The 43,827-nt window shown below is 55.8% G+C and carries 44 protein-coding genes, 2 tRNA genes and 2 pseudogenes; 30 read left to right on the top strand and 18 right to left on the bottom strand.

Annotated features, from left to right (window positions below):
• Positions 1 to 90: 90 nt before the first annotated feature.
• The gene (locus tag C5J24_RS30315) at positions 91 to 426 is read left to right on the top strand and encodes a hypothetical protein (RefSeq protein ID WP_105423375.1); all 336 of its coding nucleotides are present in this window, start codon (positions 91 to 93) and stop codon (positions 424 to 426) included.
• Positions 427 to 1,142: 716 nt separating this feature from the next.
• Positions 1,143 to 2,048 (top strand): nucleotidyltransferase and HEPN domain-containing protein, encoded by a 906-nt coding sequence (locus C5J24_RS30310; protein WP_105423373.1) that lies wholly within the window; start codon positions 1,143 to 1,145, stop codon positions 2,046 to 2,048.
• 258 nt (positions 2,049 to 2,306) lie between these two features.
• Here the strand turns inward: C5J24_RS30310 and C5J24_RS30305 are convergent, their stop codons facing one another.
• The 13 genes from C5J24_RS30305 to C5J24_RS30245 form a co-directional block, all read right to left on the bottom strand.
• Positions 2,307 to 2,594: a hypothetical protein gene (locus C5J24_RS30305; protein ID WP_046612726.1), complete on the bottom strand. Its 288-nt coding sequence runs from the start codon at positions 2,592 to 2,594 to the stop codon at positions 2,307 to 2,309.
• Complete coding sequence (locus C5J24_RS30300) at positions 2,591 to 3,265, bottom strand: AAA family ATPase (RefSeq protein ID WP_046631704.1); 675 nt, start codon at positions 3,263 to 3,265, stop codon at positions 2,591 to 2,593. Before C5J24_RS30300 ends, C5J24_RS30305 begins: the two co-directional genes overlap by 4 nt.
• 225 nt (positions 3,266 to 3,490) lie before the next feature.
• Positions 3,491 to 4,585, bottom strand: a complete 1,095-nt coding sequence (rfbB, locus tag C5J24_RS30295; RefSeq protein WP_105423371.1) for a dTDP-glucose 4,6-dehydratase — start codon at positions 4,583 to 4,585, stop codon at positions 3,491 to 3,493.
• 22 nt (positions 4,586 to 4,607) lie between these two features.
• Positions 4,608 to 5,744, bottom strand: a complete 1,137-nt coding sequence (gene rffA, locus C5J24_RS30290; protein ID WP_105423369.1) for a dTDP-4-amino-4,6-dideoxygalactose transaminase — start codon at positions 5,742 to 5,744, stop codon at positions 4,608 to 4,610.
• Positions 5,741 to 6,628: a glucose-1-phosphate thymidylyltransferase RfbA gene (gene rfbA, locus C5J24_RS30285; RefSeq protein ID WP_105423367.1), complete on the bottom strand. Its 888-nt coding sequence runs from the start codon at positions 6,626 to 6,628 to the stop codon at positions 5,741 to 5,743. The genes rffA and rfbA overlap by 4 nt, the downstream gene beginning before the upstream one ends.
• A 90-nt stretch (positions 6,629 to 6,718) precedes the next feature.
• Positions 6,719 to 7,585 carry a trans-aconitate 2-methyltransferase gene (locus C5J24_RS30280; protein ID WP_245446865.1) on the bottom strand — a complete coding sequence of 289 codons (867 nt, stop codon included), beginning with the start codon at positions 7,583 to 7,585 and terminating at the stop codon, positions 6,719 to 6,721.
• Positions 7,582 to 8,082, bottom strand: a complete 501-nt coding sequence (locus C5J24_RS32795) for a GtrA family protein (protein ID WP_105423365.1) — start codon at positions 8,080 to 8,082, stop codon at positions 7,582 to 7,584. The genes C5J24_RS30280 and C5J24_RS32795 overlap by 4 nt, the downstream gene beginning before the upstream one ends.
• Positions 8,036 to 8,707, bottom strand: coding sequence for a metallophosphoesterase (locus C5J24_RS30270; RefSeq protein ID WP_105423363.1), 672 nt, complete (start codon positions 8,705 to 8,707; stop codon positions 8,036 to 8,038). Before C5J24_RS30270 ends, C5J24_RS32795 begins: the two co-directional genes overlap by 47 nt.
• Positions 8,688 to 9,662: an ATP-grasp domain-containing protein gene (locus tag C5J24_RS30265; protein ID WP_105423361.1), complete on the bottom strand. Its 975-nt coding sequence runs from the start codon at positions 9,660 to 9,662 to the stop codon at positions 8,688 to 8,690. The genes C5J24_RS30270 and C5J24_RS30265 overlap by 20 nt, the downstream gene beginning before the upstream one ends.
• Positions 9,659 to 10,504 (bottom strand): NAD(P)-dependent oxidoreductase, encoded by an 846-nt coding sequence (locus C5J24_RS30260; RefSeq protein WP_105423359.1) that lies wholly within the window; start codon positions 10,502 to 10,504, stop codon positions 9,659 to 9,661. The genes C5J24_RS30265 and C5J24_RS30260 overlap by 4 nt, the downstream gene beginning before the upstream one ends.
• Positions 10,501 to 11,220 carry a class I SAM-dependent methyltransferase gene (locus tag C5J24_RS30255; protein WP_105423357.1) on the bottom strand — a complete coding sequence of 240 codons (720 nt, stop codon included), beginning with the start codon at positions 11,218 to 11,220 and terminating at the stop codon, positions 10,501 to 10,503. The genes C5J24_RS30260 and C5J24_RS30255 overlap by 4 nt, the downstream gene beginning before the upstream one ends.
• A complete protein-coding gene (locus C5J24_RS30250; protein WP_105423355.1) occupies positions 11,207 to 12,166 on the bottom strand; it encodes a glycosyltransferase family 2 protein in 960 nt (319 codons plus the stop codon). Before C5J24_RS30250 ends, C5J24_RS30255 begins: the two co-directional genes overlap by 14 nt.
• Entirely contained in the window at positions 12,151 to 12,837 is a 687-nt protein-coding gene (locus C5J24_RS30245) for a WbqC family protein (RefSeq protein ID WP_105423353.1), read from the bottom strand. The genes C5J24_RS30250 and C5J24_RS30245 overlap by 16 nt, the downstream gene beginning before the upstream one ends.
• 466 nt (positions 12,838 to 13,303) lie before the next feature.
• Between C5J24_RS30245 and C5J24_RS30240 the strand changes: the two genes are divergently transcribed.
• Positions 13,304 to 14,923 (top strand): hypothetical protein, encoded by a 1,620-nt coding sequence (locus C5J24_RS30240; RefSeq protein ID WP_245446863.1) that lies wholly within the window; start codon positions 13,304 to 13,306, stop codon positions 14,921 to 14,923.
• 626 nt (positions 14,924 to 15,549) lie between these two features.
• Here C5J24_RS30240 and C5J24_RS30235 read toward each other — a convergent pair.
• Both C5J24_RS30235 and C5J24_RS30230 read right to left on the bottom strand, forming a co-directional pair.
• Positions 15,550 to 16,493 (bottom strand): IS630 family transposase gene (locus C5J24_RS30235; protein WP_205836991.1). Its coding sequence is split into 2 segments (ribosomal slippage): positions 15,550 to 16,157 and positions 16,157 to 16,493, totalling 945 coding nucleotides; the frame shifts between segments, so codons are not numbered across the junction.
• Positions 16,494 to 16,602: 109 nt separating this feature from the next.
• Positions 16,603 to 16,677: transfer RNA gene (locus C5J24_RS30230), tRNA-Thr, on the bottom strand.
• 152 nt (positions 16,678 to 16,829) lie between these two features.
• Between C5J24_RS30230 and C5J24_RS30225 the strand changes: the two genes are divergently transcribed.
• The 3 genes from C5J24_RS30225 (at position 16,830) to C5J24_RS30215 (ending at position 19,460) form a co-directional block, all read left to right on the top strand.
• Entirely contained in the window at positions 16,830 to 17,060 is a 231-nt protein-coding gene (locus C5J24_RS30225; protein ID WP_105423351.1) for a hypothetical protein, read from the top strand.
• Positions 17,061 to 17,184: 124 nt separating this feature from the next.
• Positions 17,185 to 18,477: a UDP-N-acetylglucosamine 1-carboxyvinyltransferase gene (gene murA / locus C5J24_RS30220; protein ID WP_105423349.1), complete on the top strand. Its 1,293-nt coding sequence runs from the start codon at positions 17,185 to 17,187 to the stop codon at positions 18,475 to 18,477.
• A gap of 140 nt (positions 18,478 to 18,617) precedes the next feature.
• On the top strand, positions 18,618 to 19,460 hold the full coding sequence (locus tag C5J24_RS30215; protein WP_105423347.1) for an oxidoreductase: 843 nt from the start codon (positions 18,618 to 18,620) through the stop codon (positions 19,458 to 19,460).
• A gap of 171 nt (positions 19,461 to 19,631) precedes the next feature.
• On the opposite strand, the gene C5J24_RS30210 is transcribed toward C5J24_RS30215, so the two are convergent.
• Together C5J24_RS30210 and C5J24_RS30205 are read right to left on the bottom strand one after the other, a co-directional pair.
• Positions 19,632 to 20,105 (bottom strand): SRPBCC family protein, encoded by a 474-nt coding sequence (locus tag C5J24_RS30210; RefSeq protein WP_105423345.1) that lies wholly within the window; start codon positions 20,103 to 20,105, stop codon positions 19,632 to 19,634.
• Between the two features lie 39 nt (positions 20,106 to 20,144).
• Positions 20,145 to 21,014: an SDR family oxidoreductase gene (locus C5J24_RS30205; protein ID WP_105423343.1), complete on the bottom strand. Its 870-nt coding sequence runs from the start codon at positions 21,012 to 21,014 to the stop codon at positions 20,145 to 20,147.
• Positions 21,015 to 21,119: 105 nt separating this feature from the next.
• Between C5J24_RS30205 and C5J24_RS30200 the strand changes: the two genes are divergently transcribed.
• The 24 genes and pseudogenes from C5J24_RS30200 (at position 21,120) to C5J24_RS30075 (ending at position 43,384) form a co-directional block, all read left to right on the top strand.
• A complete protein-coding gene (locus C5J24_RS30200; protein ID WP_105423340.1) occupies positions 21,120 to 22,013 on the top strand; it encodes a LysR family transcriptional regulator in 894 nt (297 codons plus the stop codon).
• A gap of 202 nt (positions 22,014 to 22,215) precedes the next feature.
• Complete coding sequence (locus C5J24_RS30195; protein WP_037088200.1) at positions 22,216 to 22,650, top strand: DUF2948 family protein; 435 nt, start codon at positions 22,216 to 22,218, stop codon at positions 22,648 to 22,650.
• Positions 22,651 to 22,717: 67 nt separating this feature from the next.
• Positions 22,718 to 24,031, top strand: a complete 1,314-nt coding sequence (gene hisD / locus C5J24_RS30190; protein ID WP_105423338.1) for a histidinol dehydrogenase — start codon at positions 22,718 to 22,720, stop codon at positions 24,029 to 24,031.
• A gap of 3 nt (positions 24,032 to 24,034) precedes the next feature.
• Positions 24,035 to 24,508, top strand: coding sequence for a UPF0262 family protein (locus C5J24_RS30185; protein ID WP_105423336.1), 474 nt, complete (start codon positions 24,035 to 24,037; stop codon positions 24,506 to 24,508).
• 2 nt (positions 24,509 to 24,510) lie between these two features.
• Positions 24,511 to 24,990, top strand: coding sequence for a low molecular weight phosphatase family protein (locus tag C5J24_RS30180; protein ID WP_105423334.1), 480 nt, complete (start codon positions 24,511 to 24,513; stop codon positions 24,988 to 24,990).
• Between the two features lie 152 nt (positions 24,991 to 25,142).
• A complete protein-coding gene (gene infA, locus C5J24_RS30175; RefSeq protein ID WP_004435948.1) occupies positions 25,143 to 25,361 on the top strand; it encodes a translation initiation factor IF-1 in 219 nt (72 codons plus the stop codon).
• A gap of 25 nt (positions 25,362 to 25,386) precedes the next feature.
• The gene (locus C5J24_RS30170; protein WP_105423332.1) at positions 25,387 to 26,007 is read left to right on the top strand and encodes a Maf-like protein; all 621 of its coding nucleotides are present in this window, start codon (positions 25,387 to 25,389) and stop codon (positions 26,005 to 26,007) included.
• 129 nt (positions 26,008 to 26,136) lie between these two features.
• Positions 26,137 to 26,346, top strand: coding sequence for a DNA gyrase inhibitor YacG (yacG, locus tag C5J24_RS30165; protein ID WP_046607348.1), 210 nt, complete (start codon positions 26,137 to 26,139; stop codon positions 26,344 to 26,346).
• A 166-nt stretch (positions 26,347 to 26,512) separates the two neighbouring features.
• Positions 26,513 to 26,588: transfer RNA gene (locus C5J24_RS30160), tRNA-Phe, on the top strand.
• A gap of 911 nt (positions 26,589 to 27,499) precedes the next feature.
• On the top strand, positions 27,500 to 28,372 hold the full coding sequence (locus C5J24_RS30150; protein ID WP_172724187.1) for a sialate O-acetylesterase: 873 nt from the start codon (positions 27,500 to 27,502) through the stop codon (positions 28,370 to 28,372).
• Positions 28,373 to 28,527: 155 nt separating this feature from the next.
• Positions 28,528 to 30,309: an ABC transporter ATP-binding protein gene (locus tag C5J24_RS30145; protein WP_105423326.1), complete on the top strand. Its 1,782-nt coding sequence runs from the start codon at positions 28,528 to 28,530 to the stop codon at positions 30,307 to 30,309.
• Positions 30,310 to 30,606: 297 nt separating this feature from the next.
• Positions 30,607 to 31,587, top strand: coding sequence for an NAD-dependent 4,6-dehydratase LegB (locus C5J24_RS30140; protein WP_105423324.1), 981 nt, complete (start codon positions 30,607 to 30,609; stop codon positions 31,585 to 31,587).
• Positions 31,580 to 32,293 (top strand): nucleotidyltransferase family protein, encoded by a 714-nt coding sequence (locus C5J24_RS30135; protein WP_105423322.1) that lies wholly within the window; start codon positions 31,580 to 31,582, stop codon positions 32,291 to 32,293. The genes C5J24_RS30140 and C5J24_RS30135 overlap by 8 nt, the downstream gene beginning before the upstream one ends.
• Entirely contained in the window at positions 32,286 to 33,128 is an 843-nt protein-coding gene (locus C5J24_RS30130; RefSeq protein ID WP_105423320.1) for an NAD(P)-dependent oxidoreductase, read from the top strand. Before C5J24_RS30135 ends, C5J24_RS30130 begins: the two co-directional genes overlap by 8 nt.
• A gap of 1 nt (position 33,129) precedes the next feature.
• Positions 33,130 to 34,200, top strand: a complete 1,071-nt coding sequence (locus tag C5J24_RS30125; RefSeq protein WP_105423318.1) for a radical SAM/SPASM domain-containing protein — start codon at positions 33,130 to 33,132, stop codon at positions 34,198 to 34,200.
• 10 nt (positions 34,201 to 34,210) lie between these two features.
• Positions 34,211 to 34,765, top strand: coding sequence for a DapH/DapD/GlmU-related protein (locus tag C5J24_RS30120; protein WP_205836992.1), 555 nt, complete (start codon positions 34,211 to 34,213; stop codon positions 34,763 to 34,765).
• A gap of 3 nt (positions 34,766 to 34,768) precedes the next feature.
• Positions 34,769 to 35,785 (top strand): N-acetylneuraminate synthase family protein, encoded by a 1,017-nt coding sequence (locus tag C5J24_RS30115; RefSeq protein ID WP_046607355.1) that lies wholly within the window; start codon positions 34,769 to 34,771, stop codon positions 35,783 to 35,785.
• A gap of 26 nt (positions 35,786 to 35,811) precedes the next feature.
• Positions 35,812 to 36,459, top strand: coding sequence for a cytidylyltransferase domain-containing protein (locus C5J24_RS30110; RefSeq protein WP_245446867.1), 648 nt, complete (start codon positions 35,812 to 35,814; stop codon positions 36,457 to 36,459).
• Positions 36,441 to 37,409, top strand: a complete 969-nt coding sequence (locus C5J24_RS30105; RefSeq protein WP_105423312.1) for a glycosyl transferase — start codon at positions 36,441 to 36,443, stop codon at positions 37,407 to 37,409. The genes C5J24_RS30110 and C5J24_RS30105 overlap by 19 nt, the downstream gene beginning before the upstream one ends.
• Positions 37,406 to 38,107, top strand: coding sequence for a WbqC family protein (locus C5J24_RS30100; protein WP_105423310.1), 702 nt, complete (start codon positions 37,406 to 37,408; stop codon positions 38,105 to 38,107). Before C5J24_RS30105 ends, C5J24_RS30100 begins: the two co-directional genes overlap by 4 nt.
• Positions 38,104 to 38,736 (top strand): PIG-L deacetylase family protein, encoded by a 633-nt coding sequence (locus C5J24_RS30095; protein ID WP_105423308.1) that lies wholly within the window; start codon positions 38,104 to 38,106, stop codon positions 38,734 to 38,736. The genes C5J24_RS30100 and C5J24_RS30095 overlap by 4 nt, the downstream gene beginning before the upstream one ends.
• A gap of 1,296 nt (positions 38,737 to 40,032) precedes the next feature.
• Positions 40,033 to 41,280 carry a glycosyltransferase family 4 protein gene (locus tag C5J24_RS30085; protein ID WP_172724186.1) on the top strand — a complete coding sequence of 416 codons (1,248 nt, stop codon included), beginning with the start codon at positions 40,033 to 40,035 and terminating at the stop codon, positions 41,278 to 41,280.
• Positions 41,281 to 42,227: 947 nt separating this feature from the next.
• Positions 42,228 to 42,437, top strand: a pseudogene (locus tag C5J24_RS32790) (CatB-related O-acetyltransferase); the annotation flags it as partial.
• Between the two features lie 89 nt (positions 42,438 to 42,526).
• A complete protein-coding gene (locus C5J24_RS30075) occupies positions 42,527 to 43,384 on the top strand; it encodes a hypothetical protein (RefSeq protein WP_105423300.1) in 858 nt (285 codons plus the stop codon).
• A gap of 333 nt (positions 43,385 to 43,717) precedes the next feature.
• On the opposite strand, the pseudogene C5J24_RS30070 reads toward C5J24_RS30075, so the two are convergent.
• A pseudogene (locus C5J24_RS30070) lies at positions 43,718 to 43,827 on the bottom strand (IS5/IS1182 family transposase); the annotation flags it as partial.

Genomic DNA, 43,827 nt, shown 5'->3' with positions numbered 1-43,827 from the left:
GGGCTGGAGGAAGGGGCCGGGGCCGGCACCCAATACCGCTCCAGGAATTATGGCGTTGTTGAGCAGGAGTGAGTTTTCGAAGGTGAGAATATGCGTATCATCGACGATTGGCTGGAGGACTGGATTTCGGAGCGAACCAACGTCTTGGCAGATGATGTGGTTTCCCTCTCGGGCCGCCTACGACAGTCAGCGCTCGACGAGGGTTACTCGCTGAAGACGCTCGACCACGCCAGCAACGGCGATTTGAACCGGTTCGTTCGACAAGCCGTCGTTCATCATCTGATTGCGCAGTCCGCTATCGCGCCACTCACACCACCCTCGCTGGTGATAGGAGCTTTCCAGACGGCTCCGTCTAGCGCAAGGAGTTGCAGCAGTGCGGGCAAGCCGTTTAGCCGGCCCGTGGAGTTCGCCCGGTACGCCGAGTAGCACGGCGTCGCGCAGGGTCGCTCGCAACTCGGTGCGCCCGCTCAGCCGGGGCGGCGCCTGCGGCGCGTTTCCAGCTCCTGGCGCAACCGTCAGCGTTCAGTGCGAGCGGGTTCGAAGGGCATGAGCGTTGAGGGATTTTGACTCTGGCGAAGGCGGCGTCCGCTTCGTCGAAACCGCGGCAGCGCAAAACCGGAGCCAGCAGCCAGGGTCACCAGATCGAAGTCTTCTGGAGCGTTTACGGAATCAAGCGATGCGCGCCTACGGTCGGCCGCGCGGTTTTACACCTAGATTATTGACAAAAGCGCACACCATGTCGTCGCGAGAAGAGGGCTGATGACCTTGGCCCTGTTGATCACCGGGACGTATAAAAGATATCTGCGTACTGTCCAATCGAAGCAGTGGGGATACCGGTCGGCATCTCGTATGGTGAGTCCCTCCTCAAGTTTCGCTTCAAGCTGGAATCACGCAGCAGCTCGGCCGGTGCCTCGATCAACGATCCGAACGGCGGCTTGCCACGACCTGATCAATTCCCACGAAGTCATGCCGCTTGCGCACGACCGGGCGATACGTTGAAACCAGAAGAGCGGACAGCACGGGCCGGTCCTGCGATCTTGCTGATCCTGCTTCCCCGCGCCCTGCGGTGTGTGTAGAAACAAGCGACGCAACCAGTCGTATTGCACGAGTCGCCCCAGTCCTTCCTGAGGTCATCGCCGTTCATGATGAAGTCATCCCTCGATCATATGCCACCGCGCAAACAGCGAGAGCTCGGCAGGGCTCTGGAAATCCTGCACGAGGAGTTCGAGGATGCGCTGAAACAGGGGACGGCGGACTTCAAGAAGCGCGGCCGGATCCTGAAGATCATCCTGTTCGGCTCCTATGCCAAGGGTGGATGGGTCAACGAGCCGTTCACCATGAAAGGCTATCGCTCCGACTTCGATTTGCTGATCATCGTCAACGACCGCAGGCTCTGCGAATTCGCCGACTACTGGTACAAGGCCGCCGACCGGCTGATCCGCGACACGTCGATCGAAACGCCGGTGAGCTTCATCGTCCATTCCAGGCGCGAGGTGAACACCTACCTGAAAGAGGGGCAGTACTTCTTCTCCGACATCCGCAAGGAAGGCATCGTCCTTTATGAGCTGGATGACGAGCCGCTGGCGGAGCCGCAACCGCTGTCGCCAGTGGATCGGCTGAAGGTAGCTCTCGACCATTTTGAGCAGAGATTCACGGCAGCTACACGTTTCCTAGACATGGCTTATTTGGCGATTGAGCGTAGGTATAACGAACATGCCGCTTTCGAGTTACACCAGTCGCTCGAGCAGGCCTATTCCTGCGTTCTGCTGACGCTGACGAACTATGGCCCGCCTTCCCACAACATCAAGTTCCTGCGCTCGCTTGCCGAGGAACAGGATCGGCGACTGGCCGAGGCGTTCCCGCGCGATCAGCACCGCGAGCGCGCCTGGTTCAACACGCTGAACGAAGCCTATGTGAAGGCGCGCTACTCGAAGCATTACGAAATCAGCGAAGAGGCCCTCTCATGGCTGGGAGAGCGGGCCGCCGTATTGCTGGAACGGGTGGACCATGTCTGCAGGGAACACCTTGAAAGACTGCAAGGGGCGTAAGCCGAACTGAAACTGGGGCGACCCGCTTCGATCGAGCTGGCCAAACGAGTTCAATTTCGACGCTTCCTCATCTGGCCCGCCAATGGGATCCAATGACAAGCTTCGCGATAGGCGCGAAGATTGCGCTCCTGGAGAACCAGCGCCTATCGTTTTTTCTATCAATCAGGTCGTGGATCTCTATCCGCCAACGACCGTGGCCGGGTTCGGAGGATCGTTTCCAACGCAACGCGTTCATGTGCGTTAACGCTGATGCGTCAATTACACCCCTGCCCTGTCCATCAGTTCCTTCAGCCCCTCGGGATACGACATCCGGTTCCGCTCGCAAAATTGCAGAAAACGATTGAACGTGGTGATCGACGGGCGGATATTGAGGTTGGCCGACGGCTCTGCCGGCTTCCGGCGGCTCAACTTCTGGACCGGTTCGCGGGCGATGAACCCGTGGCGCTCGCCGATTTCATCGATCTTCCGATCTGAGATTCCAGGTTCAGATTCAGTGTCCGGTTTTATATCGGCAAGCTTGCCAAAGCCAAGGTTCTTACCGGTCATGCTGCTGCCCTCACGCTGGCGACGAGATCGACGAGTTCCTCAGCGAGCCGCAGGGCATTGTCCCTAGCCGCCGGCAGCCCGTTCACCTCGGATGGATCGAGCTCGACCAGGTCGAGCTGGTGGAAGAAGAGCGCCTTGTACGCCGACCGTTCGTACAGATGATTGCGGAACGTAGGCACATCTCCCGCCGCGAGCTGGCTGGTAATCTGCTTTTCGAGTTTGGTGGCGATCGCCGGCGACGTCCTCGTGAACAGGATCCGGTAGGGGATCGTCTTCTCGAAAGCCTGCTCCTCCTCTTGAATGAGATGGATGGCTCGCGCTGCCAGCTCGGCGTCGGTCGGGCTGGCCTGAATGGGAATGACGACTAGCTGTGCCCTGGCGAGCGCCCGCGACATTAGCCGGCTGGCTGTGCCCTCGAGATCAACGAACACGAACTGGTATTTCTTGCGATACTCGTCGAGCTTGGCGGTGATGCTGCTTTCGTTGACCCCACCGTCGACGATGACAGGATTCTTTGAGGCTCCCCGCCTCCAGCCCTCGATCGGCCTGTTCGGGTCGCAGTCCAGGATAACGACGCTAGCGCCCTGCTGGGCCAGTGTGGTTGCGAGCACGAGTGTCGTCGTCGACTTGCCGGCCCCACCTTTGGGGTTCGCAACGGTAATGACAGGCATAGGAGTCTCCTTTGACGCTGCATGCGTTAGGATGCTTGCCGACGCACCACGATGCTACTGCGTTAACGCTGACGCATCAAGTGCGTTCTTCTGCATTAACGTTGATGCGTCAATTCTGACTGCTCGAAATTTCTTCGGATAGCCTGCCAAATTTGATGAGCTTCGCCAGCTCAGCTCCTGGGAGCCGCCCCACCTAGCTCGAAGTCAGCCCGATAGCATCGGCTATCAAACCTGCCTGACCTGCCCCAGTCGTTCACGTTGATAGCTGCCGTCCTGTACGTGACGGCACCAGTCCAAGTTATCCAGATACCACCGAACAGTCTTCTGAATGCCCGTCTCGAAAGTCTCGGTAGGTTGCCAACCCAACTCTTGTTTGATCTTGCCCGCGTCGATGGCATATCGGCGATCGTGTCCAGGCCGGTCCTGCACGTGGGTGATGAGCGACCTGTATTCTTTGACAGGATGGCCGACACCGGGAGGAGCCAGCTGTTGCAGGACATCGCAGATAATACTGACAACCTCCAGATTCTGTTTTTCATTGTGGCCACCAATATTGTAGGTCGACCCAACTTGGCCTTCGCTGACGACCTTGTGAAGCGCACGCGCGTGGTCCTCGACGTAAAGCCAGTCACGTATCTGATCGCCAGATCCATAGACCGGCAGCGGCTTCCCCTCCAAGGCGTTTAGGATCACCAAGGGGATCAACTTCTCCGGGAAGTGGTAGGGGCCATAATTGTTGGAGCAGTTGGTCACCAGTACCGGCAGGCCATATGTTCGCATCCAGGCGCGAACCAGATGATCGGAACTGGCCTTGCTCGCCGAGTATGGGCTGCTGGGGGCATAGCCGGTGTTTTCGGTAAAGAGGTGGTGATGGGCATCACAGGTATCGGCCGGATGAGGCAGGTCGCCGTAAACTTCGTCGGTAGAGATGTGATGGAATCGGAAGGCCTGGCGATGCTCTGCGTCCAGTCCCTGCCAATAAGCTCGACTTACCTCGAGCAGGGTGTAGGTGCCAAGAATGTTGGTCTCGATAAAGGCCGCGGGACCGTCGATGGATCGATCAACATGGCTCTCTGCCGCAAGATGCATGACAGCGTCGGGCCGGTGCTGAGCAAATATCCGTTCCAGCTCGCCACGATTGCAGATATCGACCCGTGAGAACGTGTAGCGGTCAGAGGTCTCAACCTCGCGCAGATTTTCGAGGTTTCCGGCATAGGTCAGCTTGTCGACGTTGACGATGGAGTCGCCGGTATTCTGGATGATGTGACGGATAACTGCCGACCCGATAAAACCGGCCCCGCCCGTTACCAGAATTTTCATTCCCGTCGATGCAATTGATGGGTCAGCCGATGGCATCTTTCAAAACCCTGACAACGTGTTCCTGCTGCTCAGCAGTCAGATCAACCCACAAGGGCAGACGCACCAGCCTTTCCGACTGGATGTTGGTCACCTGCAAGTCGCCCTGCGCGCGGCCATACCGTTTTCCGGCGGGCGAAGAGTGCAGGGGCACATAGTGGAAGACCGAGAAGATATCGCTCCTCTTCAGCTCGCTAAGTACCTTCTGACGATCGATCTCCGGTGCCAGCAAAACGTAATACATGTGGGCATTGTGCTGGCATTCGTCCGGGACGATGGGCCTGCGAAGCAATCCTTTGGCCTCGAGCGGCTCAAGAAGCGCGTGATAATGTTGCCAGATGCCCAAGCGATGATTGGTGATGCGCTCGGCTTCTTCAAGCTGAGCAAATAGGAAAGCCGCGATCAACTCGCCCGGCAAGAACGAAGAACCCACCTCCTGCCAAGTGTATTTATCGACCTCTCCCCGGAAAAACCGACCACGGTCCGTGCCTTTCTCGCGGATGATTTCGGCGCGTAGCGCCAGGGCTGGGTCGTTTACCAGCAGGGCTCCGCCTTCCCCTGAAATTACATTCTTGGTTTCGTGAAAGCTGTAGGCCCCGAGATCGCCAATGCTGCCCAGTGCTCGGCCTTTATAGGCTGCCATCACGCCCTGCGCCGCATCTTCCACGACCTTGAGGCCATGGCGTTTGGCAATGCTCATGATGGTGTCCATCTCGCAGGCGACACCCGCATAATGAACCGGGGCGATGGCGCGAGTGCGCGAGGTGATAGCCGACTCGATCAGGCGTTCGTCCAGGTTCAAAGTGTCTTCCCGGATATCGACGAATACCGGAACACCGCCGCGCAGCACGAACGCGTTGGCGGTCGAAACGAACGTGTACGAAGGCATGATGATCTCGTCACCAGGCTCGATGTCGAGAAGCAAAGCCGCCATCTCCAGCGCGGCGGTGCATGAGTGCGTCAGCAGGGGTTTGACGCATCCGCTTTTGTTTTTCAGCCACTCGTGGCAACGCTTCGTGAAAGGACCGTCACCAGCGAGCATGTTGCCGAACTTCGCTTCCGCAATATAATATAGCTCCTTACCGGTCATGAACGGCCGGTTGAACTCGATTCTTTCGCTCACTGCATATCCTCTTGAAGCCTGTGCCACTCGTCGGCGACGCCGCGCAGATAGTCGCTGTACTCGCATGCCGGCATGCGCTCGATCAAGGTTTCAAACTGCGTAATGCTGAGGAACCCTCTCACCAGCGCCGCCTCTTCCGGACAGCCGATTTTTACGCCTTGCCGTCGCTCGATTGCTTCGATGTAGGAGGAAGCCTCGTGCAGCGCGGTACTGGTTCCGGCGTCAAGCCAGGCAAAACCGCGGCTCAAGCGCCGCACCTGCAGCTTGCCGAGCCTCAGGTATTCCAGATTGATGTCCGTTATTTCCAGCTCGCCGCGGATGGATGGTTTTACCGCCTTCGCAATGTCCAGCACGCTGTTATCGTAGACATACACACCAGGGACGGCGTAGCTGCTTTTGGGATGCTGGGGCTTCTCTTCAATTGAGATCGCCTTTCCGTACCGGTCGAACTCCACCACGCCGTAGCGCTCGGGATCCTTGACATGGTAAGCGAAGATTGTTGCACCACCCGTAAAGCTGGAGACTGCCCGGGGGAAGTCGTCCCCACCGGAAAAGATATTGTCCCCCAGCATCAGGATCACATCATCGGAACCCACAAAATTCGCCGCAATCAAAAATGCCTGTGCAATCCCTTCGGGTCTCGGCTGCTCGCGATACTGGATTGCCACTCCCCACTGGCTGCCATCCCCAAGCAAATTCTGATACCGAGGCAAGTCATGCGGTGTCGCAATGAGGCAGAATTCTCTGACCCCTGACGCAATCAGAACGGTCAGAGGGTAATAGATCATAGGCTTGTCGAAAACAGCCTGGAGCTGCTTACTGGAGACTTGCGTCAGAGGATACAGGCGCGACCCCGCGCCGCCAGCAAGAACAATCGCTTTCATTCATGTCTCCCCACTCCGATAGCGTCGCCGCGATCGGTGTCCGTTAGATGGATGCCTTCCACTCGACAAATGGAAGGGACAACATCAGTCTCACGTCTTTCTGGCGACGAGCAGTCGCGAACCACCCAAAGGGAAATCCAAACCAGTTCGGATGAGAGCGCTTTCCGCACGCAATATCCATCTGAAAGCACTATTGAGTAGGCTTGGAAGTTGCATCTCGCTTCGAACGTCGATTTCGTCAACCGATTTATTTCGGCTTAGCAAACGCGAAGCGAGCATCGCCGGTAGCAGCAGCGAAACGAATGAGGTGTCGCGAAGGACTGTGAAGCCCGCAGCAGTAACCTTCCTGCTCAATTCGCTGGCCGTGTACCGACGGCAATGGTGAGCGTAGTCGTCAAGGGGACTCCACAGCCATGGATGTTGCGGAACAGTCACCAGCAGCGTCCCTTTGGGCTTCAGCGCGGCGTGCATTTCCTGCAGGACGGTTTCATCTTCCTCGATGTGCTCAAGAACATCAAATGCGCCGATGGCATCAAATTCCTCCGCGAATGGGATTGCCCGCGCATCCATTTGCATCAGCCGTGCATTAGGCAATCTCTGAGAAGCAAATCGCAGACCCTCGATAAATATCTCGCTTCCGAAAATCTCAGCTTCAGGATATTTCTCGGTGACGCCGGAAAGTACAAAACCCGTTCCACAGCCAATTTCGAGTAAGGATCGGAAATCGGGGTGGTACTTGCTCAAAGCCCATTGGATGAGATCGTTGCGGGACTGGAACCAGAAGTTTGCTCCCTCTAATTCAGCTAGCTGCTTAAAATAAGATGCTTCGAAACCACCTCCCCCTTGAGCATATTCGGGTGCGAAAGCTTCAAAACCTTCGATATTTTCGGCAGTCCAGCCACACCGATTGCAAGCAGATTCGGCCAAAGGGCTGGCGCATTTCAAACAAATCATCATCGCTGCTGAACCCCTGCGCCATCGCGGTGACGAAATACAAAAAATCGGAGTGAGACGAAAAGGAAAACTGCGACGACGACTATCGATAGAGCTTGCACAAACAAATGACTCCAGCCGATCCGATCCACGAGGAACCACAAGATGCTATAATTCATTATATATCCCGATAGGTAGACAAGTACGTAACCGCCAAAAGTAGCCCCCCACTTGCCTTTGTGTCCGAATACCCATCTTCTACTCAGAATAAAATTTAGTCCGACGCCAACGACATAGATGAGCGTCATTGCAGTTTTGGGTTCGATCCTCAATTGCGTCGCACAAAAATACAGAAAATATCCCAGTGAGTTCATCAATATGCCAACGAGCGCATAACGTATAAATGGCGTATAAAGACGCTTTATCTCGACGAGTGTAGTCACCGGAGGATTAGGCCCGAAGTCGGTATGCCGCTCAACCAACCATTCCTCCCAGCCGAGTGCCAATAGCCAAATTTTCATAGAAATACGCCGAGAATCCCGCCGCCTTCATTGCCTCTTGTGTCCGTTGAAAATCATACGGCACCCTATGGATTGAAAAGCGGCTCTCATGGAAAATAGCAAACGACGCGCGGGGATCACCATCTCTTGGCTGCCCCACCGCCCCTGGGTTGCAGTACCTCTTGCCATCTTCCTCCCATAGCATGGGGATGTGAGTATGTCCCGACGAGAAGAGCGTACCCGGGATGTCTTTGAAATAACCTGGAGACGGTTTCATATATTCATCGAGCGGATCTTTCCAGCCTCCGTGAACGAAGCTGATACCCTGGATCATTGCCTCGGATTTGTGCCGACACAACCACTGCAGATTTGCATCGGTAATAGTCGTCCGTTGATAATCCAGGCAACGGTTTGCGCTATCCGAACGAGGGCACCCCTCGCCGCTGGTTAGATACCAGTCATGATTCCCCATGAGCATCTGGGCATGGGAATTTTGCAGTAGCTCACAGCATTCATTTATCTGCGAATAATATCCTGCTACGTCCCCAAGACAAACCAGTGTTTTTACGCCGAGCTTGTCCAACTCGTTCAACACCGCAAGCAAAGCCGGATAATTGCCGTGGATATCAGAAATTATCCCGATCATAAACGATGCTATCCTCTATATATCGCGCAGCGGTGCCGCGCTGGATTTTTGGCTGAGTTATCGGATTTCCATAAAGGAAAAACTCAAGCGCCATTTCAGATTCGTTATATCCGAAAGCAGCCCTTATCGAAGTCGCACTTGACACCCGCGGATTGATTTCAAGCAGCTTCCAATCCGCATTGACGCGCCGAAATTGCAAATTGGTTGGCCCCACAGGCCGAAAATGAGCGAATATAGGCCGAAGAGTTTCCTGCAAAGAAATATCAGTCCGGACGATGGCCTTCGCGGTCGATCCATCCATAGCGAGACGTCTCTGCAAAATTATATGGGCAAGGTACGCGCCTTCACCGTCTCCAAAAACCGCAACCGTATACTCTTCATCGTCTGTACCGATTATCGGCTGGGCGATGAGAGATTCGCCCATCGCTGCGGCCAGACTCTGAAATCCCCCGCGGTCCTTGACTTTCACCAACCCTTTGGATGCATAGCTTCTGCGAGGCTTGACTATAAAGGGCAGACCGAGAGTACTTTCAAGGAAGTCAAAATCACTGCTGCGATAGGTCGGAATATTGATCGCTGGAGATACAGCCTGAAGCTCTTCATACATGAGCCACTTGTCACGGGAAAGATCAATGAGCCTTCTTCTATTCAGGCAAATAGCTACCCCCATCTTCTCGATGAAAGATCGCTTATCCGAGAAAAAATGCGTATCCTGTTCAATCCCCGGCATAATGAGATCGACCCCTGCATCCGTTATGATGCGGCTCAAAACTTCCAGATAGACTGGGTCAGCCGTGAGGGGAACCTGGAAAAATTGATCTGCCCATCGCTGACCAACGGCGTCGGAATGGATGTCGATCCCCACCAATTTCACATCAGGTCGAGCCATTCTCAGTGATCGCAGAATGCCGTAACCGATGATTGCGCCGACCCCAGTCACTAGAACGGTAGTCATCGCGCGCTCCTCGCTATTTTTATTCCTTCAATTCCTTGGTGCAAATCGACGATCTCCATCATGCCGATTTCGTTATAGAAGGACGCGCTGTCTGGCGCTGGAAGGCTGGAGATATCAGCTTTTGTTGTATCGAATACAATCTTTCCTTGCGTTCCAAAGACATCAAAAGCGGTCTTGGCGACCTCACTTAAAGCCCAATCCCGATGAGAGGAAACCGGAAAAGTTCCCACCACCCGTTTCTGCAAAACCCGTTTAACAACGTCAGCCAGATCATCGACGTGCAGATAATTTCTCACGGCATCATTGCCACCGTACAGCACAACGTCCTTCCCCTGCACGGCTTGGCCGATGATATGATAGAACAATGGCTGATGAACGCGGTAATCATCAGTCGGCCCATACACCTGAGTGGGACGCAAAACCGTCAGAGCGAGCCCGAATTTTTGACAATAGAGAGAAACCAGCTCATCTCCGTGCCTTTTAGACAGCGCATAGACGTTAAAAAAGGGATGTCCTGGAGAGTAGTACGCAGAAGAGGATGACAATAGCACCAAGTGGCTGGCACCGACCTTCCGTGAAATACTCGCAACTGTTAAACTGCCGACCGCATTGACAATCTCGGACCGAAAAAAGTCGTCCTCCCCTTCCCCCCCGAAATCCGCAGCACAATGGATCACGACTTCGAACTGCTGCCCGGCGGCAAAATCATCGTCCTGACGCTCTAGATCCAAGAAAAAATCTGCATTCTTTCGACCGGCATAGAAAACCGAGTGCTCCTGTGAGAGTAGCTCACCGATATTCCGGCCAATCATTGAGGAGCTACCCACTATCAGCACTCTCATCTGGCGCTCGCGGCCTCAAATAAAAGGCCAGCCGAGAGTTCTGGATAGTCGACAGCTACTTTGCACATTCCATCGATTATATCCCTGCCGAGTTCCAGCGAGATCATCTGCTTTGTTGTAATAGGCTTGAGAAATATGCCTTCCTTTCGCAGGATGCTATATCCCGCCTCTTCCAATTCGGTAGTCAAAGAGTCGACCGTATAGTACCGCCGATGCCCCAGCACTAAGTCGCCCTCTCCCAAAGCAAGAACGTTGTCGAGAAGCCCAGCCGCAGCGCCAAATCTTCGGTGCAGCGACTCCGCGTTCGGAACAGAGACAAAACATCTTCCACCTGGGACCAACAGTTCGCGGTATTTCCGTAAAATATCGGCCGGTTGGGCCACGTGCTCAAGCACAAATCCCATAATAATGATATCAAATTTTCTTTCAGAAGAGAAATCCTCGAAGAAACCTTCAACTATCTCAGCCTTTGACGAGGGGAATACCTCTCTGAAATTTGAGATAACCGACTCGGAGCCATCAATAACCGTATAACTCTCAAAATATTCAGAAAAATGGTTGCAGCTATAGCCGTGGCCAATGCCAAGCTCCAACACATCATTGCTTGGTTCCGTAAGCGCCATAATCCGCCTCGGGTACCAGTTCAATATAATCTCATTATCGAACTGATAGGCAAAATCGGACTTATAGGCAGGCAGATGGCTATCGAGTGACATGGCTTTCTCCTTCATACGTCTTTTTGACAATAAAAAGCGGCCTTCTCTTCACCTCTTGAAAAACCTTTGCCAAATATAGTCCAACGATTCCGATCGAAAGAATAATAAGGCCGCTAAAGAACCAGACAGAAAGCATAAGTGATGCAAAACCACCAACCACGTGTTCGGGCCAAATCAGCTTCACCCCAATTATGTAGGTTGCGTAGATAATGGACGCGACCCAGGTAAGTACACCCGTAATGAACACCATAAAAAGCGGTGCAATACTGAATGACGAGAAGGATTCCGTAACCTGCAGAAGACGCTTGCCAACACTATAGGTTGAAGCATGCCCTTTAGGACGAGGAGACTTCACAAGGGGAATGCCTTTTTGCTGAAAGCCAGCCCAGGAAAACACACCCGCAAGATACAGGACGCGGTCTTCCACCGTAAGCAGGGCGTTGACATAGTCGCGCGTCATCAACCGGCACGTCATCGGATTATGCGGTATTCTCACGCTCGACATGAAGTTTATAGCCTTCCAGAATATCCCCCCCAAGAGATTGGCGCTTGCTGTCGATACCCGCCGTTCCTGAACACCGTAGACAACATCCAAATTGGAGCGTTGAAGTTCGTCGTGAAAGCGGGAAAGCCACTCGGGCTGCTCTTCCAAGTCGCAATCCATTAGGAGGACCAAATCTCCCGTCGACTTCTCCAAACCCGCGACAATAGCAGCATGGTGCCCAAAATTACGAGAGAGATCAATTATGCGGATTTTCGAGTTTCTCTCTTGCAGAGAAAGCGCGACCTGTAGAGAATCGTCTGGCGAACCGTCATTGACGAATACAATTTCATAGTCATCTGTAAGAGACTTAACGGCGGCCGTACTTCGGCTGACGAATGCTTCCAGATATTGTGCTGATCGATACATAGTACTTACGATAGATAGCTTCAAGAACGCACCCATTTCATCATTCGCCCCGCCTCCGGTCCGCAATGGAACAACAGGTCAAGAATAGTGACACCATGGGTGAATTCGCCCCAGAGTTGCTGGTATTCCGGATACCCGCCGTAATCAAACCAGACTAACTCAATATTGCGCTCCCGGAAGATTCCCTCGTCAATATAGTCTTTTGCTGCAGGACCAGAGATATATTCGGTACCACCAGCTTGGGCACATAGGTCCGCGAGCCGTTCGGTTTTCCCGTCCCCGAGGTTATAGTCCCAAGAATTGGAAATTATGGTTCGAATCGAAAGGTACTCGCAAATGGCCTCTATGAAGGCCCGGTTAATTTGCGAAAGATTGGCGAAGGTGGAACCAAGATATAACGGTTCAAGCCACACGGCAATTTCCTTGAAGTGTGCAGCACGACGATAGTTTTGGACCAATGTCTTCCAATGCACCGGCTGCCATTTGGCATCAGTAGTTACATCACGAATACGCCTGTTTATATTTTGCCCGACCGGGATCGTTAGCCACTGAACTCCCTGCGGAGTTTTGACTTGGTTGCGATTTCGCCAGTCATTCTTAGTGAACTGCATGTCGTCGTAGAGTATGAACTCATCCACCGCGGCGATCATGTCAAAATAGCCCTTCCACGGGATGTAGTTGGACTGGACGATAGCCACCTTCTTCACTTCACTTCTTTTCCTTCGCTCGTATGGCTCAGCAAGCGTTCAAAGCCTCACTCGATGCCGTCGCATTGTAAAGTTCTTGAGGACGGCTGGTATCGTCGTCGCCTGCGCCCTCTGCAGTCTGCCACCTCCCTATCTGCTGCTACCTTTCCGGAAAAGCCCCCCAAGCTCGGCATCGGTTCCGTTGGGGTGCTGCGGAGGCCATCGGGCTCAAACAACACCCAGGCTACAGCCGATGTTCTCAGCTCCGATTGCATAAAGGATTGCCGGCGGACTGACCTAATAATTTATAGTACCCCATAGTTCGCAGTACAACCATTGATGACATGCCCTCTGTCCGGCTACGGCTTGCCGCACAACATTTTGGGCCGTAGAAAACATAAAAATTCATCGACCATGCAGCACAAGCCTAACGTTCTGTGAAACAATGGACGTCTCGCTACATAAGGAACGCCGTCGGGTGCCTGACATGCAAATTTTTCTTAAAAGAGCTGAATTACAATTGTTCTTTGTTTACGCGGTCGCCCACCTTCCCATTTTTCTTTTATCAGAAGCCAGGTATTGGGACGACTGGAGCCTTTCTGGCGCCAGTAAAGATATGCTTTTTTCTGTTTTTACACAGGCAGGATCCCCGCTTGTGGGCTACTATCATCACGCTGTACAGACGGCGGGCTGGTGGATTTACGCTTTTTCTACATTTATTTTAGGATATCTTATCGTTCACATGTTTTATCTTATACTAAAATCGTTCGATTTCTCAAAAATTGATAGATTGTCCCTATCTATTCTGGCGGGGATCCAGCCTCTCTACTATGCCAGAATTGCGGCAATCAACAACCCGGCGTCTTTTTTCCTACTAATCTTTGTCTTCGCCACTTATATTTTTGTCATTTCGGTAAAAGAAAACAACAGACATAAAGAATACTTTTCGTATTTATTGTTTATATTTTCATTTCAATTCAATTCTCTAGTTCCAGCGTTCTTGCTGGTGCTTATCCTAGGAATATACCTCTTTTATAAAGAATCCAAAACTTTAACTGACGAATTTCTAATTGACAGAAGGTCGAAAAGAATCAAATACGTCATCAAAAAGACAGCCTTTATTGTGCTGATCCCGTTCATATATGCTATAATTCAGCATTTCTTTTTCAAAAAAAGCGGTATGTTTGTCGCTGATTACAATATTATCAATATAAAATTCTCTATCATAACTTCAGAAATTAAGGTAATATTCCTCAACTTATTCCCATTTGATGGCATATATCTCGAAAAGAAGCTTCTCTTGCTAATATTCGTAGCGGTCATGTTGGCGATCTATTTGATCACATCCGATCGAGTGTGCGGCAGCCGCGAGACCGAACGTAGTGGAAGAGGACTGATCGGCATCGGTGTCGTGCTGCTGGGACTGGGCGCCTTAGCCTATGTGATGGTCGGGAAGGAACCCTCCTACGAAACTTGGCCCACCACCCGTTTTCAGATACTGCTTCCCTTCGGCGCGGCATTTTCGACGCTGGGTCTATTCAAGGTTATATGTGCCGTTTTTCCGGCGAGGAATCCCGATGAACGTCATCGGATGAAAGTCGCCTCTTTTGGCGGCTTGATCGTGGTGTTCGTTGTAAATTGGTGGTTCGTGTATGGCACATTTTACATCGACCACCTGCGACAAGAGGCTTTTGCTGATACCATCAGGAACACTCCTGCCTTGCAGAGCCGCAATTCCGTGATCCTCGACCGATCGGGCCTGCAAGCGTTCGATACCCCCGCCGGATTGGGCGAATATGCCGGGCTGCATGAATCCGCCACGGGGAAGCGCGATGCATTGATCCTTAACTATGACTCTATGATCGCTTATGGAGGCTGGTCGGGATTTGTGAACAATTTCCGAAAGTTCTTAGGCGCTTGGACGAAAGTCGAAGACGCGGCGTTCGATGTTCCGGGATGCCTCTATATCATTCACCGCGGACGCGCCGGGCGAAATAAATGGTCCTATGCGGCCAAGGCTTTTGTCGTCAAGATAACCTATCCTGAACGCTATGCGGCAAGACGTCTCTTGAGTTTTGACGGCCCCTTTTGCCAATCATCCCGGTGAAACTCGCCACGTGACTGTCTAATTGCAATTGGCACGTCAAGAGCAAGTTTTGTCGAAGCAGCGCCGCCGGCTGCATGATTGTCTTCGCAGACGAGATCAGTCGCAGCAGGATGGAGCTCTCGGGACGAGCCTTCAATGTGGACGACGCATTCAGTTGGCACAGCGATGCAGCCCCATCAACGAAATGGCTCGGCTCACGTCTCGGCACCGAGGCTTCAAATGCCCAGTTTTGAGCGCCATGCAATGCTGTCACTCCTGCGGCCGTATTGAAGATACTCTCCATTTTGAGCATGGTATGATGACGACAGCAAGCTTACGCGCGACGGCCACGGCTGCTGGAATTGGTGAGGTAAAAATGGCGTGATGGCGAACGGTCGAGTCGGGATCGGACAACCCGATCAGTGGGCGCCCCTTGAAAGCGCGTTGGGCTGTCTGGGATCCAATCCGCGAGACTACATCAGGGTCAACGGCATGCATAAGCGGCAGTCAAAGGCCGAACACATGCCTACACCCGATCGATCTGCCGAAACATTAAATGTCCCTTGCCAAGCGTAGGCGGCCCACCACATCAGCAAAACCAAGGCGCTTTTCAGACCCTGATAGCAGCCAACTAGAGCACATCCTGTTCAATCCGGGTCATATCCAGCAGCCCTGAAGTAGTTTGCGCATTCTGCCGGTGTGAAGCGGGGGATCAAGGCGCCGACGGCATCCCATAGAGCATCGACCTTTCGCTCCGCCCGCGCCCGCAACATGGCTTTCGATTTCGAGAATGCGTTTTCGATGGGATTGAAGTCGGGACTATAGGGCGGCAGGAACATGAGCTTGGCGCCGGCCCGCTCGATGGCATCCCGCACACCGGATGTCTTGTGTGCCGGCAAGTTGTCCATGACGACGACATCACCGACCTGAAGAGTCGGGACCAGCACCTGCTCGACGTAGGCCAGGAAGACGTTACCGTTCATGGCGCCATCATAGACAAATGGCGCGGTCATTCCGGTGAGACGCAATGCTCCGGTGAAGGTCGTTGTTTTCCAATGGCCATGTGGCACGCCGGCGCGGCAACGCTCGCCTCGAATTGCACGCCCGCGCAGACGTGCCATCTTCGTCGAAAGGCCGGTTTCGTCTATAAATATTAGCTTCTCGGGATCGAGGTCGAGCTGACCATCAAACCAGACGCGCCGGCGCTTCAGGACATCCGGCCGGTCTTGCTCCAGTGCATGTGCGGACTTTTTTTAAAGGTCCATCCGCGGCCTCGCAACCAGGCACCAAGTGCACTCCGGCTGATCCTCACTTGCCGCTCGACGGACAAGCGCTCGACCATTTCATCGAGCGTTACGTCCTTACGGTCTTCGATTAGCTCAACAACGAATGCCTCGTGTGCGTCCAGCACCGACGGTCGTCGCCAACCTTGCGGCCGGGAGGTCGGCTCGCCGTCTTTCGCTCTTGCGATCCACCGGATGGCCGTCGAAATCCCAACCCCGAACCGGGCTGCGGCTTGCCTTGCTGACATGCCGGCCGCAGACGCCTTTAATACGCGTAGTCGAAGATCATCGCTCAATGCTTGCGCCATCACCCACCTCATCGCTGTGGATGTTGAATCAGCTTCGGCTCGCCGCGTCACCTCACAATCGATTCATCGATCACAGGATCTGCTCTAGTTGAACATTATAACAGGAAAATGGTGCTGCTAGAGAGATTTGAACTCTCGGCCTCTCCCTTACCAAGGGAGTGCTCTACCCCTGAGCTATAGCAGCGTCAGCCGGCGCGAAAGACCCGCGTCGTCGGCAGCGGCCTATTGCCATAGGTTCACCGGCAGCGCAAGCCGCAAATTCCAAGTTCTTTGCCAGCGGGTGGAGAAAACGTCGCTTCTGCTTTCAAGAAGCCCGCTTTTTGGGTATGGAAAGCCATGGCGAATGATGAAGAACGGCACGATCCAGAAGGCGCAGATATCGGCCAAGGCCGCGGCGACCGGGCTCGCAAGGCGGCTGTAGCGCGCGAGGCGCAGCGCAAGGCAAAGGCTGCGGCCAAGCTTCGGGAGAATCTGATGCGCCGCAAGACCCAGGCGCGGGCGCGCCGGGCGGGCGAGGAGGATTCGACGGAAGGGCTGCCTGCCGCAAAAACGGACGAATCATCATAGCTTATGCGCCGAGACGGGTCAGCGGGCAGGCTATTCGGGCAGGCCATTTCAGCAATCATTGAAGCAGCGGCGGATTTCGTTTAAGGACGCCACCTTTCGCGCTCAGAAGGAAGAGTTACAACTTATGGATCGCATCAGAATTGTGGGCGGCAACGAACTCAAGGGCACCATTCCGATCTCGGGAGCGAAAAACGCCGCTCTGCCGCTAATGATCGCCTCCCTTCTGACCAGCGATACGCTGACGCTCGAAAATGTGCCGCATCTGGCCGACGTGGAGCAGCTCCTGCGCATCCTCGGCAATCACGGCGTCGATGTCGCCGTCAACGGCCGCCGCGAGCGTCAGGAAGAGAGTTATTCCCGCACCATCAACTTCACCTGCCGCACCATCGTCGATACGACCGCTCCCTACGAGCTGGTCTCGAAGATGCGGGCGAGCTTCTGGGTCATCGGGCCGCTGCTCGCGCGCGAAGGCCAGGCGCGCGTTTCGCTGCCGGGCGGCTGCGCCATCGGCACGCGTCCGGTGGATCTCTTCCTCGAAGGCCTGCAGGCGCTCGGCGCCACCCTGGAGGTCGACGGCGGTTATGTGAACGCCACGGCGCCGAAGGGTGGCCTGATCGGCGCCCGCTACGTCTTCCCGAAAGTGTCGGTCGGCGCGACGCACGTTATGATGATGGCGGCGACGCTTGCCCGCGGCACGACGGTGATCGAAAACGCCGCACGTGAGCCGGAGGTCGTCGATCTCGCAAAATGCCTGACCGCCATGGGCGCCAAGATTTCCGGCGCCGGCACCCAGACGATCACCATCGAGGGCGTCACCTCACTCTCGGGCGCCCGCCACCGGGTCCTGCCGGATCGCATCGAGACAGGTACCTATGCCATGGCGGTTGCGATGGCCGGCGGCGATGTCGTGCTCGAGGGCACCGAAGCATCGCTGCTCGACAACGCTCTCGACACGCTGCGCCTGGCCGGCGCCCACATCACCGAGACGGAAAGCGGGCTGCGCGTCGTGCGCAACGGCAACGGCATCCAGCCGGTCGATATCACCACCGAGCCTTTCCCGGGCTTCCCGACCGACCTGCAGGCGCAGTTCATGGCGCTGATGACCCGGTCTTCCGGCATCTCGAACATTACCGAGACCATTTTCGAGAACCGCTTCATGCACGTGCAGGAGCTCGCCCGCCTGGGTGCCAGGATCTCGCTCTCCGGGCAGAAGGCCCGGGTCGAAGGCGTGACGCGGCTGAAGGGCGCCCCGGTCATGGCGACCGACCTGCGCGCCTCCGTGTCGCTGGTCATCGCCGGCCTTGCCGCCGAAGGCGAGACCATGGTCAGCCGTGTCTATCACCTCGACCGCGGTTTCGAGCGCTTGGAAGAAAAGCTCACACGCTGCGGCGCGGTGGTCGAACGCGTCAGCGACTGATCGACCCGCAAGGCGGATATTTTGCAAAGGACGGTTGGGGCTTTGCCCTTGCCGTCCTTTTTTGCGTTTCTATCTTTTTTGGACGTCCATCTCTTTCCCGCCTCATATTGTTTGATCCGGCACCCTACGGAGATTTTCCCATGACCGATGCACACTCCCCCGTCTGGTTCATTACCGGCTGCTCCACCGGCTTTGGCCGCGAACTCGCCAAGCTGACGATCGAGCGCGGTTGGCCGACCGTCGTCACGGCCCGCGGCAAGGATCGGGTCGCCGATCTGGCCGATGGCAAGGATCATGTCCTGGCGCTCGATCTCGACGTGACGGACATGAAGCAGATTGCCGATGCAGTTTCGGCCGCCGAAGAGAAGTTCGGCCGCATCGACGTGCTGGTCAACAATGCCGGCTACGGTTATCAGGCGTCGATCGAGGAAGGTGAGGAGGACGAGATCCGCGCCATGTTCGACGCCAACGTCTTCGGCCTGTTCGCCATGACCCGCGCCGTGCTGCCGGGCATGCGTGCGCAGCGCAAGGGCCACATCCTCAACATCACCTCGATGGCCGGTTTCATGGGCCTTGCGAGCTCCGGCTATTATGCGGCGAGCAAGCATGCAGTCGAAGGTTTTTCCGATGCGCTCGCCCATGAAGGCGCGCCGCTCGGCATCAAGGTCACCTGCGTCGAGCCCGGGCCGTTCCGCACCGACTGGGCCGGCCGATCCCTGAAGCAGACGCCGAGCACGATTACCGACTACGCCGAGACAGCCGCCGCCCGCATGGGCGCGACAGCCGGCTATAGCGGCCGCCAGCCGGGCGATCCGGTGCGGGCCGGCGAGGCGATGATCGCCGCGACCGAGGCGGATCAGGCGCCTCGCCACCTGGTACTGGGGGCCATCTGCTATAATGCCGTCACCCAGAAGCTGAAGGAGCGCCTGGCCCAGATCGAACTCTGGGAGGAAGTCAGCCTTTCCGCCGATTTTCCCAGCTGAATGTCGGAGGCGGTGGGGTTTGCCGGCGGCCACTCGTGATCCCTATCGCTTGGTGCTGGCGAGATGGAAAGCACGATTGGACGCGTCGGGGATGGATTTGGGCATCATTTGGTTCACTCGCAACGCAGGCGCCTCCTTGAGAGGCGCCTGCGTCTGTATCTCCGGTGATGATTAGAGCCTTCCCTCTGCGAGCAGTTCGCGGGTCCGCTTCAGCGTCGACAGCAAGGCCGCTTTGTAGCCGTTGTCGCTGTCGAACTGGGTCTGCTCAGCCTGCTCCTCGGGGCCATTGGGCTGCTTGCCCCGCAGGCCGAGATAGCAATAGAACCGAAGCTGCAGTGCGCCGGCTTCATCCTCGAACAGCTCGTTGATGATGGCGCCTTCGCGCGGACCGGTTGCCTGGAAGAACGTGACCTTGCTCTGCGGTTCAAAGGTGATGATTTCGCGGAGATCAACACCGCCGATGGTGGCCTCGCGCACGAAGTGGGTCGAACTTTCTTCCATGACGTCGCAGCGGGTGCAGAGACCCGGCGGAAGGAACAGGCGCGCATCACGCGCCTTCAGCTGCAGGCCGCTCCAGACCTGCTCGCGGGTGAGCTTTGTTTCGCCTTCCGGATTTACCGGGACGATGGCGGTCGCATAGATCATGACGATGGTCCTTGTTTTGATATTGTGGGACGGCCTGCCTCAGGCAGCAGCCGCGGTTTCCGAGGCGAAGTCGCCATATCGGCGCAGCGGGCGGCCCAGAAGCGCAGTCAGGCGCTCGACGTCGCCGGCCTCGGGCAGCATTCCGTCGGTCAGGAACCGCTCGCCCATCATGCGCATGTCATAGGCCATCCATTGCGGCATGAACTGCTTGAGGTTCTGCTCGAAGGCTGCCGTATCGCCACCGCCATAGTTGATCTGGCGGGCAAGAACGTCCGACCAGATGGCGGCGATATCCGTTCCCGTGAGTGTGTCGGGACCGACGAGGTTGATGCGGTCGAGCGGGAGCGGCTGTGCAGCCTGTTCCCGACGCAGCAGTTCCCGGGCGGCGATCTCCGCTATATCGCGGACGTCGATCATGGCGAGACCCTTGTCGCCAACCGGCATCGGGTAGACGCCGTAGCCGGTGATGGCATCCTTGATCATCAGATCGTTCTGCATGAAGTAGGCCGGACGCAGGATCGTGGCGTTCATGCCCATCTGTTCGATCATCCGCTCGACACCGAACTTGCCGGCGAAGTGCGGGACGTTCACGTAGACGTCCGGGTGGATCACCGACAGGTAGACGATCCGTTCGATGCCGGCTGAGCGGGCGACGTTGAGCGCGACCAGCGCTTGGGTGAATTCGTCCGGCACCACTGCGTTCAAGAGGAACAACGTGGAAACTCCAGACATGGCGTTTCGCAGTGAATCGATATCGAGGAAGTCGCCCTGCACGACGCTGACGCCCGCCGGGAAAACGGCTTTCGAGGGGTCGCGGACAAGAGCACGGACATCAGCGCCGCGCTTGACGAGGTGTTCGACGACCTGGCTGCCAACATTGCCTGTGGCGCCGGTAACGAGAATGGTCATGATATTTCTCCGGGTTTGTTTGCTTGACACCCCGAATATGACCGGATCATTATCGCTCTAATAGACACTCAATCTAGACACACCGTCTCATCTCCGGAACAGACTATGGACCTCGTTGCACTGGCTGATTTCAACCTCGTCGCCCGCTATGGCGGCTTCGGGAAGGCGGCAAGGGCCACCGGCCGGCCCAAGGCGACCCTGTCCCGACGGGTTGGAGAACTGGAAAGCAGCCTCGGTCTGCGCCTGTTCGAGCGGGGCGTGCGTGACCTGAAGCTCACCGAGGAAGGACGGGCGCTCTTCGAGCGGACGGCGAGGCTGCTCTCCGAACTCGACGAGACGGCTGCGACTATTGCATCGGGTGCTGAGAAGCCGCGTGGCCGCTTGCGGATCAGCGCGCCACTCCTGTTTTCCCAGACCGCGATGGGCAGGATCGCGGCGGGATTCGCATTGAAATATCCCGAGGTGCGGCTGGAGATCACGACCGAAGATCGGGCTGTCGACATGATCGAGGAAGGCTATGATCTTGTGATCCGGGTCAATCCGGATCCCGACGAAAGTCTCATCGGCCGCGCCTTTCTCCATGACCGTCTGGTTGTGGTTGCAAGTCCCAGTCTTCCCCGGACTGTGGGCGACTCTCCAGTGCCGGGGGTCGTGCGCGGCGCCGGCGATCGACAGACCTGGAATGTCGCGACTTCAAAAGGGTCCGCGAAGATCACCATCGAGCCCGTCCTTTCTCTGTCGTCGCTGATCATGGTGCGGGATGCGGTCCGGGCAGGCGTTGGCGCCGCACGTTTGCCGATCTCGCTGGTGAGCCACGATCTGGCCGACGGCACCTTGCTGCATTGGGGGGATATAGAGGGATCGGAGATCGCACTATGGGCGCTCTATCCTTCCCGGCGGCTGCTCAGTGCCCGCGTGTCGGCGTTTCTGGAGTTTCTCAAGCAGGCCTTCCCAAATGAGACGCCGGATGAACTCGCCGCCTATATCGGCAGGTCATGACGCGACCGTCCTTCAGGCGCAGAATGGTCTGTGCGTTGTCTGCCCGCCCCATCTCCCTCCTCAACCGTGCGACACATCCGTCGGTGCGGATAAAGCTGCGTTCTGCCTTGCGCTCCGCCGTTGCTTCTTGCCTCGCCACATCCTATCTCAAGTCCTAAGAACTTTCGCGTGAATACGTGCCTCTGGATGGATATTGGAAGCGATGACCGACTTGAAGCTGCTGGCCCTTGATACGGACGACTTGGGCGTGATTTCCGCCCATATGCAGGATGCGGTCTTCAAGGTGGGCGACGTGCGCTGGTCGCAGCCCGAGCGCAACTTCTCGCTCGCCGCCAACCGCTTCGTCTGGGAGAATGCCGCGGCCAAGCAGCGCAAGGGGTTCGAACGCCGCCGTGCGGCGATTGTCTTCAAGCGGGTCGAGGCGGTGCGCTCGACCGGCATCAACCGCGGCCGCAAGGATGAGGTCCTGTCGCTGCTGGCGATCACCTTCTCGCAGAAGGGCGACGGCCCGGAAGGCACGATCGAACTGGTGCTTTCCGGTAAATCGACGATTGCGCTCGACGTCGAATGCATCGAAGTTGCTCTTGCGGATGTCGGCGGCGCATGGGAAACGGCGTCCAAGCCCCGTCATCCCTGATCTGGCCCGTTTGTCCGATCGGCCCGACCGGGATAACATCGTTTTTTGAGCTGGAAGGAATATCCGCTTGGCAATTTGGCTGGATCAGGCGTCGCCGGATTTTGAGGCAAGGTTTTCGGCATTTCTGTCGACCAAGCGGGAGGTCTCGGAAGACGTGAACACGGTGGTGCGCGCCATCATCGACGATGTGCGCGCTCGCGGCGATCGGGCGCTGATCGATTATTCTGCCCGTTTCGACGGTATCGACCTCGCCAAGGTCGGAATAAAGGTGACCGAGGCCGAGATCGGCGCCGCACTTGCCGCGACCGACCGGAAGGTGATCGACGCGCTGAAGTTCGCCGCCGAGCGCATTGAGCGCCATCATGCCCGCCAAATGCCGAAGGACGACATCTACGAGGACGCGATCGGCGTTGGCCTTGGGTCTCGCTGGACGGCGATCGAGGCGGTCGGGCTCTATGTTCCGGGCGGCACCGCGAGCTATCCGAGTTCCGTGCTGATGAATGCAGTGCCGGCAAGGGTCGCCGGCGTGCCGCGTGTGGTTATGGTCGTGCCGGCCAACGGCGGAACGATCAATCCCGCAGTGCTTGCCGCCGCCAACATCGCCGGCGTCACCGAGATCTACCGCATCGGCGGCGCCCAGGCCGTGGCTGCACTCGCCTATGGCACCGAGACGATCGCCCCGGTCGCGAAGATCGTCGGCCCCGGCAATGCCTATGTGGCGGCTGCCAAGCGCCATGTCTTCGGCACCGTCGGCATCGACATGATCGCCGGCCCCTCGGAAGTCCTCGTCATCGCCGACGGGGAAAACGATCCGGACTGGCTGGCGGCCGATCTGCTTGCCCAGGCCGAACACGATGCCGGTGCGCAGTCGATCCTCGTCACCGACGATGCCGGGCTCGGCAAGGCGGTGGAGGCGGCCGTCGAACGCCAGCTGAAGACCCTGTCGCGTTCGCAGACCGCTGCCGCCAGCTGGCGCGATTTCGGTGCTGTCATCCTGGTGCCGGACCTGCAGGCCGCGCTGCCGCTCGCCAACCGCATCGCCGCCGAGCACCTGGAACTCGCCGTTGCAGATCCCGACGCGCTGCTGCCGGGCATCCGCAATGCCGGCGCGATCTTCATCGGCCGTCACACGCCGGAAGTGATCGGCGATTATGTCGGCGGTTCCAACCACGTGCTTCCGACCGCCCGCTCGGCCCGTTTCTCGTCCGGCCTTTCGGTGCTCGATTTCGTCAAGCGCACCTCGATCCTACGGCTCGGGCCTGATCAGCTCCGCCAGCTTGCCCCCGCGGCGATCACGCTTGCCGATTCCGAAGGCCTCGATGCCCACGCCCGTTCCGTTGCGATCCGCCTGAACGGCTTGCCCCTCGACGACGAGGGCTGACGGATGGGGCAAGGAGACTTCCGGCTCTACGACGTCGTTCTGGACGACTCGATCGGGCGCTCGACGCCCGATGTGGAACACGAGCGGGCGGTTGCCATCTTCGACCTCGTCGAGGAAAACTCCTTCGAGCCGCTCGGACATGCCGGCGGCCCCTACAAGCTGAAGCTCTCGCTCGTCGATGCCAAGCTGATGCTCGGCATCACCACGGACAAAGACGAGCAGGTCGCGACCCATATCCTGTCGCTGACCCCCTTCCGGCGGATCATCAAGGATTACTTCATGATCTGCGAGAGCTATTACGAGGCGATCCGCTCCTCGACCCCGAGCCGCATCGAGGCGATCGACATGGGCCGCCGTGGCGTCCATAACGAAGGCTCGCAGACGCTGATGGACCGGCTGGACGGCAAGATCCGCGTCAATTTCGATACCGCGCGGCGGCTTTTCACGCTGGTCTGCGTGCTCTACTGGCGCGGCTGAGCATGGAGGCCGTGCCCGCACCCCTGACGAAGGCCAAAAGACCGGGCGCAATTCTTTTCATGTGCGGCTTCAACGTCATCCGTTCGCCGATGGCGGAGGCCATTGCAAAGCGGCTGCTGCCACCCGATATTTACATCCAGTCGGCGGGTGTACGCTCCGGCGAGCGCGATTCTTTCGTGGATGCGGTACTGGAGGAGATCGGGCTTTCGATCGGCCGCCACCAGCCGCGTACGCTGGAGCAACTCGAGGATGATTTTTTCGACCTGATCGTCACGCTGACGCCGGAAGCCCACCATGCCGCGCTGGAATTGACCCGTTCAAATGCCGTGGACGTGGTCTACTGGCCGACCATGGACCCGACCGCTGCGACGGGCACCCGTGACCAGATGCTGGATGCCTATCGGCAGGTTCGCGACCATCTCTGGAAGTTGATCGACGAGCGCCTTTCCGGCATCAGCCGGCATCCGGCCGAGACCGCCTGAAACCGCTCGCCGCAGGCCGCTTGAAACGACATTGAGAATAGCGCTCAAGCGAGGTTCACAAAGCGGACATGATTGTGTAGTTTCCGCGCAAATTTCCGGGCGGGCGCGAAAAGCGTTGCCGGCCCAAACCAACACAGGAAGAAAAACTATAGATGGCTAAAGAAGAAGTCCTCGAATTCCCGGGCGTCGTGACCGAACTCCTGCCCAACGCGACGTTTCGCGTGAAGCTGGAAAACGAACACGAGATCATTGCCCACACCGCCGGCCGCATGCGTAAGAACCGTATCCGCGTTCTGGCCGGCGACAAGGTGCTCGTCGAAATGACACCTTACGACCTGACCAAGGGCCGCATCACCTACCGCTTCAAATAATCCTCATCATTCGCGGCGGGCTCTCATGGCGCTGGAACAAAAGCTGATACTGGCCTCCGGTTCTCCGCGCCGCCTCGACCTCCTCAACCAGGCCGGCATTACGCCGGCGCGGCTGATGCCGATGGATATCGACGAGACGCCGAAGAAATCCGAACATCCGCGTTCGCTTGCCCGCAGGCTTTCGACCGAAAAGGCCGAAGCGGCGTTGGCGGGGATCAGAAACGATCCGGCCTGGCGGCACAGCTATATCCTGTCGGCCGACACGGTCGTCGCCGTCGGCCGCCGCATTCTCGAAAAGACCGAATATACGCAGGAGGCTTCGTCCGCCCTGCACCTGCTCTCGGGACGCGGCCACTGGGTCTATACCGGCATCTGCCTCATCACCCCCGGCGGCCAGTTCCGCCAGAAGGTGGTGCAGACCAAGGTGCGCTTCAAGCGGCTTTCCAGCCGCGAGATCGAAAACTATATCGCGTCCGGGCAATGGCGCGGCAAGGCAGGCGCCTACGCGATCCAGGGTATTGCCGGATCGTTCGTCCAGAAACTCGTCGGCTCCTACACCAATGTCGTCGGCCTGCCGCTTTTCGAGGTGACCGGACTTCTGGCCGGTGAAGGCTTCGACGTGGTGGCCGCCTGGCCGGAGGGCTGATAGAGGCGAATTCAGACGGCGCAGGCCGGTGGAGCAAGCCCAGAGGTGCTCCGGTTGCGCCCGCAGGTGTCATCGGCGTTGGAAGGCTGCCAGATGCGTCATGCCCCTGTAGAAAGGAGTAATCAAAAGATGACATCAGAACCGATCAAGACCGGCGGCAAGGTCGAGCCGCTCAGGAAAACGAGGCCCTGCCCGGAATGCGGCAAGCCGTCCGCCCGCGACCACTATCCCTTCTGCTCCGACCGCTGCCGCACGCTGGACCTGTCGCGCTGGCTGACGGGTTCCTACGCCATTCCCGTCTCGGACGACGAGACCAAGGCCGACGGTTCGGACGACTGAGGCGGGCAGGTCGTGCCTGTTTTTGTTCAGGAAATTGCAATTTTTGCAAACCTGTCAAAAAAGTGGGCTCTGGCGCTGGACATGGCCGAACAAGATGTTATAACCCCGCTCGCTCCGGGGGACATCCCCCGCCGGCCTCGGGCCGGAAGGCTTCATAGGCCTCGATGCCCGGATAGCTCAGTTGGTAGAGCAGCGGATTGAAAATCCGCGTGTCGGTGGTTCAAATCCGCCTCCGGGCACCATTCTAAGCCTTTGGTTCGATTAGCGTTTTCCACTATATAAGCACTTTCTCATAAAAGCGAGTTTGACTTTACTCGCCAGGATTGACGACTTTCGTTTTTCTTTTGAGCGCGCCGGCTTTGCTTCCTTGGCCTTGTGCATTTCGTTGATGAGATGAACTTCCATGTCGAAGGCGAGCGTGTATTGCCAGCCTCTCAGGACAGCCATCTGGCACGACCATGCGGCGGCGCGATAAAACCTTCAACAACAAGAATGTCGACGTCTCTGGCGTCGTTTTGCTGTGGAGTTAGGTCATAGGACCAAGGGCTTTCGGGAATGCGATGATCGTTGGCGAAGTGCCGACGCTTGATCACTACAAGCTGGCTTTCGATGCTGTCGCAAAGCAGCGGTAATACGACAATCGCCTCACCATTGTAGCTATGAGGGTAGCACAAAGGCGCTATGGGCCACCCAGGCAGCAGCCTACATTGCCTGGCGCGATGGCGCCGCCGACCATTGAAGAGTTCATCGGCGGCATCACGCCGATTGCCTGGCCGAACTGATCTAAGGGAAGCCCGCCGTGCAAGGGCCTGCGTCGGTCCGCCGTGATGTGGGCCCTCAACCCGACGCAGAACAAACAGGTTCAAAAAGAAGAGGGCTCGCCCGTGTTTCCCGTTCGAGCCCTCAACGGTCTTTTGGCGGCGGGAACATCGCAGATAACCTGACATAGCCCATCCCCCCAATCAGGTTAGACCTTTTAGCGTAGCATCCCGCCGCTGCCTGATCTCGCCACTGCGGCAACCGAGGATAACGGCCGCGATCTTCTCTCGCGGTTTTATTTCTGGGTGCCGTGGATTGTACTGGTCTTCTCCTTGAAATCGTTGCCGGGATATGTTGATGGAGGTCCATGCATCTTCCGCGTGGAGCAGTAGAATTGTCAAAAAAAAAAGCGTCAGTATTGCGATGGGCCGACCGTTACCCGCGGTTTAGCTCACTCGTTCGTAAACTGGACCCACGCCACCTCACATATCCGAATGTCGCTATTTTTGGAGCGAACCCTGTCCTTGACCTGACAGGCCGGGTTGAAGTTCCGGTCGGGACGATCGGCAATCGTGTTGCCATCATCGTCTTTATTGGGCAATCTCTCAGCGTCAACAACGTCCCGACGCCATATGTGCCGGCCAATTCGGCTATCGACCAACTCAACATCTATGACGGGAAGCTGTACCAAGCCAAAGACCCGTTGCTTGGCATCAACGTAAGTGGCGGCCCCGTCACAGAAAAGCGCGGAACATGGATGCTTGCCATGGCCGATAAGCTCATTATCGATGGACACTTCGACCGCGTGATCATTGTACCGATGGCTGTCGGGAACACCCGTGCGGACCAGTGGGCAAGCTCCACCTCTGCTCCATACCTATTCAACAACATCAATGTCGTCGGCCTGAGGCTCCGCGACCTTGGCTTGCCCTGCACCGCAATCATGTGGGGACAAGGGGAAAGCGACACAATCGCCGGCACCTCACAGGCAGCCTACACAGCGGCCTTGAACAAGGTCATTGCAGAGTTCAATCGGGCGATCCCTGGCTGCCCGTTCCTTGTCGCCCAGGAAGCCTATTATTATGGCAAGACCAGTCCGGCAGTCCTTGCCGCGCAGGCAAGCGTCGTCAACGGCACGACGGTATTCGCAGGCGAGAATGTTGAACTGATCGGCCCCTCCGGTCGCTATGACAATACGCATTTGAACGAAGCCGGCGCCCTCCATCGAGCCTCACTGGCTGTCGCTGCCCTCATGGCCGCTCTCTAGACCCAGCGTAAAGGCCTGGTCGCCGGTTTGGTCGAAATTTGCGGCGCAGTTGGAGAGCGTGTTTTCGCAATCGGCCGGACCATCTGTTCAAACGCATGCTGAACCACTATAGCGATCCGCAGCCCACAACGATGGCAGGAACAGGAAGTTAATTCTTGAAAATCTCAAAAAGCAAAAGGAACGCGCTCGATAGCGACACCATTGTACGTGTTCTTAAGCGCATCGTGGCCGAAAATGGTCGTGACCACGTCATGGGATATAGCTTCGCGATCGCCTGCTTGGTCGCGGTAGCGCTTTCTACTGCCTTTACCGCCTGGATCATGCGCGTCATTATCGACGAGGCATTCGCCAACAAACGCGCAGAGGTGGTTGGGGTCATATGCTTGTCGATTTTTCTCGCGTTTGTTCTTCGTGGCTTCGCAAGCTACGGACAAGCTGTGGCTCTATCGAAAATCGGAAACAACATCGTCGCTCGCTATCAAAAGCGAGTTTACGCCCATCTCATGACTTTGTCGGTCAGCTTCTATAACCAGAACAGATCAGCGCAACTGGCTGCTCAGGTCAATCAGAATATCGGCGGTATCCGTGACGTCATGAACCTGACAGTCACTTCAGTAGCACGCGATCTGCTCACATTCATTTCGCTTGTCGGCGTTATGATCTATCAGGATCCGCTTCTTAGCTTGATCGTCTTTGTGGCCGCACCATTGCTTGTCTTTGGTCTGAGGCACCTTTCCCTGCGGCTTAGGCAAGCAACAAAGGAGGCCATCCAACTTAACAGTCGTGCCTTCGGTGTGATGCAGGAGACTATTCAAGGCATTCCCATCGTAAAGGCATTTACTATGGAGCGTGAGCTTGAAAAGAAGCTGAATGAGATTATTGACCATTCAGAACGCCGCGCAAACAAGATCGCCAGGCTTTCCGAACGCAATGCACCTATGACGGAAAGTTTTGCGGGTATTGCTGTGGCAGGGGTGCTTGCATACGCCGCATATCGTTCCATCTTTTACAATGTCCCTCCAGGCGCATTCTTCTCCTTCGTGACCGCGCTACTGCTCGCATATGATCCCGTCCGACGCCTCGCCAAGCTACAGGTTTATCTCGAGCGAGCGGCGGTCAATGCCAGAATGCTCTACGACATTCTTGATATGCAGCCAAACCAGCGCGACCTTCCCGATGCGGTGCCGCTGCGAACGACGGAAGCAAGAATTGAATTCCGAAATGTTGATTTTGCTTACGGTGGTCAGCCGGTGCTGAAGAATATCAGCTTTGTTGCGGAAGGCGGAAAAACAACCGCACTCGTCGGACCTTCTGGCGCGGGCAAATCGACCATCATCAATCTGATCCCGCGGTTTTATGATCCCACAGGGGGTCAGATCTTCATCGATGGGCAGGATATTGCTCATATAACGAAGGATTCGCTGAGGCGACATCTGGCCTACGTGTCACAACAGCCTTACCTTTTCGAAGGCTCTATCCGCGATAACATTCGTTACGGCCGTCCCGATGCGACGGATGCCGAAGTGGAGATCGCGGCCGAGCTTGCCTACGCCCACGATTTCATAATGGCCAAGCCATCAGGCTACGACACGCCTGTAGGCGAGAACGGCGTCACCCTTTCAGGCGGAGAACGCCAACGCCTTTCGATTGCCCGAGCCCTCGTTCGCAATGCTCCCATTCTTTTGCTCGACGAGGCAACCTCCGCACTCGACACGGAGTCCGAAGCCGCTGTTCAGATGGCTCTTGACAGAGCAATGACCGGACGCACGGTTGTTGTGATAGCGCATCGACTTTCCACAATCGTTCAAGCGGATAAGATCGTCGTCATGCAACAAGGTAACGTCATTGAGCAAGGCACTCATGAGACCCTGGTTCAGGTCAAGGACGGCCTTTACGCCCGATTAAACAACCTTCAGCAGCCATTGCGCGGAGGCTAAGCGAACTCTGCAATCCGATTCGTCGCAGTCGAGGCGGTCGTTTCCCCCATTTGACGTTGGCGCCTCCAACTCGCTCGCTTCTCTTCGCAGTTTCCGCGGCTACGTCGCATCACCGTGTGAGGAAAGGCACTCCCTCTATGGTGAAGGCAAAAGACCAATTGCCAGTCGAGTATCGTATCAAATCGATGGAGACGACCATTTGGTCTAGTCGCTCTTGAACGATCAGACGCGGCACGATAGAAGCGACCCCAGCGGAGGGATACTCTTTTCGGCTGGATATATTATGCTGAGGATATCATGAAAAAGGTCCTGGTGACGGGTGCCGACGGTTTCATCGGGTCTCATCTCGTAGAATCGCTGGTGAAGACGGGCGTGAGCGTTCGTGCGCTTTGCCAGTATAATTCGTCCTCAAGCTGGGGCTGGTTGGATGGATCCCAATATGCGGGAAACTTCGAGGCCGTTCTCGGCGATGTGCGCGACCCCGCGCAAATGCGCTCGATCGCAAAAGGCGTCGATACCATCTTTCATCTCGCTGCGCTGATCGCAATCCCCTACTCATATCAGGCTCCGTCCAGCTACGTCGATACCAACATTCACGGCACGCTGAATGTGCTTCAAGGTGCTCTCGATGCCGGCGTGGAATGCTTCGTTCAAACTTCGACCAGCGAGGTCTACGGAACGGCGCTCTCTGTTCCAATAAACGAGAGTCACCCTTTGCAAGCGCAATCGCCATATTCGGCGACCAAAATTGCATCCGACGCTTTGGCTTTTAGCTTCCATTCGAGCTTCAGTCTGCCTGTGGTCATCGCCCGTCCATTCAATACCTTTGGGCCAAGGCAATCAGCCAGGGCGGTGATCCCCACTGTCATCACCCAGCTTCTGAACGGACACCGATCTATAAAACTGGGATCCCTCTCCCCAACGCGCGACTTCAACTACGTTCAGGACACCTGCGACGCATTCGTCGCCCTTGCCAGGGCGCCTGAAGCGATCGGTAAGACTGTCAATATCGGTTCCGGCCGCGAGATTTCCATTCTGGATACGGTCCATCTCATTGCCCGGCTCGTCGATACGCCAGTCAACATCCAGTGCGACGAACAGAGACTTCGTCCCGCCAATAGCGAGGTTGAGCGGCTTCTCTGCGACAACAGCCTCATTCGCTCGCTCACTGGCTTCATGCCGAGCTATTCGCTGGAGGAGGGGCTGCGAACAACCATCGAATGGATGCGCGATCCGATCAACCTGAGCAGGTATAAGGCAACTCTATACAATGTCTAGGCGAGCCGTAATTCTGGCGGGCGGCCAAGGTACGCGGCTAAGGCCTTACACCGTGGTCCTGCCAAAACCTTTGATGCCGATTGGCGAATATCCCATTCTTGAAGTCATCGTTCGCCAACTGATCAGTGCCGGCTTCACCCACATCACTATGGCGGTTAATCATCAGGCCGAGATCATCAAGGCTTTCTTCCAAGACGGTGCGAAGTGGGGTGTTCGGATTGACTACTCCCTGGAAGATCGGCCCTTGGGCACGATGGGTGCCCTAAACCTCATTCGCGATCTGCCCGACAATTTTTTGGTGATGAACGGTGATATTCTGACCGACCTCGATTTCGCGGCGTTTCACGATAGCCATGTGCGAAGAGGCGATATATTCACGATCTCCGCCAAAAACCGCGAACACCGCATCGATTACGGGGTGTTGGACACGGACCAGCAAGGCATGCTGTGCGGATTCCGCGAGAAGCCAGTGGCCAATTATCAGGTCAGCATGGGCGTCTATATGCTCTCGTCGAGAGCGATCGCACATTTTCCCTCCGAAGGAGCCTACGGTTTCGATCAGCTGATGCTCGATCTTCTCGCCGCAAAAAAGCCCGCCTATGTTCGACCTTTCGACGGATATTGGCTGGATATTGGCAGACCTGATGATTACGCCCTTGCCATCGAGGAGTTCGAATCGATGCGACACAAATTTTTGAATGACTGACGCGGTTGTCACCGGCGCGGGCGGTTTCATAGGCCGGAAGCTGATCCGGGCGCTCGAGAACCGAGGCACCGAAACCCTCGCCCTCGATCGGACCCACGACGTATCTGATCCGGCGATGTGGCGTGATCTGCCGCCGGCGCCGGTCTTGTTTCACCTGGCTGGCAGAAGCTATGTGCCCGACAGTTGGACCAATGCCCCTTCCTTCCTCGCGACGAATGTCGTCGGAACGCAGAATGCACTTGAATGGTGCAAGCGTCACGGTGCTCGAATGGTATTTGCCAGCGCCTACGTTTATGGCGTTCCCGCTAGCTTGCCAATCCGGGAAAGTGACCCGGTCAATCCTAATAATCCATATGCAGTCTCGAAAAGGTTCGCCGAACAGCTGTGTGAATTCGCGGCCATCCACGAGAATGTACCTGTTACCGCGCTGAGGATATTCAACGTTTACGGCCCGGGGCAAAGGCCTGAGTTCTTGATCCCTATGCTAATCTCGCAGATAAGCTCGAAGTCGGCAGTCAATGTAATGGACCTGACGCCTCGACGGGACTTCGTTTACATCGATGATGTCGTCGATGCATTCATCGCTGCCCTACAGGCTCCAGATGGCTATAACTGTCTAAACATCGGGTCCGGCATATCCCTGTCGATCCAAGATATAGTCGCTGTCATTCAACAGGCCTGCGGAACAAGCCTCCCCGTAAGTTCGTCTTGCGCGGCTAGGCGGAATGAGATACTTGACGTGCGCGCTGACATAGGACGCGCGGAAACGATGATTGCATGGCGCCCGAAGTGGGATTTTTCAGCTGGCATCAAGGCTATGATAGCGGAGCGTTAGATTGACGGAGCGCAACGTCCCGATTAATAAAGGCAACTATTCCATGGATACCGATGAGCGCGAAGCCGCGTTCGAAAAGTATCGAGGCGAAGGTTGGGAAACTGAATACGCGCTCTATCGCAAAAGATGGGCGGAGTATGCCAAGAACCAGGAGGTTTCCGAATATCCTCTTCTGGTTGACTTGGAGCTGGCATCGATCTGCAACCTCCGTTGCCCGATGTGCTACACTATCAGCGACGAGTTCAAGAAAAGTGTCAACACGACACGTATGGATTGGGATCTATATCGTCGCATCATCGATGAGATCGGCGGTAAGGTTCCAGCAATTCGCTTGTCGTTGCGTGGCGAAGCCACCCTTCATCAGCGGTTTGCAGACTGTGTCCGCTATGCCAAGGACCACGGGATCAAAGAAGTTTCGACGCTTACCCACGGCTTCAAGCTAAACCGTAAATACTTCGAGCAGATCGTCGATGCCGGTATCGACTGGATCACGATCTCCATCGATGGGACCGGGCAGACTTACGAAAATATCCGTAAGCCGATCAAGTTCAATGATCTGCTTGAGAAAGTCAAAGGTATCAAGGCCTATAAGGAGGAGCGCGGTCTTAATCGGCCTGTGATCAAGGTACAGGGCATATGGCCGGCGATCAGGGAAAATCCCGATCTCTATTACGAAACGTTCGCGCCCTACGTTGATCTTGTTGCCTTCAACCCGTTGATCGACTATCTCGGAAACGATACCGACGTCGCGTACCTCGACAATTTTACTTGCCCCCAGCAGTATCAGCGCCTCGTCATTGGTGCCGATGGGCTCGTCATGAAGTGCTCGAACGACGAGGAAAACCGTGAGGTGATTGGCAACGCAAAAGACCAGACGGTGCATGAAATCTGGCACAGCGAAAAGATGAATGCAGTCCGAGCGCTCCACAAGGAGCCTCAGGGCTTCTTGAAGAGCGAAGTCTGCAGGCGTTGTTATCTTCCGCGCCTCACCAATGATGAATCTGCCGAGATTGGCGGACGCAAGGTAGTTGTTCACAACTACGTAAATCGCAGTCAAGAAATCGGGATGTAAGGTTTTGACAATGGTGGATCGCGCCTCGTATCGAAACAGGGGCGGTCTCTTTCAAAAGATAGTCTCTTTCTACAAAGAGAAACGCTATCTTTCGAAGTGCGGCACTGACTTCGTCTGCAAGCCGAGCGCCGAGTTTCGTCTCGTGGATCATGCGGTCCTTGAAGTCGGCGACGGAGTCACAATTCAAGACTATTGCTTCTTCCAATTAACGATGCCGCACCCGCACGTTGTCATTGGAAGCAATACTGTTATCGGCCGCCGGAACATTATAACCGCAAAGAACCGCATAGAGATTGGCAAAAACGTTCTCATCGGATCAGACGTGCAAATCATCGATCACAGCCATGGGATTGCACGCAACCGCCTCATTCGCGAACAGCAGGCGGAGATCGGGCAAGTCGTCATAGGAGACGATGCGTGGATCGGCGCGGGAGCCAAGATACTGATGAACAGTCGCGTCGGCAAAGGAGCCGTCATCGGGGCGAACGCGGTCGTAAGAGGGGAAATCCCTGACTATGCGATCGCTGTCGGTGTTCCCGCTAAGGTCGTGAAATACAGGGAGTAGCCGATGTTCCGCAACTATCGCACCGATCGAACGTATATCATTGCTGAAATCGGGGGAAATTTTACAACAGTCGAGCAGGCTGTGCGTCTGATCGATGAGGCCAAGGCCACGGGGGTCGACGCAGTTAAGCTCCAGACCTATCGGGCTCGAACGCTATCAACGCGGGGGGCTATGTTTGACATGGAAAACACGGGGGTCACGTCCCAGTTCGAGTTGTTCCAGCGCTACGAGGTCGATGAAAGCCTTCATGAAGAGGTGTTCAGATACGCCGAAGCACAGGGGCTCGATTGGTTCTCCTCTCCCTCTCATCAGTCTGACGTCGATCTGCTAGAGAGATGCGGCGTCGGCGCGCACAAGGTGGGTTCCGACGATGCCGTGAATCTTCCGCTCCTCCGCTACCTTGCCAATACCGGAAAACCGATCATTCTATCGACCGGTATGTGTACCTTGGACGAGGTTCGCGAGTCGGTTGCTGCCATCAAAGCCCAAAGCGATAGCCGGATTATCCTGCTACATGCTATTACGAGCTATCCGACCCATCCAGAGAACGTCAACCTTGGCGCCATGCAGTCGCTCATGCGGGAATTTCCCGGCTTGGATGTCGGTTATTCTGACCACACCCTGACGCCCGTTGCCTGTCTCTGTGCCGTTGCCATGGGTGCTCGAGCCATCGAGCGCCATTTCACCTACGACAAGAATGCAGACGGTCCTGACCATATGCTCTCGGCGGATCCAGAGGAAATGAAGTGGTTGGTAGATGCCATTCGCGCCTTTGAAGTCATGCGCGGATCAGGTGTCAAAGAACCCGCGGCTAGCGAGCGAGTAACCCGTATCAACAACAGGAAGAGCATCGTGTTGGAACGCGATTTGAAGGCTGGCGATGTGATCTCGGAAGCGGACATCGCTGTTAAGCGTCCAGGCACCGGCATTTATCCGAAACACTTTGAAGAAGTGATCGGCCGGCGGGCTGCTGTTGACCTTAAAGCCGATGCAGTATTGCAGTGGAGTAATCTTGCTTGAAATTGGGAGTGATCATTCAAGCGCGAATGGGATCAACGCGGCTACCCGGAAAGGTCTTAACTGACATCGGAGGGAAACCCCTACTGTCTCACGTTATCGGGCGGCTTGCGATGATGCGAAACGAGGCGAAGTGCGTTGTTGCGACCTCCACAGCCTCCGAAAATGACTCCATTGAAGCTTGGTGTGTGAACCACGACGTGGCGGTTTTTCGTGGGGATGAACTGGATGTTCTCGCTCGGTACTATCAATGCGCGATAGCTTTCGGTTTCGACAATGTTATCCGCCTGACAGCCGACAACCCGTTTACGGACATCGAGGAATTGGATCGTTTGATCGATTTCCATCTTGACGGAGCCTATGACTATACCCACGCGTTCGGCCAGCTTCCGATAGGCGTCGGTGCGGAAATCTTTACTTTCCCGGCTCTTGAACAGAGCCATCGCGACGGGCATCTGCCCCACCACCGAGAGCATGTGAACGAATATTTCACGGACCATCCGGAATATTTCGGGATCGCAGAACTTCCGATACCGGAGGCAAAGAGAGCGCCTGACCTTCGCCTCACTATTGACACCTATGATGACTGGGAACGTGCGGACAACCTTGTGAAAAAATCGTCCCAGAAATGGCTGGGCACCGAAGAAGCGATCCGCTTATGTTCGTATTCTGCATAGAAAGCTCCCATACGCGAGGCTTAGGACATCTCTATCGGTCCCTAACCTTAGCTGATGAACTGGCACGCAGCGGTAGGAGTGTCTGCTTCGCTGTAAACCGACACGAAGCCTCACACGATATCGTTAAAGCGCGCGGCTTCGCTGTTTATGGCTATGATATATACGCCGAAGCCGGAAGCTGGGAACTCGAACTTATTCGCTCTCTTGGTTCTGCAACGATCTGGGTCAATGACCGATTGAACACGCAGGTTGCACATGCCAAGGCCATAGTAGCGGCAGGTCTCAAGCTCGTAACGTTTGACGACCGGGGGGACGGCGCAGCATTTGCCGATCTGAATGTATCAGCATTGATATTTGAGGATATTGCCGAGCTCAAAGGCAAGGATGTCCGGAGCGGTGTGGATTTCATGATCCTCAATCCCGAGATCGAGTTATATAGGCGGCATCGCGATAGCTTGACCTCGATATTGGTAACCATGGGCGGCGCCGACACCTATGGCGTTACGATAAAGGTGGCTCAATGGCTTCGTGATAATGCGATGCACGCTACGATTGTAACAGGTCCGGCATTCCAACATAAGGACGAGCTCGACATCATCCTCCAGGGTAAAACCGAAGGATCTTTAACTCATCGAGGCGCTGTTGCCTCGCTTGCGCAGGAAATGGCGGGCCATGACATCGCTATAACGGGCGGCGGCGTGACGCCATTCGAGGCCTGCGCGGGCGGCCTTCCCTGCATTGTGATTGCCAATGAGAATTTCGAGATTCCAGTCGGAAGGGCGTTGGAAAAGCTAGGCTGCGCAAGATTTGCCGGCCACCACAGCACTCTTGATCTCACCGCTGCTTTCGAAGGGCTATCTATAGGAACAATGAGTCGGGCTGCACTCGACGCGGTGGATTTGGAGGGCGTTCGTCGAGTCGGCAGCCTAATCAAGGGGTTAGAGACCTGATGTCAACGGTCGTCATCCATCAGCCGGACTTTGCGCCATATCTCGGATTCTTCCAACGATTTCAGCATGCCGACCACTATGTTGTGCTCGACCACGTCCAGTTTGTTCACGGTACCAGCAAAAGCTGGACGCATCGTGACAAAATCAAGACAAGTGAGGGAGAGCGTTGGCTGACGATCGGAATTCGCAAACCGACGCTCGGCACCCCGATCAATCAAGTGGAACTTCTGCCTGGTTTTGAATGGGCGGAGAAAAATCTGGCGCAGCTGAGAGAAAATTACCGAAAATGTCCAGGCTGGAACGAGGTATTTCCTGTCGTCGAAAAACTCTATTCCGAGCGTTGCGACCTCCTCGTCGATTTTAACCTCAATTTTCTCAAGGGGATCATGGGAATGCTCGACATTCAAATCCCAATGGTTCGCTCCAGCTCGCTCGCGGTAGATGGGAGCAAGAACGAATTACTGATCAATCTTCTGCACGAGGTGGGCGCAAACCGCTACTTATCGGGGACTGGCGCGAGAGACTACATGCGACCTGACCTGTTCGAAGCTGCTGGTATAGAATTAGTCTGGCAAAAGTTCACTCACCCCGTTTATCGACAACCATTCGGCGACTTTATACCGTTTCTCAGCATTCTGGACCTCCTGTTGAATTGTGGTATTGCAGGATCCCGCGATGTCCTAAGGAGCTGCAAATGAATGTTCTGGCGATTGGTGCCCATTTCGACGATGTTGAATTAGGTTGCGGCGGGGCTCTGGCCCGTCATACGGCACAGGGCGACACTGTCTACGTCTACGTGGCCACCGTATCCGGATTTTCCAATCAGTACGATCAGTCGGTACGAAGCAGCCAAGTCGCTCGTGCGGAAGCCGATGCGGCAATGGAGATTCTCGGCGTCGAAAAGATGTACTGCGGCGACTTCAAGACGCTGGAAATCGAGTTTGTCGATGAGCTCAACATCGAGATCCTCAAGCTTGTCCAGGATTTGAAGATCGACCTGGTTTACACCCACTGGAGTGGTGACATTCATCACGACCACCAGGCTTTGTCGCGCGCTTCGCTCCACAGTTGCCGGCACGTTCCCCGGCTCCTCATGTATCGCAGCAACTGGTATCACTCGACGGTCGATTTCCGAGGCAATTTTTACGTGGATATCACTCCTCATTGGCAGCAGAAAGAAGACGCCATTCTCGCGCATGAGTCTGAAATGGAGCGTACGGGTCGCAAGTGGGTGAGCTTCTTCCGAAATGAGGCGGAAAATGCCGGCCAACGCATCGGGGTGCAATACGCTGAGGTATTTGAGGTTGTGAAATGGCTTCAGTCATGAAGCATGACAAGCTTCGGCCGATTGTCGCTCTACTACCGTCTGCGTGAACTAATTGTGGCGGAACCGCGCATCCGACGACGGATAGTAGTTCATTTAGACTTAAGCGACGGGTCATGGATCTCATGAATGCTTGGAGCCGACCGCCGGACTTCGTTCGACCGCATCATCAAAGGCGGACATCCGACACTTCGATGCCAGCGGAAGCATGCTGATCTGCCACCCAATCCGAATCCGGAAAAGTAACGAACCAACCCAGGGACGGAACTTGTTAGGCTGCCGTTCATTTTAGCTCAGCTATTTTGGCTGAGTACCGTTGCTAGGAGAGAAACAATGAAAGCGAAAAAACGTGGGTTGCTGGCGGCCGTCTTGGCGTTGCTTACCAGCTTCGGCGTACCATCTGCACCTGCCACAGCCCAAGGATTCGAATTTGAATTCGGGGAACGGGGCGTTCGGGTCGAACGCGATGACTACGACCGGCGATATGATCGGCGGTATGATCGGCGGTATGATCGCCGCGATGATCGCCGCAGTTACCGGCCAGGTTGCAGCCCGCGGGCAGCGTTGTCCGCTGCCTCACGGCACCTGGATGACCCGTTCATCAACTCTGAAAACCGAAGCTACTATTATATTGGCGGGTACGGCAAGCGGGGCGGATCCCGGGGGCGTTCCGATTCGGTGATCATCTCCAAGGCACCCGGGTGCCCGCGCATATAGTGTGGTGCTCCGACACGTCGTTAAGCTAGGCCAACTCCTGTCCGCTGGGGACCTCCAGACGGCAGGTACCGGAGCAAGGTTAGGGACGCACAGCCGTCCGTTAGCGATTCGTCGGCATGGTATCCGCGGCTGCGGGCGATATGCTGCAGAGAGGGTTTGAGAACCGGTGCGCGGAAGAAATGCTTGCAGAGCCCAAATGAGGGCTTTCGACCTCTGTCCTCAGAGCATCGGATGATGACGTTTTGGCAAACCACCCAGGCGATCTTGACGAGCCAATGCTGCCCTCTTTGCTTTTTGTAGGTAGAAGGTCAGTCCCACCAGCGGCAAGGTTTTCAGCTACGGAATCGTCGCGTCCACCTCCGAAAAGCCACTAGGATCTGAACTAGCCGTAACGCGGTTTGAGTTGTCGTCACACCGGATGAACTGCCAATGTAAAGTTAGGTTAATGTTGTTTAAGGCAAACACTTTCGCTGCCTCACCGGCGAGAAGCGGGCACCGCTGCCAACAATCATGGCGCCACAGACATGGCCTCCATTTCGTGCGTCGGCATGCTGGAAACAGGTTTACTCGAGGGTACGGGTGGTGAGTGAGGCGAGAGATCGCAGAAAGCTTCTGATTGTGGAGCGAAAGCTTGAGCACAATCGCGGACATCATCATACCCAGATTTCTGCATTGAAGATGTTGCTACCCAACTTCGACGCGACTTTCGTGGCCGGAGAAGGGTATGATGGGTTCCTCGGGGCGGCGGCTGGAAAGCTTAGCGCGAAGTCGATTAAAATGGCTAGGTTGCGATCCCGATTGCACCACGGGAGTGCATTTCAGAGATTGGGCGCGCTATTCGGGAGCGTTAAGCTCGCGCATTCGGTCAGGCTGCCCCTTTCTGCCTTCGGGACGTCACTGGTTACGATATGCCGGCAGCTGCAATTGGGTGCGACTGATCTTATCATCGTGCCAACGGCGGACCTAGATAGCCTTGAGTCAGCGGTTGAACTAACGACTATATTGGGGGACAACGCGCCCCGAACTTGCCTTCGTTTTCTCAACACGGAATTGGGAGACCGAGATGAAAGGATCCGCGCTAAGCGGCTGAGGGCAATTCTGAAGCGATTACCGGCAAATGTTTTCCTGTTTACCGAGACCGATGAACTTGCAGGCTATTTCCGCAACCACTTTAAAATGCCCGTAGAAGGAGGGTTCTACCTGCCTTGCAGTGTACCCAACGCAGTGGTCCCTGACGCTCAGGTCAATCGGGAGCCAAGATTCCGAATAGGAGTTTTCGGCGAGCCGAGACCGGAGAAAGGCAGCCAAAGGCTTGCGAACATCGTCGCGGCCCTTGCCGAATTGACAGATACTGGATCCACGCTCCTGATAGATATCGTCATCCAAGGTTCGGCGGCGGATTTTCGTGAAGGAGGTATCTACGGGGACCTGCGAGGGTTTCTCGATGGCGAGCAGAATGTCATTGTTTCTCCTCAAGACAATCGCATCTCGCCGGAGGAATTCGAAAAGCTTTTTCATTCGGTAGATGCGGTCCTGCTGCCTTATGAAAGAGCAATCTATTGCCTTCAGGGATCCGGTGTCGTTCAAGATGCCGTCGCTGGGTATAAGCCGGTCATCCACACTCGAGGAATGTCGATGATGGCGCTTCTGACACACGGAAATGGCGTGCCAGCGACTACCGACCGAGAATTCGCTGAAGCTATCGCGGTCGTCGCAACCGATCCTTTGCGTTTTCAGCAAGGTACCGCTCGCGCGGCCGCTTATTTCCAGGATGCCCTCGCCGCCAATCCGCTTCTGCCTCTCTTGGGCGCCTCGCTGCAAGACAGGTGATCGGATTTAGTCGTCTGCCATACCAAAGCGGAGGTCTGGGGGCTTGTCTGATTTCGGGCTGGGGCAAGAAGTCGAGTGTCTCACTGAGTTCATAGACAGACGGTTCATCTTCGTGAGCTCCTTCGTTTGCCGCTCAGAAATACTCTTGCCGCACAGGTTTTTCCCGCGAAAGGCCCTTCCGCATTGGAGCTCGCCGTTAAGCATCCGCGGGCATCCCGGATAGCCAGAGCCCGAGCCTATTACTGAGCGACAAGCAGAACGTCGAGCAATTGTGGCGCGCCCTCGCGGGCTACTTGACTTTCGAAGCAGATCATTGTTCCTGCCCTTCTTGCGTAAGAAGGTGGTTTTTTGGGTGAGGCGGACAAGTACGAAACCGAAAAAGCTGCAAGATTGGCGGCCTCGAAATCGATCCTCCGCCGGATATTCAACCGTCGAAGATTGAAAACCACCGTTGTACGGCGGGTTCTTATTCTTCTTGGCACGCCACTTCCTCGCCATGTAGTGGTGTGCTCGACAGAGCTGTGTCAAGGGTACACTGGAATATAGATTTCCTCGACACAGCCATCCTAAAAAGGAACGTTATGTCGCTGCGAAAATGGTGGTCACGACGAAAGCAACGTAAGTCAGTTCTGCGAGCCCACAAAGGACTGTCAATCTCGAAGCAAAGCCGCTTCGATAGATATACAATCTTTTCGGAACACAACGTCCTACATAAGAATACAGTCCTAGCAAGGACAAAGCTCGGGCGCTTCACGTATATTACCGGTGCCTCCATCACGAATGCAACCGTTGGGCAGTTCTGCTCTATCGGCCCCGGTACAAAAATAGGCGGCTTCGGTCGACACCCCGTCGACTGGGCCACGACCCATCCAGTCTTCTATTCAACGAGCATGCAAGCCGGGGTGAGCTTCGTTGACACTGACAAGTTCGAAGAAAATGTCGGACCGGTGGACATCGGAAACGATGTCTGGATTGGCGCAAACGTTCTTATCTTGGACGGTGTAACGGTGGGTGACGGAGCAATTATCGCGGCGGGCGCAGTAGTTACCAAAAACGTCGCTTCCTACGCAATTGTTGGGGGGGTACCGGCGAAGCTTATTCGCTATCGGTTTCCGCCAGTAGTTATTGAGCGGTTTTTACAGCTAAAATGGTGGGATTGGCCGGAGGAGGAACTTCGGCGCAGAGCCGCGCAATTCCGAATGACGGCAGACGGCGATAGCCATCCTTTGTTTGAGGGCAGGCAGGCATGAAGAGCATTTTTAAACTCCTTCACCGTTCAGAGAGAGCCGCCTTAAGGACGCGTGCTCGCCAACGAAAGGATTGGCTTAAAAAAACAGACGAAGAGCGTGGATTGCTTCTGGCAACGCAGGAGCTCCAGGATCGCCATTCAGGTCAGCGCTGCTTTCTCCTTGGAGCGGGATCATCAATCTCGCATCAGGATCTAAGCAAGCTGCAGGGGGAAACCGTCATCAGCGTTAGCAACACATTCGTTCACCCGCTGTTCCGCACGTTCCGACCTCGCTACCACGTCTTGCCGCCATTGGTGTCGAGTCACGGCAAAATATACCCTACGGAAAAATTCGTCTCGTGGCTGAAAGACATGGAGCAGAAGACTTTCGACGCAGAAATGGTCCTCCACATCGGCGACCGTAACATGATTGAGCAAAATGGCCTATTTCGTGGGCAGGTGGTCCATTGGGTTGAATACGGCTCGTGGGATGGTAGCTTCGACCTCCCAATCAATCTCGCACATATCCCTAAAATCTGGTCGGTCTCCGAGGCCGCTGTCACGCTTGCGGTTTACATGGGGTTTAGCGAAATATATTTAATCGGCTTTGATCATGACTGGTTCAACGGCAAGTTGGTGTATTTTTTCGACCATACGAAACAGCACGCTATGCGGCCTGACCAGGCAAACCTCGATTTTGTAGACGCTGAATTTCAAATGCGTCGACATGCGGAGATATTCAGGAAGTATAAATATCTGAATTCTTTTCGAAAAAACATATACAATGCAAATGCCGACGAGAACCATTATTTGGATGTTTTCCCTAAGGTCGACTTTGACCATATTTTTGAGAGCGAAAGAGTTGAGCGAAGTTAGGGCCTAGGCCGCTACGAGACCCGAATCCATTCGGGCCGATCCTACGACCAAGCCAACCTACATCTTGGGCCAATTGCAATCAGGCTCGGCGGTTCGAGAGGTCGGTGGTTCCAAGTTCAGGCGGCACTTTCAGTTCTGCCATTGGCCGCAGGATAGCAGTGAAACGGCTTCCACGTCGGCCGCGGCCTATGTGCTGGAAAGTCGGCTGAGATGCCCCCGGTTTCTGACTGATCGGCAGGTACGTCTGCCTTGTTGACGATCCATCGATAAGACCGGATTGGTCGCAACGCCCGACAGTCCGGCGCCATTCGATATTAGAGTCCGTCCGAGAATTCATGATGGGCGTGCGATCCGTCTGACGAGGGTCATGATGGATGCGGCATAAAGGAAGGCCTTGGCGGACTTGATGGTTGCTTCCGGGTCTTTCCATAGCCGGCGGTTTC

Origin of the sequence: Neorhizobium sp. T25_27 (assembly GCF_002968565.1) — a bacterium.
Lineage (GTDB): Bacteria > Pseudomonadota > Alphaproteobacteria > Rhizobiales > Rhizobiaceae > Neorhizobium > Neorhizobium tomejilense.
This window is presented reverse-complemented; position numbering and strand designations above follow the sequence as displayed.

Excerpts from the sequence above, each read along its gene's own strand:
- rfbA (WP_105423367.1), bottom strand. The coding sequence starts at position 6,628 with ATGAAAGCGATTGTTCTTGCTGGCGGCGCGGGGTCGCGCCTGTATCCT.
- C5J24_RS30170 (WP_105423332.1), top strand. The coding sequence starts at position 25,387 with ATGGCGCTGGAACAAAAGCTGATACTGGCCTCCGGTTCTCCGCGCCGC.
- C5J24_RS30265 (WP_105423361.1), bottom strand. The coding sequence starts at position 9,662 with ATGACTACCGTTCTAGTGACTGGGGTCGGCGCAATCATCGGTTACGGC.
- C5J24_RS30115 (WP_046607355.1), top strand. The coding sequence starts at position 34,769 with ATGTTCCGCAACTATCGCACCGATCGAACGTATATCATTGCTGAAATC.
- C5J24_RS30210 (WP_105423345.1), bottom strand. The coding sequence starts at position 20,105 with ATGATCTATGCGACCGCCATCGTCCCGGTAAATCCGGAAGGCGAAACA.
- C5J24_RS30135 (WP_105423322.1), top strand. The coding sequence starts at position 31,580 with ATGTCTAGGCGAGCCGTAATTCTGGCGGGCGGCCAAGGTACGCGGCTA.
- infA (WP_004435948.1), top strand. The coding sequence starts at position 25,143 with ATGGCTAAAGAAGAAGTCCTCGAATTCCCGGGCGTCGTGACCGAACTC.
- C5J24_RS30315 (WP_105423375.1), top strand. The coding sequence starts at position 91 with ATGCGTATCATCGACGATTGGCTGGAGGACTGGATTTCGGAGCGAACC.
- C5J24_RS30130 (WP_105423320.1), top strand. The coding sequence starts at position 32,286 with ATGACTGACGCGGTTGTCACCGGCGCGGGCGGTTTCATAGGCCGGAAG.
- C5J24_RS30310 (WP_105423373.1), top strand. The coding sequence starts at position 1,143 with ATGATGAAGTCATCCCTCGATCATATGCCACCGCGCAAACAGCGAGAG.
- C5J24_RS30180 (WP_105423334.1), top strand. The coding sequence starts at position 24,511 with ATGGAGGCCGTGCCCGCACCCCTGACGAAGGCCAAAAGACCGGGCGCA.
- C5J24_RS30205 (WP_105423343.1), bottom strand. The coding sequence starts at position 21,014 with ATGACCATTCTCGTTACCGGCGCCACAGGCAATGTTGGCAGCCAGGTC.
- C5J24_RS30200 (WP_105423340.1), top strand. The coding sequence starts at position 21,120 with ATGGACCTCGTTGCACTGGCTGATTTCAACCTCGTCGCCCGCTATGGC.
- C5J24_RS30140 (WP_105423324.1), top strand. The coding sequence starts at position 30,607 with ATGAAAAAGGTCCTGGTGACGGGTGCCGACGGTTTCATCGGGTCTCAT.
- C5J24_RS30270 (WP_105423363.1), bottom strand. The coding sequence starts at position 8,707 with ATGATCGGGATAATTTCTGATATCCACGGCAATTATCCGGCTTTGCTT.
- C5J24_RS32795 (WP_105423365.1), bottom strand. The coding sequence starts at position 8,082 with ATGAAAATTTGGCTATTGGCACTCGGCTGGGAGGAATGGTTGGTTGAG.
- C5J24_RS30120 (WP_205836992.1), top strand. The coding sequence starts at position 34,211 with ATGGTGGATCGCGCCTCGTATCGAAACAGGGGCGGTCTCTTTCAAAAG.
- C5J24_RS30215 (WP_105423347.1), top strand. The coding sequence starts at position 18,618 with ATGACCGATGCACACTCCCCCGTCTGGTTCATTACCGGCTGCTCCACC.
- C5J24_RS30095 (WP_105423308.1), top strand. The coding sequence starts at position 38,104 with ATGAATGTTCTGGCGATTGGTGCCCATTTCGACGATGTTGAATTAGGT.
- C5J24_RS30105 (WP_105423312.1), top strand. The coding sequence starts at position 36,441 with ATGTTCGTATTCTGCATAGAAAGCTCCCATACGCGAGGCTTAGGACAT.
- C5J24_RS30300 (WP_046631704.1), bottom strand. The coding sequence starts at position 3,265 with ATGCCTGTCATTACCGTTGCGAACCCCAAAGGTGGGGCCGGCAAGTCG.
- C5J24_RS30260 (WP_105423359.1), bottom strand. The coding sequence starts at position 10,504 with ATGAGAGTGCTGATAGTGGGTAGCTCCTCAATGATTGGCCGGAATATC.
- C5J24_RS30075 (WP_105423300.1), top strand. The coding sequence starts at position 42,527 with ATGAAGAGCATTTTTAAACTCCTTCACCGTTCAGAGAGAGCCGCCTTA.
- C5J24_RS30225 (WP_105423351.1), top strand. The coding sequence starts at position 16,830 with ATGGCGAATGATGAAGAACGGCACGATCCAGAAGGCGCAGATATCGGC.
- C5J24_RS30255 (WP_105423357.1), bottom strand. The coding sequence starts at position 11,220 with ATGTCACTCGATAGCCATCTGCCTGCCTATAAGTCCGATTTTGCCTAT.
- rfbB (WP_105423371.1), bottom strand. The coding sequence starts at position 4,585 with ATGAAAATTCTGGTAACGGGCGGGGCCGGTTTTATCGGGTCGGCAGTT.
- yacG (WP_046607348.1), top strand. The coding sequence starts at position 26,137 with ATGACATCAGAACCGATCAAGACCGGCGGCAAGGTCGAGCCGCTCAGG.
- C5J24_RS30185 (WP_105423336.1), top strand. The coding sequence starts at position 24,035 with ATGGGGCAAGGAGACTTCCGGCTCTACGACGTCGTTCTGGACGACTCG.
- C5J24_RS30305 (WP_046612726.1), bottom strand. The coding sequence starts at position 2,594 with ATGACCGGTAAGAACCTTGGCTTTGGCAAGCTTGCCGATATAAAACCG.
- murA (WP_105423349.1), top strand. The coding sequence starts at position 17,185 with ATGGATCGCATCAGAATTGTGGGCGGCAACGAACTCAAGGGCACCATT.
- C5J24_RS30280 (WP_245446865.1), bottom strand. The coding sequence starts at position 7,585 with ATGATGATTTGTTTGAAATGCGCCAGCCCTTTGGCCGAATCTGCTTGC.
- C5J24_RS30240 (WP_245446863.1), top strand. The coding sequence starts at position 13,304 with ATGCAAATTTTTCTTAAAAGAGCTGAATTACAATTGTTCTTTGTTTAC.
- C5J24_RS30250 (WP_105423355.1), bottom strand. The coding sequence starts at position 12,166 with ATGGGTGCGTTCTTGAAGCTATCTATCGTAAGTACTATGTATCGATCA.
- C5J24_RS30195 (WP_037088200.1), top strand. The coding sequence starts at position 22,216 with ATGACCGACTTGAAGCTGCTGGCCCTTGATACGGACGACTTGGGCGTG.
- C5J24_RS30110 (WP_245446867.1), top strand. The coding sequence starts at position 35,812 with ATGGGATCAACGCGGCTACCCGGAAAGGTCTTAACTGACATCGGAGGG.